The following is a 57671-nucleotide window of genomic DNA, read 5'->3' on the forward strand; positions in this document are numbered from 1 at the left end:
TCGCCTCCGGCCAGGTCGCAGAAAAAAGCAAGGTCTGACGTGATGCAGGCGCAAAGCGGATCACCTCATCAATCGCGTCGCTAAAACCCATATCCAGCATACGGTCGGCTTCATCCATCACCAGCGTATTCAGCGCCTCCAGAGAAACGGTGCCTTTTTGCAGGTGGTCAAGTAAACGCCCCGGCGTGGCGACAATAATATGTGGCGCATGTTGCAGGGAGTCACGCTGTGCGCCAAAGGGCTGGCCGCCGCACAGGGTTAAGATCTTGGTATTGGGCAGAAAGCGCGCTAAACGACGCAGTTCCCCTGCCACCTGGTCGGCAAGCTCACGCGTTGGGCACAGCACCAGAGACTGCGTCTGAAACAGCGCGGCATCAATATGCTGCAACAACCCCAGACCAAAAGCAGCCGTTTTGCCACTGCCGGTTTTAGCCTGCACGCGAACATCCCTCCCCGCCAGGATTGCCGGTAACGCAGCAGCCTGAACAGGCGTCATTTCAAGGTAGCCCAGCTCGTTGAGGTTCTCGAGTTGGGCGGCAGGTAAAACATTCAGGGTTGAAAAAGCGGTCACAATTTAATCTCGCGGTAAAAACTCACATTCAGCAGGCGCGTATCCTCGCAGATCTGCGCCCGCGATGCGACAATTTAATCGGCTCCTCATCCGGTGGCGGATCCGGCATCGGCTGCGGACGAGGTAGTGGATCGGGAACAGGAACCGGGTCGGTGGGTAGCGAATCAGCGTTTGGTACTTGCCACTGTAGCATTGCAATCAGACAGGTCATATAGCCCTCCAGTCATCAGGTTGACTCTTTTAGGGTAGACGCTGATTTCCTGCAGGCAAAAAAAAGCCGACTAATCTAAGTCGGCGTCGTACGAATCAATTGTGCTATGCAGTAATTCAAAAAAGGAAGTAAGACAATATGGAGCGCAACGCCCATCGCTTGACGTTGCATTCACCTGCGAGTGAGATATTGCCCCGAATAGGTAGATGGTTTATTGACTTCGCTCAAAAACCTGGCCGTTTTCATGCGCAAAAGCCACTAAAAAATGTTGTTGTTACAACCATTTACTACGATGCAACCATAAAGTAACACCACCAATCAGGACCACTAACAGAATACAGAAAAATGAGAAACCAAACTGCCAGCCGCCGCCGGGGATACCACCGAGGTTAACGCCAAACAGTCCGGTTAAAAATGTACTGGGTAGGAAAACCATCGCCATCAAGGACATTGTATAGGTTCGGCGCGCCAGAGACTCCTGCATAACCTGCGCAATTTCGTCCGCCATGATACCGGTCCGGGCGATACAGGCGTCTATCTCATCCAGCCCTCTTCCCAACCTGTCGGCGATATCCTGCATCCGTCGCCGATGATCGTCGGTCATCCAGGCTAAACGCTCACTCGCCAGGCGCGCATAGACATCGCGCTGAGGCGCCATATAGCGGCGCATCACAATCAGTTGCTTGCGCAGTAATGCCAGGAATCCGCGCGGGGGGATTTGCTGATCGAGCAGGTTATCTTCCAGGTCTATAATCTTGTCGTGCAGTTGCTCGATAAACTCGCTGGCATGATCGGTTAACGCATCGCAGACATCCACCAGCCAGCTACCGCAGTCAGCCGGCCCTGTACCTTCCTGGAGATCGCTGACCACATCATCCAGTGCCAGTACTTTGCGCTGGCGCGTTGAGACAATCAGACGTTCATCCATATACAAGCGCATAGCGACCAGTTGGTCAGGTCGCTCGTCGGTGCTGCCATTAATACAACGCAGCGTGATCAACGTACCTTCCCCGACTCTGCTTACACGTGGGCGCGTACTTTCACCCGCCAGCGCATCACGCACATTATTAGGAAGCAGAGGCGTGGTCGCCAGCCATTGCGCACTTTCAGAATGGGTATAATTAAGATGCAGCCAGCAGGGATGCTGAGCGTCGATAACATCGTTATTTTCCAGCGTTTTCACCCCACCACGGCCATCCAGCAGCCAGGCAAACACGGCATCCGGCACATTAACATCCGTTCCCTTAATGGCTTCCACAGCGCCTCCACAAACATTCAGCTTTTTTCGATAGTCTAGCCGTCAGAATGGGTTAAGCAATATCTCATTGTCCCATTGCGCTGAAATGATTCATAAAAGTCTCTGATAACAGAAAAAGCGCCGACGAATGCGACGCTTGTGGTGAGAGATCCTGTTATGCTCGCTGGCGTATTGCAGGCTCAAGAGTTTTACTTAAGCGAAATTGATGGGTTCGGGACTGGAGATCAATCACCTGGTTTTTCAGGATGCCCGAGGAATCAGAAAGCTCATCCACCATGGCGGCATTACTTTGGGTTACGTTCTCCAGTTCGGCCAGAGCATGAGTGATCCTGATAATCCCTTTCTCCTGCTCCTGGGTGGTCGTTAATATCTCGCCCATCAACTGGTTTAATTGTCCGGCGCCCCCGACGATATCCTGCATATTTTTTTCTGCTTCGCATACGATAGCTGCGCCTTGCTGAACATTTTGATGAGTTTGGGCAATCAGCTGTTTAATATTTTTAGCTGCATCTGCGCTGCGGTGCGCCAGCTTCCTTACTTCACCAGCCACAACGGAAAACCCTTTTCCATGCTCCCCGGCCCTCGCCGCTTCCACCGCTGCATTCAATGCCAGAATATTTGTCTGGAATGCGATACCATCTATCAGCGTAATAATTTCGGTCATCTGCTCCGCGCATTCGGTAATTGAACGCATATTTGCCGCTACCTGCACCATTAGTTCTCCTCCCTGTCGGGCGCACTGCGTAGCAATTGTCGCCTGGGCGCTGGCTATTAGCGTGTTATCAGCATTATTTCGCGTATTCACCGCGATCTCATCCATGTTGGCAGCCGTCTGCATTAATGTTCCGGATTGCTGTTCTGTTTTCACTGAAAGCTCAGCACTGCGTTCTGCAAGCTGCTCTGAGAGCGCCATCGCCGTTTGTGAGGATATCCTGATCTCATTCACAAGTGTTGAAATATTACTTGATAAGCTATTGATGCCTGGTATAAGTCTACCCGCGCAGTTATTACCAAATTCTGGAATGCTGATCGCCAGATTTCCGGACGTAACCTCTTCAATACTTCTTTTAACCGTATTAATCGGCATCACCAGATATTTGGTCATATACCACCACAGACATAATAGAGAAATGAAGCTTACCAAATTGCTGCCAATAATAACATCAATACCGGCTGCAAGTATTATCTCCACCACATTAAGAGCCACTGCTGTTATTACCAGAAATAAAACAATAAAAGTCCTGACGCTAATATTATTTAACATTTTAGCCCTGTTTACCAAGAAAATGAGGTGAATATTATTTTTTATAGCACCTGCCATGCAAATTGCCATTACCCTGATACGAAAGGCGAATATTCAATAAGAGTCAGCAGCCCTTTTACTTAAATCACAGAATGATGCTGATTATTTGTCTTAATCTGGTGGTTTGTTCTACCAAAAATGATTGCCAGGCTTGTTATCAGATTATTGTGATGGTGAGCACGCAGAGAATACAAAATGTACAGAATTATAATTAACATGAATGCTTATATAAGCATTACCGCATTAATATCAATATTTTTCTGTTCTAACTAATACACATTGTAAAAGCATGAGTACAGCAAGGTGGCGATCTCTGGCCGACGTTGATCTACCTTCTGGCGGCTATCTGGTGGCGCGACAGTGTGTATGGGGATCACCATTTTTGTTGATGATTCCAGCGCCATTCATTCAAATATATTGATGATTAAATCACGTCCAGCACTGACATTAAAAATTGAAAGTCTATTTGCCAAAGATTTTAGCGATAACAGTAAAAATACCAAAATAGTGTCTACTATTATTGGCATAGCCTGTAGCATGAACTGATAACAACATCAGACTAAAGCCAGTTGTACCCCCTTGTCTCACCGACAATCAATAACATTATGAGACGGTAATATAAAAACATTCGCCATTAAATGGGCAACACAGCAGATAAGATAACGGGATTATCGATGAGTATAACCGCGCTGCACTCACTGGACTTATTAACTCTTCCGGTGTGGATTGTTTCACCGCATACCGAAGAACTTGTGTTCGCTAATACCGTTGCACGGGAGCTAATGCAGGATTCCTGTTTTGCTACACTGCGAAAAGGCATATTCTCAACATATGCCCAAAATGATTTAACCATGTATCTCAGTGACTTGAAAAATCATCACCCTATTGTGGAAATTCTCACGGTTTATCGCAACGGTGAGGAAATCGCGATGGCCAGTCGCCTGTCCATTAAGTCGCTCCCGGATATGGGGGACATCATTATTTTTGAAGGCATTGAAACACCGACCGCGCAGGGATTGAAAGCCAGTCGTTCTGCGAACTATCAGCGAAACAAGCAGGGATTTTACGCGCGCTTCTTCCAGACCAATGCGGCGCCGATGTTACTTATCGATCCGTCCCGCGATGGTTTGATCGTCGATGCGAATCTCAGCGCACTGAATTTTTATGGTTACAGCCATGATGTGATGTGCCAGAAACATACATGGGAAATCAACATGTTGGGCCGTCATATCCTACCAGTGATGCATGAAATCGCCCATCTGCCCGGCGGTCATAAGCCATTGCATTTTGTTCATAAGCTTGCAGATGGCTCCTTACGTCACGTACAAACTTATGCCGGACCGATCGAAATCTACGGCAATAAGCTCATGCTGTGCATCATTCATGACATTACCGAACAAAAAAGGCTGGAGCAGGAACTCGAACAAGCGGCCCTGCGTGACGCCCTGACCGGATTACTGAACCGCCGACATTTTTATCAGGTAACCGAACCACAACAGACGCACGCGATGTCATTGACGCAGGACTACAGCCTGCTGTTAATCGACACCGATCGCTTTAAAAGCATTAACGATCTCTTCGGTCATTTAAGAGGTGACGATGTGCTTTGCGCTCTGGCGCGAACGCTGGAGTCCTGCGCGAGAAAGGACGACCTGATTTTTCGCTGGGGAGGTGAAGAGTTTGTACTCCTTCTGCCGCGAACCTCACTGGAGGTTGCCCTTAATCTCGCAGAAGTAATACGCGCGGCGGTGGCCAAGGTGACGCTTCCTGGCCTTCCCCGCTTTACCGTCAGCATTGGCGTTGCGCGGCACGAAACCAATGAAAGTATCGATGAGCTATTCAAACGCGTTGACGACGCGCTGTACAAAGCCAAAAACGAAGGGCGGAACCGGGTACTGGCCGCCTGATGTTTATGTCGGTCAGCGACTGCGCTTAGCGTGACGCTCCCAGTTCTCCTGTTTTGCCTGCGCGGTTTTACGTAATGCCACATAGCATGCTCCGCTGCCGCCGTGATGCGGCAGTGCGGCACAGTAGGCTTGTACATCTTCAAATTCCGTCAGCCAACGCGCTACATAGCTGCGAACAATGTTGGCATGAGAATTATCGTCGCGCCCCTTGCCGTGTATCACCAACACGTTACGCAACCCTTCTTGCTGCGCCTGCAGAATAAAACTGAAGAGCATCTGACGACAGGTTTCAACGGGCTGACGGACGAGATTGAGACTCGCCTGCTGCGGATATTTACCGGTTCGTAGTTTGTCAGTCACACCGTGCTGCAAACCTTCGCGGCGAAACTCCAATGGTACGCTCAACGGGACAATATCGAGAAAACCCGTTGAGAGAAAATTATCCAATTGCAGCGTATCAATACGAGCCGGAGCGCGGAGATTGCGTGTGGGCTGCCAGTGCACCTCGGTGCGGCTTTTCAGCGGTTGAACATCCCCCATCGCGTCAAGAAACAACGATGCGTCATCAAGGTTCATGTTTCATCCTCCAGCGTATTGCGACGGGTCTTATCATAACCGTGCACTATTATACCGACAACGGTTTACGATTATTTCCAATAATTCACCAGGTTCACGCAGTGGAAGCGATCTACTTCCAACAAACGGATATCCATTTTAGAGGTATAGCTGCGACGATAACTGGCGTGATAATGTGTCATCTTGCCTGTAATGTTGCAATGAGAGAAACGGATGCTGAACTTACTGGAAGATACCATCGCCACGCCGCTGGGCCCGCTGTGGATCATTTGTGATGAGCAATTTCGTCTGCGCGCGGTCGAATGGGATCAACACAGCGATCGTATGGTGCAGTTGCTGGACATTCATTACCGCGCTGAAGGTTATCAGCGTATCGCTGCCAAAAACCCTGGCGGATTGAGTGATAAGCTGGCTGAATATTTTGCCGGAAACCTTAGTATTATTGACACGCTGGAAACCGCCACCGCGGGTACCCCCTTCCAGCGTGAAGTCTGGCAAGCGTTACGTACCATTCCCTGTGGACAAGTCATGCATTATGGTCAACTGGCCGAACAACTGGGACGCCCTGGCGCTGCCAGAGCCGTCGGGGCGGCGAACGGGTCAAACCCGGTAAGTATTGTAGTGCCTTGTCATCGCGTCATTGGGCGTAACGGTACTATGACTGGATATGCCGGCGGTGTGCAGCGAAAAGAGTGGCTATTGCGTCATGAAGGCTATTTACTACTCTAGAATCCAGGCAATTAATGCCTTATTCATCACACTTCCACATAATACAGCCTTAAATAAAGTACGGTTAATCAGGTAGATACAAACATTCAACCCAGTTATGCCTGAATTATTCTCTATTGGGAGTAGCTCAGGCTTACGTGCTCACCAAAAAGATGTTAAAATTGACAAATATCAATTACGGCTTGAGCAGACCTATGATCCCGGAAAAGCGAATTATACGGCGCATTCAGTCTGGCGGTTGTGCTATCCATTGCCAGGATTGCAGCATCAGCCAGCTTTGCATCCCGTTCACACTTAACGAGCATGAGCTTGACCAGCTCGATAACATCATCGAGCGCAAAAAGCCTATCCAAAAGGGGCAGACGCTCTTTAAAGCAGGTGATGAACTTAAATCACTCTATGCTATCCGCTCCGGAACGATTAAAAGCTATACCATTACCGAGCAAGGCGATGAGCAAATCACCGGTTTCCATCTGGCAGGTGACCTGGTAGGTTTTGACGCGATTGGCAGCGGTCATCACCCGAGCTTTGCCCAGGCTCTGGAAACCTCAATGGTATGTGAGATTCCTTTCGAAACTCTGGATGACCTGTCCGGCAAAATGCCGAATCTGCGTCAACAGATGATGCGTCTGATGAGTGGCGAAATCAAAGGCGACCAGGACATGATCCTGCTGTTGTCGAAGAAAAACGCTGAAGAGCGCCTGGCGGCCTTTATTTACAATTTGTCCCGCCGCTTCGCCCAGCGTGGATTCTCGCCTCGTGAATTCCGTCTGACCATGACTCGTGGCGACATCGGTAACTACCTCGGTCTGACGGTTGAAACTATTAGCCGCCTGCTGGGGCGTTTCCAGAAAAGCGGTATGCTGGCGGTAAAAGGCAAATACATCACTATTGAGAATAGCGATGCGCTGGCAGTTCTTGCTGGCCACACGCGTAACGTTGCGTAATCGTTCTGCAAGTATCTCTGTTATCCTTCTGTCAAATCACTAAATTTTCCCGATTTATTGATCTGGCAGGAGGTTCTCCTCTGTTTCAATCCACATTATTGGGTTACTCTTTTAATTACAAACTGCGATGACAGTTGTAAGGAGACCCTGTATGGCTATGTATAAAAATATGCTGGTCGTCATCGACCCGAACCAGGACGATCAACCAGCATTACGGCGAGCTGTTTATTTGCATCAACGGATTGGTGGCAAAATTAAAGCCTTTTTGCCGATCTATGACTTTTCCTATGAGATGACTACCCTGCTGTCGCCCGATGAGCGTACGGCAATGCGTCAGGGTGTCATCAGCCAGCGAACAGCGTGGATTCGTGAACAAGCGAAATACTACATTGAAGCAGGGATCCCTATTGAGATCAAAGTGGTCTGGCACAACCGCCCCTTTGAAGCCATCATCCAGGAAGTCATCAGCGCCAGGCATGACCTGGTGCTAAAAATGGCGCACCAACACGACCGTCTGGAAGCCGTAATTTTCACCCCGACCGACTGGCATTTGTTGCGTAAATGCCCAAGCCCGGTGTGGATGGTTAAAGACCAGCCGTGGCCTGAAGGCGGTAAAGCGCTGGTTGCGGTGAACCTCGCCAGTGAAGAGGCCTATCACAACGCGCTTAATGAAAAGCTGGTCAAAGAAACGCTGCAACTGGCGGAACAGGTTAACCATACCGAAGTGCATCTGGTTGGCGCCTACCCTGTTACACCTATCAACATTGCGATTGAACTCCCTGAATTTGATCCCAGCGTATATAACGATGCGATTCGTGGACAGCATCTGCTGGCAATGAAGGCATTACGCCAGAAATTCAGTATCGATGAGAAAGTAACGCACGTTGAAAAAGGATTGCCTGAAGAGGTTATTCCTGATTTAGCCGAACACTTACAGGCGGGCATCGTGGTGCTGGGCACCGTCGGACGTACCGGTATCTCTGCCGCGTTCCTCGGTAATACTGCTGAGCAGGTTATCGATCATCTACGCTGTGACCTGCTGGTTATCAAGCCGGATCAGTATCAGACGCCAGTGGAACTGGATGACGACGAAGACGACTAACCGCACCATACAATGCCGGATGGATATTCATCCGGCATGATAAACATTTAGTGTTTCTCGTCGCCACCAAGAAAATAGATGCCCAGCGGAATGGCAAGCAGAATGGTAAACACCATGCTGTAGACACAAATCATTGCAGATTGAATGGCATACATTGAGGCGGTCCAGTCGGATAGCGGAATGTCATACTGTTCAATAACGCCGCCGATCGTCGCTCGCGTGACTACCGACGCTGCGATAATAAACACTCCAAGCAGGCACAACAAAAACTTTCGTCCCTTCGCTGTCTTCAGCTTAGCCATGATCATAGTACTGTCCTTTTGCAGATGAAAATCTTGTTACTTTGCGCTAACAATACCATGACATCAGCTTACTGTCTGCTACATAACGCCCCTTCATCAGTGACGCCTGCGTGATTGCGCTGAAAATAGCGCTGATTGCATTATTTCTCTCGCCCTTTGATTAATGATCTGAGCGCCAAAACTGCGTAAAATATCCGATGAGCGGGATGTCAGATGATATTTAGCAACCACGGAGCTGCCAGGAAGGATCATGATCGCTGAACTGTTTATGAATAATGCGTTTAATTTGACGGTAATTCTCAGTTGCTTTACCGCACTGGTGCTGATGAGCGTTTGGTTTCATCGTGGTGAAAGACGTTGCAAAGGGTTCATATTTCATGCGGCACAATTTTTCGTCTATGCCATTATCATTGGAACCTTCGGCAGTATTGCCAATAACGTGATCGAGAGTTACAACCTGAAATTTATCTCTCCCAGCGTAGTCGATTTCATCTGCACCTCGTTAATTGCGCTGATTCTGACAATCAAACTTTTTCTGGTGATTAATCAGTTTGAAAAGACGCAGATTAATAAAGGCAGAGATATTACCAGCGCGAGGATCCTGTCGCGGATCATTAAGATTACCATCGTGGTCGCCATCATTTTGCTGTATGGCGAACATTTCGGCATGAGCTTATCGGGTCTGCTAACCTTTGGCGGCATCGGTGGTATCGCTGTAGGTATGGCAGGTAAAGACATTCTGAGCAATTTTTTCTCCGGCATTATGCTCTATTTCGACAGACCGTTTAGCATCGGTGACTGGATCCGTTCCCCGGACCGTAATATTGAAGGCACAGTGACAGAAATTGGCTGGCGAATGACCAAAATAAACACCTTCGATCATCGCCCATTGTACGTCCCAAACTCGATTTTCTCCTCAATCAGCGTAGAAAATCCAGGGCGTATGACCAACAGAAGAATCAAAACGGTGATCGGATTACGATATGAAGATGCCGATAAAATTGGGGCAGTTGTCGAGGCGGTCAGACAAATGCTGCAAAATCATCCGGGGATAGACCAGAAACAAACTCTACTGGTCTATTTCAATGAATTTGCTGATTCATCGTTAAATATCATGGTGTACTGCTTCACGAAAACTACCGTATGGCAGGAATGGCTTGCGGTACAACAGGACGTTTATTTGAAAATTATTTCGATAGTCCAGACAAAAGGCGCCGACTTCGCCTTCCCCAGCCAGACGCTGTATATGGATAATCCTGAAGTATCGCCATCGAGACACTAACAAACGTAAAGACGCGGAAATCCGCGTCTTTTTTAGCGTTATTTCAGCGAGGCAATATCAATCACAAAGCGGTATTTCACATCGCTTTTCAACATCCGCTGCCAGGCGCTATTAATATCCTGAATATTGATCACTTCGACATCGGCTGTAATACCGTGCTGGCCGCAAAAATCTAACATTTCCTGCGTTTCTGCAATCCCGCCGATAACCGAACCCGCGACGGATTTCCGCCCGAGAATCAGTGGAATCGTATTCAGGAAAGGATCCAATGCGCCCAGATAGCCAACCAGCACCAGCGTACCGCTTAGCGCCAACGTTGGGATATAGGGATTCAGGTCGTGGACATACGGAACAGTATCAATAATCAGATCAAACTGATTACCGGCGGCCTTCATCTGCTCAGGGTCAGTGGAAAGCACAACGTGACTGGCACCCAGACGTCTGGCATCTGCTTCTTTATCTGGCGAACGCGTGAACAGCGTAACTTCAGCCCCCAATGCGTTAGCGAGTTTGATGGCCATATGCCCGAGGCCGCCCAACCCAACAACCGCGACTTTACTGCCCTCTCCAACCTGCCAGTGACGCAGCGGCGACCATGTGGTGATCCCGGCACAAAGCAGCGGCGCCGCGCCGCGTAAATCTATCCCTTCCGGGACCTTCACAACAAACTTTTCGGTAACGACAATCTTGTCGGAATAGCCCCCGAAGGTATGCAGGCCATCATGACGATCGATATCGTTATACGTGAGCGTGTTACCTTCTTCGCAATATTGCTCTAGCCCCTGTTCGCAGGCGCTACAGTGCTGGCATGAGTCAACCATGCAGCCAACCCCGGCGAGATCGCCTACGGCAAATTTGGTCACCGACTTCCCGACATGCACCACACGTCCAATGATTTCGTGTCCCGGCACCATCGGATACTTAGCCCCGCCCCAGTCATTATAGGCATTGTGGATATCTGAGTGACAAACACCGCTGTATAAGGGGTCCGCTTGGAAAACAGAAAATATCCTACGCTAAGGATGTTTTTTAGACAGAATGAAGCGCTATGCCTGTGAAGCACTCCGCTAAAGGCCAACAGGTATCACGAGGTTCCAAAATTTTGGCCCAATGGGAGCGAAGCTGCAAAATGCGACGTTATACAAAACGAGCGGGATATGGAAGTTAAAGGCGTAAAAAAAAGGATCTCAAGAAGATCCTTTTAAATTTTATTTCCATACCTTATATGTTGCCAGAAAGCTCAGCCAACTCTTTTCCTCTGGTTTCTGACATTTTTGCAACACACTCATTGAAGGTCGTTTGATATGCCGAGCTTTTGTTATCTATCTGGAATGAGTATAACTTACAATTAGAATCCCTAAATTTAATCCAATCCCTCTGGGAAGTTTTAATGTTGTTTACGAACTCCTGCTTTAAAGATTCATCATTCACATATGCAGAATTAACTTTAGATAGCAACATCAAATATTGCTCATTCAAATATTTATCGGCTGAATTCTTTTTACTTTCCGAGCACAAAGCAACCTGATCAGATGTTGTTATATTGCGACAAACATCTGCACTATGTGAAAATGACGAATACAGTAAAATAATAGCTAAGGCTCGTTTCATTATCTACCCTCCAAATAATCAACTCTATGTCTACCTGGTTCGTATTGTGAAATTGCAGGTGTGTTTTGTATGTAATCAATTAACTCTTGTTTACTATCATTTGAACCGGCAAGCATAGGCTTAGGTCCTTTGGTAAACCCCTGATAAACGAAGTCAACCAACACTTCTTGGATAGATGTATCCAAGCTTTCCCATTGCTTCGCACTGGAAACGCCATTAGTCCACTTTTTATAATTAGCAATAGCCCGCTCAACATATTTAGCATAAATAATAGAAAAGAGCGACTCTTGCTGCTGCAATGTTATCTCTCCTATATCTTTCTTATGAGCACTTACATAATCACGAGCAGCAACTCCTTTAAGTCCTGCGCATCTTGATATTTTAACAGCCTGCCTGTCAGGTATTCCTGATGCAATCATATCATTATATACATCTCTCTCAGTGCGATCCCCCATATCATAACCACGGCCAAGAGTTACGCCTGAAAGATCATTTCCAGGCCAGTGAATAAGCCGGCTATAATATATAGATGATGAAATATCATTTCCTTCAGCGTTGTAAGTCAACTTACCTTCTAAAGTTTTAACTTGAGATTTAATAGCATCGAGAAAAACCAGCGGATGCATATGCCATGGATTTTCCACCATCCCTGCCACACGGTACATCCAGCGGATGTCCGTCAGGAACTTCATGCTGTAGGCATACCACTCCGGCGCATCTCTTTTCAGCTGTGGCGTAAAGAACGCTTTCCACACCGGAGTTTCCGACGAGTAGTATCAGTCGCTGGGGTGCTTTACGCACAGCCGGTACAGGTGGTCACGCATTGACGGGTTCTGCACCGCACGCCGGTATTGTTCCGGGTTATAGCGGGGGGATTTCGCGTCGTCAATCCTGTCCAGCAACTGCTGATAGTTAAATGCTACCGCCATGCTGTAGGGTTTCCCGTCATTATCAGCCACGCTGAAAAACCGTTCAAAAATCGTCTTCACCAGCCCTTTCGGCTGCGTCTTCCCGTCGAGATGGTCAAAGCTCACCGGGCTGTCTTCTGTCGTCTCAAAACCCCGCCCAGCCAGGTCATACCGGGACAGCAGCTGCACATCCGACTCTGCCAGCAGCCCGCGCGACGAACCACCTGGCCAGTAGCGTTTACCTTCTTTGTCCGTCACCGCCTGACCGGACAGCGCCATTACCGTTTCGGTCTGCGTTGTTATCAGTCCCTTTTCTATTTCCCCGCCGCTGAATTGCAGGTACACCGGAATGTCCTTCGGGCAGCGGGCAAAGGCGGGCGTGTCACGCCCCGTGCCTTCCGGGTTGCTCAGAAAGTGCGGCAGGTCGTCCATCGTCAGACATTCGATATGCACCTGATAGCGTTTTTCGTGCCCGTCTTCACTGGGTACCTGAAAATACCCCAGATGCCCCACCGGGTCCCCGGCCTTAATCGGGTAAGGGGTCGGGCACACCACCGTATCAAACTGCACAGTTTCGCGCGACGGCGGCAGGAACGGGGACCACCACGCCGGACGGATGGCGCTGTCACGGGCCGGAACCAGATTCCCCCTGTCACACACCGTCCACACCCTGTCACCAGCTTTCAGGTTCATGCTGCCCGTAACCGGCTCTTCCAGTGTGACGTACGCATACTGCCGCCCGTTGTTCCCGGTCATCGTGTCGGTGCTGACAGTCCTGTCCCATGTCACCCGCGTGCCGGGCGGCAAATCTGCCGCCACCCACTGCCGGGACGCGTCCACATACGCATTCAGGTGCTGACCATCTGCCACTTTGAACGCCGCGCTGTCCTGCTCCGGGTAGGCCAGCCAGGGCGCAAGGTGCATATACAGAGTGTAAAAGGTCAGCCCGCTCTCTGCCATTTTCCCCGGCTGAACACGGTGCCGGACCAGCACAAAAGACCCGGAGTAGCGTAAATCCCCCCAGTACCATGGCACGCTGAGGTAATCCCGGTTAATCCGGTACGCCACCACCTCACCGTCTGCCATGCAGCGCACGGCCTGCTCCCCCTTAAACGGCACTGGAAAATCCACCGCCTCATTCATCGCCTGACCGCTGAGTGCACACCACGGCGTGGTGGTGTCGGTGATGTGAATACCACCGTGCCACATACCATTACGGCCTATCAGCCAGTGCCCGGTAGCTTCACCTTCCAGATGCGCCAGCATCTCTTCCAGGTTACTGAACTCCCCGCCCCGGTTATTTTTCGGCACCGGCCAGCCGATGGCCGGGAGCTGCGGGCCGTTTTCCGGCTTCGGCATACTAAATCCTTTTTGTTTATCGGGTTAAATGCGGGGCTATCATACACCTGCGGACATTTTATCGCCGTTTCCGAAAGGGAACACAAAAGTAAAATTTTGTAAGATGCAGCGCTCTAATTCTCTGAACCGGCTGCTTTTACCCTGAGAATAGTCTGTCGGGTGGTGCTGAATTCACGGGCCACAGCACTCACAGTCATCCCCATGTTGAGACGTTCCAGGACTAATTGCTTCTGTTCATCATTCAGTGCGGAGGGGCGTCCAAAGCGTTTCCCTGATGCTTTTGCCCGCGCAATACCAGAGTATTGTGCGCTCAATGAGTAGATCACGCTCAAATTCTGCCACTGCCGAGATCACCTGCATGGTCATTTTCCCGGCAGGGCTGGTGAGGTCCACACCACCCAGTGCGCGACAGTGAACCCGAATTTCAGAGCCCGCCAGCAGTTCAACTGTCTTTCTGATGTACATTGCATTACGTCCGAGACGATCAAGTTTGGTGACAATCAACACATCGCCCTTTCCATGCAGTCAAGCATATTACGAATTTTGCGTACTGAATGAGCTGAAGGGAACTTTACGTTCAGCTGACATCTGTGTGAAAGGATCACGTCGCTACAGGAATTTCGATGATTATCTGATCCCGTCTTGCGATTTTGAAAAATCACTCCGGGATAACCAGTTACCCCTCGCTATTCCAACCGATTGCTATGATTACATCGGGAGCCGTATAACGCTTCTGGCATCGCGCCTGGAGGAAGTGAATGCGATGGCGCTGGCCGGAGATTTGCCCGATGTTGATATATCGGATAAAGGCGTCAAAATTACCCCGCTGGATAACAGTGTTCCTTCCGCAGCATCCCCTTTTGGCGATCTGGTTTATGGCATGCTGCCTCACCCTTAACTTACTGAAATGCTGTATGAAGTGGATGGCTGGATGGGTTTTACCCGACATTTCACACACCTCAAAAATAATCACGTCAGACCTAAAGACAGAAAGCTGTTACTGATCACCATGCTGGCTGATGGCATCAACCTTGGGCGATGGAACAACGTCATCGTCTGATGGGCAGAGATTCTCTGAAGCGAAAAGGGATCCCACAAAATGAGCAACTGATTTCTCATCTGTCCTCGCTGGGATGGAAGATATCGATAACCACGTCATCTTCGCGCGGATCGCGACGAACAAAGCTGTGTGGAACCAGATCTTCTTTCACCGCCAGAGCGGCATAACCCTTCACGTTCATGACCATTAAGATTTCCTCAGGGATTAGGTATTACCTTAACCGCAACATTCATCAACAAACGCGCGGGCATTAGTTGCTATCTCACTACCACAATGCTGTTCGAGTATTGAAATAAATTCAATGAGTTGGTCAGTGGTAATGCCGATATTCAGACAGATAGCAAAATGGCTCTTCAGTTGACTGTCCACACCGCCTAATACCGCTAACGCAGAAATCGTCGCCAGCTCCCGCATCTTCCAGTTGAGGACATCACGCTGAAAAATATCGCCAAATAAATGTGCCTTTAGCCAGACATCAATGGCAGGCGCAAAATCGAACAGCGGCCCACTGACCGGATGTCCGACGAGCTGGGTCTGGGTGCAACTCCCCGCCAGGAAACTGTCCCAGCCCTCCGTCGGCGGCGTGGCCGGATTTCCCTCTGGGTCGGTAATTCCTCTTTCTCTACGGTTTTTAACCACGGACATTAAACAAGCAAGTCCGTTCAGGCTGCGGGGGAAACCGCAGTAAGCATAGAGCTGTTGCAGAATTTCCTTCGCTTCATTGAGGGTGAGTCCCGCATCCAGCCCGGCATTTAATGCTGCATCCAGTTTTTCACTCTGACCTGTAGCGGTGAACGCGGCAATAGGTATGATTGCCTGCTGTCTGGCATCCAGTTGATGTTGCATGTTTGATTCTCCAAAATAACGCCAGCGTACTGCCGGTGGGTACTGAAACAGTAAAATTATAGAGACCCAACGCACCGATGATTAGAGGGTTAATTTAGAACGAACCTATGAAAAATATTCATCAATAATCAGCCACCGATGCCATTTATCAGCTGGGAAATTTGTACAGCTTTAGGCGACAATCTCAATGAAATTACCATCAGGATCTCGTATTACCGCTTCGTAATAGCCATCACCGGTAGTTCGTGGAGCAGAAGTTAAAAGCCCCTGTTCCTGAGCGCGTTTCGCGATGGCATCAACTTTTGCCGCGCAGCCGACAGAGAGTGCAAGGTGCACCCATCCGCAGGTGTTATTGTCTGGCTGCCATCTTGTCAGGCCCGGTTTGGTCATTATTTCAATCGCAATCTCATCACCAATACGAACAAAATAAGATTCAAATCCAGGGTTGGTTTTACTGCAGTATTTTTCGTTAATCTTGCCGTCAAAGAACGTGACCCAGAAACGCGCTTGCTGCTCGAGATCCTGTGTCCATAAAGCCATATGCGCAATCTTCATCGCGAACCTCTTCTCGTTGTATTCCGAACAGTATGTTCTCAAGAATGTTGACATCGTTAATCATAATGCACGATCATGCGTGATTCTGCTGGATATTTTTATTTAACTGGAGTATTTATGCTCGATTATGCTGCTTTCCCGGAACAGCGCCAGGCGCTTATCTATCAGATCTTGCAGGAAAACGGCAGAGTCATTTGTTCCGAGCTCGCCAGTCGGTTAGGCGTTTCTGAACATACGATCCGCCGCGACCTGCATGAGCTGAGTAAAGATGGCGTGTGTAAAAAGGTTTATGGCGGCGCGGTCATTACCCTTCCTGAATCCGAAGACATCGCCGTACGCAAGAGCATTAATGTGGCGAAAAAAAACAGTATCGCGCAGAGGTGCGCCCGGTTGGTCAAATCCGGAAGCTGCATTTTTATCGACACGGGCAGCACAAATTTAGCGATGGCTGAAGCTCTGCCCGCCGAACTGGCATTAACCGTAGTGACCAACTCACCAGAGATTGCCGCCGTTTTGCTGGAAAAACCGCTGTTTGAGGTCATCATGTTGGGCGGCGCGGTGCAGAGATCCTCGGGAGGATGTGTGGGGTCCACCGCTACCGCACAAGTGCAGAACATCTTATTCGATCAGGGTTTTATTGGCGGCTGCGCGATGTCGCCAGAATCCGGCTTAACCGGATTTGATTATGCGGATTGCGAGTTCAAAAAGGCGGTAATAAAACAGTGCGATGAAACTATCGTCGCACTGACGGCGGAAAAGATCCCGGCCGTCGCCCGTTATGTCGTCACCGAAAGCAGCAATATTGATGTGATTGTCGTGGAGGAAAATATCAGCAAAGAGTATGCCACGGCTTTCCAGGCGCATGACATTCGTATTTATACCGTATAGCAGCAGCGAATTTGTTGCGTCGTTACTCAACGAAAACCCACGACGCTAAACGTCGCCCCGGCCGTCAGCGTCGCGATCGCAGACAAACGATCCAGACGAATTTTTTGTTGGTTGTCATGGCATTCCACCAGCAGAAATTCTTCTTTATCTCTGGTGGTGCAGGTGGTCAACGCTCTGGCATTCATACACGTGCCATCGGTTAGCTCAATACGCAACCAATAATGGTACAGGCAGGCGACCTCCAGATAATCATGAAGATCGCAATCTATCGGATGGTATTTTCCCGTCGCATTCATAACGTCCCTTCCTTACAGCTCCGTATGTTCGGGAAATTGCTTATGCCACTTCCCGAACGCACCGGGTTATTTCAGCGCTTCAATGGGGGCGCCAAAATTGATATGCAGCACATTGCCGTCGATCACCAGCGCCGGAACGGACTTCACGCCAGCCAGTTCGGCTTCCGCAACCCGGCCAGGTTGTTCTCCCAGATGAATAACATCGACTTCAACATCAGAGGACAGATGCTGAAGCAGCGCTTGTTCTGCGGAAACGCAAACCGGGCAACCGGCATGATAAAAACGGGCTTTCGTCATGATGGATCTCCTTTTAAATTATAGTATCGATTCGATACTATAATTTATGCTACGCCACTTTTATGCTTTGTCAATATAGTTTTTAATCGATACTATATGTCGAGGAGGAAGTTGTTATGCACGACATGTCACTTTTCGATGTCCTGGACAGGCTTTCCAGCCTGACACGGATGTGGTTTCGCCAACATCCATTACTGGCGGATCTGCAGCCGGTACAACTCAGCGCGTTAATGTATCTGGCCCGTTGCAACCGTTATTCCAATACGCCGCTTGGCGTAACGGACTACCTCGGTCTCACCAAAGGCACCGTATCGCAATCGCTGAAGCTCCTGGAAAGCAAAGGACTGATTGTTCGCAAGCAGGATGCCCGCGATAAACGCAGCGTACATTTACAGTTAACTGAATCAGCCGGTACGTTACTGGATGCCCTGCTCCCGCCGACGTTTTTAGTGGCGGGTGAAACGGCGATGGGTGAACGCGCGACGGTACTTAAAGAGCTACTATTTGAACTGTTACGTGGGATCCAGCGGACCAACAATGTGCCTGGCTTTGGTCTTTGCCATAGCTGTCTATTCCACCAAAAAACGGGTGGACAGGGATTTTGTAATCTGACGAAAGAGGTGTTAAGTGAAGAGGATTCGTTGCTGATTTGCCGTGAACACCAGCCCCCGGAAACCTAAAATGGCTGGCGGAAAATCACACCAGCCATTTTAACGCAGGCAAAAAAGTTGTCCGTTTTACGAGCTCGCGACGTTTTCAACACGGTCAGTCGTGGATTTTAACGCCAAGGCAGCCGCGAACGAATTCAGGATTAAAATGCTTCACCGCCTCACCCACATAGCCTAGATCCAGCGCGCTGATTTGCGCCATTTCACTATCCGTGAGTGAGAAATCCCAGATGGCAAAATTCTCTGCAATACGCTCCTGCCGGGTGGATTTAGGAATCACCGTCACGCCGCGCTGCACGTTCCAGCGCAGAACAACCTGAGCAACGGTTTTTTTGTGGGTATCCGCAATTCCCTGAAGCATTTCATCTTCATATGGTTTATGCCTCCCACCGCCTAACGGCGCCCAGGCTTCAGGCTGAACGTTGTAGCGCTTCATCGTTTCAATGGCTACAGGTTGCGCAAAGTAAGGATGCAATTCGACCTGGTTCACCATCGGCTGAATTCTGACGGTTTCACAGAAGTTAGCTAACACATGCGCATAGAAGTTGGAGACGCCAATGGCCTTCAGTTTACCGGCTTCATAAGCCTCTTCCAGAGCGCGCCAGGCGCTGAAATAATCGCCCATGGCCTGATGCAATAAATAAAGATCAAAATATTCCAGGCCCGATTTTTTCAGCGACGCCTCAATACCGGCTTTAGCCATATCGTAGTTGGCCATATCCTGGACCCACAGCTTAGAAGTGATAAATAACTCCTCGCGGGTACACAGACCTTCGGCAATGGCTGCACGAACCGCCTCACCCACGGCATCTTCATTGCTGTATACGGCTGCGGTATCGATGAGGCGGTAACCGGTGCGAATAGCGCTTAGAACTGACTGCTTACACTCTTCCTTATCGGTGACCTTAAAAACGCCAAAACCAACCATCGGCATTCTGCAGTTGTTACTTAGTACTGAGTATTCCACGGCCAAGCCCCTGTCATGTTAAAACACTATTTTAGGCCAGAAACCCCGCCGTGATTACCCAGTCATCTCTGATTTGACCTATGCATGGCATTCATTAATACAGATGAGGTTGTTCTGTTAAAGAAGAGGGTAAGAAAGGATAAAGGCTGCGATATCAGCCTTTATGAACGCATCAGGACAGTCCTGCTCTACGGAACCAACATGGCATATGAACCTAATTCATGGTTCCGGACATAGCCCCTTCTGGTCGACACTATAAACTCTGAGTAATGTTGTAGTCTGCATAACAGACTACAACATTCAGATGAGATCAAACTAATGATGCCACCTTAATGGTGGCACCTGATCTGTAATACGTAACCAACAGCCATCGTCTGTATCCGTTTAAAGGATCCAGATGATGGTTTACTGATTAAATCTTTCTTTAATGTGATTATCGCTTTTAACAAAAAAGTAGCACATCCCCATTACAACAAATATGAAACCGGAGCCGACGACCCAGTAACCGGGACCAAAGGCCTGGGGGTTCAGTATCATGTATATCAGGGATCCAATAGAGCAAAGCAAGACACCGGTGCGTAAAACCCATTGGATAAGTTTTGTCTGTTCATCCTTCAGTAGATGCTGGGCAAACAACATAACAACCATAATAGCCGGAAATAATATCAAACTGACATCAAGATGCAGCATGCGGAATGCAAAACCATACTCCCCTAGTGGCACAGGGTTAGCTGAGTTATAAAGATCGGCTCGATACTCTTCCAGGAACCCCATACCTGCTACGGTAATCACTATGCTACACCATGTAAGGAAGATCCCATAAGAGTGTACTTGCTGGATTTGTTTAGTTTGACGCCATTTTTCCCTTTTCCGAAAAGTATTGCGCCAATCAGAAGTAAACCGCCGCATAAAATAAAGGTACCGATTGTGAAATCACCTAAATCAATACCAGCCACACTATGGCCTCTGGGTTCAAAGAATCCTTTTTCTGTAAATATATGAGGGATCTGTAAATGAGAACCACCGAAACCTGATACCACTAAAATAATAACAACAGCAACCAGCCCAAAAATAACCAGCCATTCACCAGTTGCTTTTATCTTTGCAGCATATCCGGATAAATATCTCCCGTATCTCCAGGTCACTGCCGACAGTATAAGACCAATGACAGCCACTACCATCATGTCAGAGTGAGAGCGTAGTAAATTGTCCTGCCATTCCGGTAGGGTATAACCAATCTTACCAGCATACCAACCTAATATTCCCAGCCAATCGCCAAAATCAAGAATGAACCCGGCTAAATCGCCAACCAGTGCGGCAATGACAGCTGTGCAGGATGCGGCTATAACCAGATAATATGTTCGTGATGACTTTAATTCTTTATTTTTTGACAGAATAAGTCCTGATAACATTGTTATCAGTATCACATCAAGCGATAAAAAAGAAAGAATTTGGTACCACAATGCAAGCTTGCTGTATTCCATAGAACGATTGATCGCACCACCACTTACACCAATTAAAATTGTGGCGATTGTGCAATAGAAAATAATTTTTTTGAATTTTCCGTCAAGACCATAAATCTGACTAACCAGTAGAGCAGTCAGACCAGCAAGACCTACAGACAAGCCATGAAAATACATTATTCTTGAGTAATCTACGGGAGTTACTCTGTCCACAAAAATAGAAAAAGGATTTGAAATAAAAACACTGCATACTGCATAAATGACCAGAATGATGAGTAGCCATTTGATTACCTGTGGCCAGCTATGTTTCCCCAGACCTGGTTCAGGTTCATAGTCCGTTGGTTTTATCATGTATGTTATCTCTGTTATGGCTTTTGCTGAGATTTTTGAACACGTGCCAGTGAGTCAAACTGACAGAGCAGTAAGACCAGTGGCCGCGTTTTCTTCTTCTTCAAATTGCCTTATTAGTCCAAATATCTTTGTATAAAGTACCTTGATCCTCGGGATCAGCCAGTGTGATCGCCAGGATCTACCGGTCATATTATTGGTATAAAAAGGTCAGTATATTGACCAAGATCTATAAATCTTTTGAAAGGTGACCCCAAAAAACGCAGATTATGTATGTATGACTCAGTAAGTCAGAGACGCTAATGACAGAATAGGTATAACGATGAAAATATATAAAATCAGATGGTTATATTCATCATCACAGCTTTAAGGAAGGTACTGTTGTCTGGGGATAGTCAAAACAAAGCAGGTCAGTGATTAAACAGCATCGCTATGCGATGAAAATGCCCGAGAGGCTGGTATCCTTCACCAGCCTTCTGTTTCCGGAGATGACAAAGCACGGGATCTGGCAGACAGGTATATCGGGAACAAAGCCAGCCGTAGTTATCTCTGAGAAATAGATCTTGAGCGTATGTCCGGACGATTTTTATCCCTACACATCTCATTCTTACGAGTTACTCAGGATGCTTTCTCATTCACTGTCATGATAAATATCAGTGGGCTCTCACCCCGGTTTTCATAGAAATGAGGGACATCCGTTCTGGCAGTTGCAGAACAACCGGAATTAACCAGATACAGATGCTCTTGTACGCCAAGCGTGAGCGTCCCCGTTTGTACATAAAACAATTCAAGTGTTCCCGTAGAGTGACCGGGAGAAGCAAACTTTTCTCCTGGCTGCATTTCCCACATCCAGAGCTCTGTCATATCCGGCCCTCCGGAACCAGCAAGAAGCCTTGCTCTTCCTCCTTTGTCGCCTTTCCAGAGTTCAGGGATCTCACCTTCAGCAATAAGATGGACGGTTGGTTTTGTTCCTACATCGACAAAATCAGCCACCGATACCCCCATTGCGGCTGCCAGACGGCATAACAGCGCAATACTGGGATTGGCCTTACATCCTTCAATCTCGACCAGCGCTCCCTTACTGACATTTGCCTGCCTGGACAGCTCATCAAGCGACATTTTTTTTTGTTTACGGTACTGCTTAATTCGCTGCGAAACAGCTTCATTGACGGTGCTGACATCTGCACCCGCATCGGTCATTATGTTGACTTTTTTGGTCATTGGTCGATATCATAAAATAAATTGGTCATTACAGGATTATCCCGTGTTAACACATTCTCCGTCAATTGCCCCGGAAGTTTATCGTATTGCTCCCGGTTTTCGAGCGCTTAGTATCTACGTAAAAGCCGCGCCGGTACTGAATCCTGACGTTGGCAGGGCCGCCTTGCTGGAAGCTTGTGAGGCGGTTCTGGCAGGCAGACCGGAATGGGCGGAGTCTCATCTGGCCGCATGGGCTGGCGTTTTTCAATCATTTGGCGCCAAACCAAAGCGCACGCCTTGTTCAGCTGATGCGCTACGTAAGCGCGTGCTTCGTGATGGCATGATGCCAGCACTGGATCCTGTTGTTGATCTTTATAACGCCGTCAGCCTCCGCTATGCCGTTCCGGTTGGTGGCGAAAATATTTCCGCTTACCAGGGTATTCCGCGTCTGACCATTGCGGAAGGTACCGAGCCCTTTGACACGATGAAAGAAGGCGCACCTGTTATCGAGTATCCCTCCCCCGGAGAGGTTATCTGGCGTGACAATGCTGGCGTCACCTGCCGTCGCTGGAACTGGAGGCAAGGGATAAGGACACGTTTAAGTGTTGAAGCGCAGCAAATGTGGTTTATTCTGGAAAGTCTGCCACAGATGCCGCTGGAAAAGCTTCATGAAGCAGGAAGAATGCTGACTGACGGTCTGGAAGAAATGATGCCAGGTCTGTGGTTTGAAATTACTCTCATCGAAGATCAGCACCAGTAATTTTATTCAGGACAAACACCTATGTTTACTGGCTTGTCTGCGTTTCCCTTAACTCCAGTCACCACCAGCGGCGTGGATGAAAAGGGCTTCAGTCATATTCTTTCTCGCCTAACAGAAGCCCGGGTTGATTCTATGGGTATCCTGGGGTCAACCGGAAGCTACGCTTATCTGACCCGGGAGCAACGCAAGCGCATCGCGATTCTGGCAACACAGCACGCCGGAGAGATCCCTGTCATGGTGTGTGTGGGAGCTGTCAGCACGGAAGCCATCCTGCATCTGTCAGACGATGCGCAAGCCGCGGGCGCAAATGCCCTGCTGCTCCCGGCTGTCTGCTACCAGCCGCTCCGTGACGAAGAAGTCTTCGCACTATTTGAGACCGTTACCCGACACGCGTCTGTGCCGGTGTGCATCTATGATAACCCGGGCACCACACATTTTACCTTTACGGATGAACTGCACGGGCGTCTATCCTCACTGGAGGGGGTTCGCTCGGTCAAGCTCCCTGGTGTCCCGGATAGCCCGACTGCAGCGAGAGAGCGGGTAGAGGGATTGCGTCAATACCTGCGCCCTGACGTAACCATCGGTATCAGTGGGGATGCTTATGCAGGGCTGGGATTAAACGCCGGCTGTGAAGTGTGGTACTCCGTTAGCGGTGGTTTGTTTCCGGTGATGGCGAAACAAATTACTGACGCAGCGGCGGCGAACGATCATGAACGCGTTACTGCCCTGACAACGCGCCTTGAGCCATTGTGGGCGCTGTTCCGTAAACATGGCGGAAGCATCCGCGTTATTGCTGCTGCCGCAGGCGTGCTTGGACTTACCGATACGGACTGCCTCCCTCGCCCCCTGCAGCCTTTGTCAGCAGGTGATATCGCGGATATTGCCCGTGTGATAACCACACTGGAGCTGAAATAACCGCCCTTGAGGACCGGCTGTCTGCCGGTCCTTCTGAAAACTGACCGGGCATTACTGCGACAGGCGGATTCTGACGATCTCGGCAAAATATTCCGCGCCGGTTAGTAAAATTTCATCGTTAAAGTCATAACAGGCATTGTGCAGCGGCGTATTGCCCTGCGGGTCTGACGCATCGCCGTTACCTAAAAAGACAAAGCAGCCTGGAATTTTCTGCAGGAAAGCGCCGAAGTCTTCCGAGATCATCATCTGCGCGACATTGCCATCGACGTTCTTCTCCCCCACAACGTTCTCTGCCGCGTTCACCGCCACGTCCACGCAATGTTGCCAATTCACCGTTGGCGCGAACTCGTGCGTATAAATAAACTCGCACTGCGCCCCATGCATCGCGCAAATTGCTTCGCTGATGGTTCGCATCCGTTCTTCCAGCAAGGTCTGCACCTCAGGGGAGTAGCTGCGGGTATCGCCCTTAATTTCAACATGGGTGGGAATGGCATTGCGGATGCCATCGGTGTGCAGTTCCGTACATGAAATAACCGCCGGCACGTTAGGATCGACGTTGCGCGAAACGATGGTTTGCAGCGCCAGAATAATCTCCGCCGCAATCACCAACGGATCTTTACTCATATGCGGACGTGCGGCATGTGCCCCCTGACCGGTAATGCGAATAATAAAGTTATCTTCACTGGCCATAATCCCCCCCACCCGTGTAGCGATGGTTCCAGCCTTCATGCCTGGCATATTGTGCAGACCATAAATCTCTTCAATGGCAAAACGCTCGATAACGCCGTCCGCCATCATCGCATTCGCACCGTAACCCGGCTCTTCAGCGGGCTGAAAAACAAAACAGACGGTGCCATTGAAGTTCCGGCGCTGCAACAGCAACTGCGCAGCACCCAGCGCAATGCAGGTATGGCCGTCATGTCCACAACCGTGCATACGTTCAGCGGCGCCCGAGCGATAAGACCGCTCGCCCTGTTCTGTCAACTGGATAGCGTCAATATCGGCGCGAATAGCGATAACGCCCTTTCCGTCACCGCATTTCAGCACACCCACCAGCCCGGTTTTACCAATGTTACGATGCACTTCGATCCCCATCGCCTCGAGTTTTTCGGCGATGAATTGCGCAGTTTTTACCTCTTCAAAGGCACTTTCCGGGTTGGCATGCAGATGACGACGCCATGCAATAAGCTGCTGCTTTAACTGTTCCTGATTCATATTATTCTCCTGTAAAACGCTATTCCGCGCGCTGGGCGCGTTGTAATACCACCTGCAGCAGCACGTTGGCACCGGCAATCAGGTCTTTGGCTTCGCTATGCTCTTTGACGTTGTGACTAATGCCATCAACGCAGGGGACGAAGATCATCCCGGCCGGGCAAACCGAGGCCATAAACTGCGCATCATGACCTGCACCGCTCGGCAGACGCCTACAACTCAGCGCCTGACGCTTTGCCTCGTCTTCTACGGCATTGACAATTTCATCGGCAAAAATAACCGGGTTAAAACGCACCAGCGAACGACTGGTTATTTCGACGCCCTCTTCTTGCGACGTTCTGGCGACAAACTCGGCAAGCCGTTGTTCCGCCAGTTTTAAGGTCTCATTATCGGTATTGCGCAAATCCACCGTCATCACGACATGGTTGGGAATCACGTTAATCAGGTTCGGTTTAAAGACCATATGTCCGGCAGTAGACACCTGATCGCCACCAAGAGTAAGCGACAGTTCGCGGGCGTATACGGCAATTTTCGCCGCCGCCAGTCCGGCATCGTGGCGCATATTCATCGGCGTGGTGCCCGCATGGTTGGAGACACCGGTCAACGTAAATTCCTGCCACGAAATCCCCTGCACGCCGGTTACCACTCCGATATCAATTCTCTCTTTGTCGAGGATCGGTCCCTGTTCAATATGCAGCTCAACGTAGCTATCCACCGACAGGTCGCCCGGTCGACAAGCGCCTTTGTAACCAATCTCGCATAACGCCTCATCAAGAGTTACCCCATCAAGATCCTTCGCTGCCAACGCTGCATCAAGAGGATATTCACCAGCAAACACCACGCTGCCCATCATATCGGGCTGAAAACGTACACCTTCTTCGTTGGTAAAGAAGGTGACCGCCAGCGGACGACGGGGACGAATGCCCGCCTCTAAAAGAGTGGCAATCACCTCCAGACCCGCCATCACGCCGTAATTGCCGTCGTACAAACCGCCAGTGCCGACGGTGTCAATATGCGAGCCCATCATGACCATCGGTAACGCCTCTTCACCGGCATAGACGCCAGTAACATTGCCAATAGCATCGATATAGATTGCCAGACCCAGCGCTTTCATTCTGGCAACGACAAAGTCCCTGCCCGCTTTATCCTCCGCGGTCGCCGCGAGGCGACAGACGCCCCCGCCCTCCAGCGCGCCACATTCGCCGAGCGCGAACAAAGAATCGATAAGCCGCTGGCCGTTAATCTGCAGATAATGACTCATAAAAACATCTCGCTATTCATCGTGGTTACTGGAACATGCCGTAAAAAATGGCAGATACGGTAATCAACCCAATCAGGGTGACAAAAATGTTGCTGGCTTTGCCGCGATACGGTGCCAGCACCGGTAATTTATGGATGGCATACATCGGTAACAGCAGTAGGATTGCCGCCCCAGTAGGGCCGCTGATGCACTCAATAATGCCGAGAATACTGGGGTTTTTATAGGCAGCGAACCAGCAGGTCAGAACCATAAAAACCAGGATAACAGCGTCAACTGCGCGAATACCTGGCTTTTTCCCCCGAGAGGCGGCAGCCTCAAGAATCAGGTCTCGCAGTGATTCATACGCGCCGATATAGTGGCCCAGAAATGATTTGGTAATGGCGACAAAAGCGATAATCGGCGACAGCCAGGCAATAATTGGCGTGTCAAACTGGTTCGCAAGATACGAAAGTATTGAGAGGTTTTGCGCCTTCGCTTCCGCCAGTTGCTGTGGCGACAGACTTAACACGCAACTGAGGACGAAAAACAGCACGACCACTATCATCAACAGGATGCCATAGCGCTGAATCTGTGCGCATTTGCGCTCGGCAAGCTCCAGGCCGTAGCGCTGTTTCTGGCGCACGACCATCGGCGAAATAATCGGATAGTGGTTAAACGACATCACCAATACCGGAAACGTCATCCACAGCGTCAAGAAAATGCTGCGCCCATCCCCCATCGCGCTAATGCTTACGGTGTGAAAAATCGCGCCGTTCCAGTGCGGAATCAGAAACAGCGACATAAATATCAGCGAGATAATAAAGGGATAAACCAGGGTGCTCATCACTCGCATGATCAGCCGCTGCCCCAGGCGGACAATAAGCATCAGCCCGAGAATCAACACGATAGCCACCAGCGCCCGTGGCGGCTCCGCCAAGCCGAGCTGGTGGCGGATAAAACTCTGCGCAGTATTGGTGATCGCCACTGCATACATAATCAAAATGGTATAGACGGCGAAAAAATAGATAACGGTAAACACCTTCCCCGCCAGCGCGCCGAAATGTTCGCCGATAACATCGGTAATGGTGCTTTCCGGCGTATTCGAAGAGTAAATAAAGCGCGCCAGTCCGCGATGCGCCAGATAGGTAATCGGAAAAGCAAGAGCGAAAACAATCAGTAGCGGCCAAAAGCCGCCGATCCCGGCATTTATTGGTAGAAACAGCACCCCGGCGCCAATCGCCGTTCCGAACAGGCCAAGCACCCAAACGGTATCTTCGCCATGCCATTTTGTGGAATTACAATATCCTCTTTCTTCTGTAACAGCAGTTTCAGTATTCATCGGTCATGTTCTCTCAGCATTACGCGAAATCGCATATGTTTTATTTATTGTCAGAACGCATGTCATACCGAGGGCATGTAGGGTAGGTAAGATGGCCCTCTTATTATTGCCGTTGGCGGTTAGCCATTGCGGCCAAACCAGACGATGTCTTCATAGACATCCGGGGAAGTGTCCCCTTCGGTACTGATTAACAGGACATGCGCATCGGCATTGAGGCGCAGCGATTCGGCGAGATGGCGAAACTCCGGCTGGGTCATCAGCGCATACAGCACCCCCGCGCCGATAGCGCCGGATTCGCCGGATATAAAGGGTTCATCAGTGCCGGGGCGCGGCGCAGCCAGCAAACGCATACCGTTGGCGGCAAGATGATCGTCAGCGGAGATAAAGCAGCGGGCATGGTCGCGCAGCATCGGCCAACTGGTGATGTTCGGCTCGCCGCAGGCAAGTCCGGCCATCAGGGTCGCCATATCGCCGCCGACGCTGTGCGGCTGACCATCATTAATGGTCGCCGAGCGGTATAGACAATTTGCTTTATGCGGTTCGACAATGACGATTGTCGGCGCTTGCTGCTGCATTTTTTCGACGAAATAGCCCATGATGCTGCCCGCGAAAGAGCCAACCCCAGCCTGCAAAAAGAGATGTGTCGGCAACGGCGCCCCACTTTGCATCAGTTGATCCCAGGCTTCAACGGCGAGCGTCATATAACCTTGCATGATCCAGGTTGGAATCTGTTCGTAACCTTGCCAGGCAGTATCCTGCAACAGTACCCACCCGCGCTCTTTAGCGGTTTTATCAGCCAGCCTCACGGTATCGTCGTAGTTAAGATCGGTAATGGTGCATTCGGCGCCATGTCGACGAATATTTTGCGCCCGCACCAGCGATGAACCTTTCGGCATGTAGACCACCGCCCGTAACCCAAGCTGCTCCGCCGCCCACGCCACGCCACGCCCGTGATTGCCGTCGGTGGCCGTCACAAACACAATATCTTTAATACAGGCTTTAATTTCCGGCGAATTAAGATCGGCGAAGCTTAAGGTATTAATGTCACGCCCAAGTCGTTCGGCGAGATATTTCCCCATAGCATAAGATCCACCCAGCCCTTTAAACGCATTAAGACCGAATCGCTGTGCCTCATCTTTAATATGCAGCGACCCCAGCCCCAGACGCTGGCTTAAATAGCCTAGCTTGCGTAGTGGCGTTACCCGGTAGTCAGGAAATTTCTGGTGAAAAGCCTGTACGTCTGCGCCGACGCGGTCATTGAGCAGGCTGAGATCGACACCCTGACCATAAACTTTTTGGCGAGAATTGAATTGGTATTTCATTATGTCCGTCATAAATACACCTTTTTTATTCATACCGTCATGCCGCGATGAATTAATTCCCCCACTAAACAACAGGCATAGAGCTCCACGCGGCCAAATTAAGCGCAGGCCGAATAACGGAATGAACGGGTTGTGAAATAATGTGGGTTGATTCGTTATCGGCTAAAAAACACGATTTATCGTCTTCCCACTGATTGAGATGGTACACTGCCCCCAACGGTAAAATGGCGCAAAATTGCCCTAAGAGGCGCAATTTTCAATCTGATTTACCTATCTGGCGCAACAAAGTTGCATTAGTGAGGCGTATCACACTTTTATAAGGCCGTTGAAACGATGAAACTGGACACCTGGGATAAAAAAATCCTCACACTGTTGCAGCGCAATAATCGCCTGTCGCAACGAGAGATCGCCGATCTCGTCAGCCTTTCCCCCTCGGCAGTCAATCGGCGGATCGCTGCACTGGAAGAAGCCGGTATTATTAGAGGCAGCGTCAGCCTGATCGACGCCACAAAAGTTGGTCGCCCTATCACTATCATGGCGCAGGTCACCATTGAAAATGAGCGTCTCGATCTGCTGGAAGAAGATAAGCAGCGATTCGTTAGTTGTCCGCAGGTGCAACAGGTTTATTACGTTACCGGCGATTTTGATTTCCTGCTGGTAATGAACGTCCGCGATATGGCGGAATACGAGGCCCTGACCCGCGATCTCTTTTTCGCCTCAGGGAATATCAAATCCTTCCGCACCCTCGTTTCGATGCAAAATGCCAAGCAGGAAATGACAGTGGTTATCGAGTAAAACGCCCGGATGATGATGGCGACAGGTCAGAAATTGGCCCATGTCTAATTTATTTTCGAAATCCGCCTTCCATATGCGAATTCTACTTGTCTGCCAGAAGATGACAGGTAACATGGCTATCCCCCCGAGTAACGGGGAAAACGATTTTTTATTGGGCTACAAACAGAGAGACTACAGAAAGAACACCGAATCCGCTGGTGTAACCAAAACATACAGGCCATCACGGTCTGCAATCTTGTAGTTTTTTCTCTGGCTTTCAGATGCTAAGGAGAAACTGGCGCTGTAAGCCGCGCCAGCTCTGGGTTTATCCGTGGTTACCTTGCGTTAACATAAGGCCAGTACCGATTAGTGCTTCACAATATACATTGTGCGGCTGTATGCGACATCTTCAGGGTTAGTAATCGGGTACCCTTTCAGCCACGGTTTAATTAACCGCCCGTTGGTATACTGATAAATTGGCGCAATAGGTGCCTGTTCCATCAGAATTTTCTCTGCCGTATTATAATCCGCATTCCGCGCCTTCTCGGTATTTTCCAACGTAGCCTGAGTTAATACTTTATCGTATGCCGGATTATTAAAGCGGGAGATATTGCCCGTATGGGTCGATGTTAATAGCGACAGGAACGTAGAAGGCTCATTGTAGTCACCCACCCAGGAAGCGCGGATCACATCAAAATTGCCGGTATTACGGCTGTCGATATAGGTTTTCCACTCCTGATTCTGCAGTTTTACGTCGACACCGAGGTTTTTCTTCCACATAGAAGCCACTGCGATAGCAATCTTTTGGTGGTTTTCAGAGGTGTTGTACAGCAGCGTCAGTTTAAGCGGTTTCTGCGGACCATAGCCTGCTGCACGCAGCAGGGTTTTCGCCTGAGCATTCAACTCTTCCTGACTCATTTGCTCAAACGGCGAAGGTTCAGGTACAAATCCTGCCGTAACATCCGGCGTGAAATGCCAGGCGGGCTTCTCGCCGGTACCTAATACTTTCTCCGCCATCAAACGACGATCGATCGTCATACTCAGCGCCAGGCGCACGCGGGAATCGGCAGTCGGTCCCTTCTGGGTATTGAAGGCATAATAGTAAGTGCCAAGCTGAGGCGGGGTATAAACCTGGCCCGGAATATCCTTCAACAGTTTCTGATACATGTTTTTCGGGAAGGATTCCGTGATATCAATATCACCCGCAAGGTAGCGCTTGGTGGCTGCCGATTCCTGATTAATGGGCAGGAAGGTGACTTTTTGCAGAACCGTTTTGCCGTTGTCCCAGTAATGCGTATTCGGTACAACGACCAGTTTTTCATTTACGACGCGATCTTTGAGCACATAGGCGCCGTTACCAATCAGATTACCCGGCTTGGTCCACTCTTTGCCGCTCTCAACGTTGGCTTTTTGTACCGGATAAAATGCAAAACTTGCCGTCAGATTGGCAAACCAGGGGAGCGGTTTATCCAGTTGAACTTTTAATGTACGCGCATCAACCGCGCTAACGCCAAGCTTATCAGGCGCTGCTTTGCCATCGATGATCGCCTGAGCATTGCTAATACCCGCCAGCGCAGCAAACCACGCAAACGGTGATAGTGTTTTGGGATCAACCAGACGCTGCCAGCTGTAGACAAAATCCTGCGCCGTTACCGGTGTACCATCGGACCATTGCGCATTGTCGCGTAGCGTAAACGTCCAGATGCGGTTATCGTTACTTTTCCACTGGGTGGCGACGCCAGGAACAATTTCTCCCTTCTCATTCTGATTGACCAGCCCTTCAAATAAATCACGAATAACCTGAATTTCAGGAAGTCCGACGGCCTTTGCCGGATCAAGCGACGCCGGTTCATCTTTTATATGCCGCACCAGTTCTTGTTTCTCTGCCAGTACCGTTCCGCTGGGAACATCAGCAGCCCATGATAAGGAAATGCTGCTAACCAACAGCGCACAACAGGTTACTGAAACAGAATGCTGCATAAAATATCCTCAATTCCGGCTACTAAGTGAATGTGTAATTATTTGTATCGCCAGCAGGAAATGCAATTAACTTCCGACAAGAAAGTGATATTACACCTGAAAAGATAAGTGTGTGAAAACGATTTGATTATCCATACATTTTGCACAACACTGCGAGTAACTATTCGAGCATTCAGAGATGACTATGACCGCTACCCGTCCCCGTGCCGAGCGCGGCGCATTTCCGCCAGGAACCGAACATTACGGACGTTCATCGTTAGGCGCACCGCTAATCTGGTTTCCTGCGCTGGCAGCCGATCATGAAAGCGGCCTGATACTGGCAGGTACGCACGGTGACGAAAACTCATCTGTCGTCACCCTTTCCTGCGCATTGCGTACGCTTAACCCTTCCCTGCGTCGTCACCATGTGGTGCTGGCGGTGAACCCCGACGGTTGCCAGCTTGGGCTGCGCGCAAATGCGAACGGCGTAGATCTTAACCGTAACTTTCCTGCCGCAAACTGGAAAGCGGGTGAAACGGTATATCGCTGGAACAGTAGCGCAGAAGAACGCGACGTGGTTTTGCTGACCGGCGAGCATCCGGGGTCAGAACCAGAAACCCAGGCGCTGTGTCAGCTTATTCACCGGATTCATCCCGCCTGGGTGGTTTCTTTTCACGATCCGCTGGCCTGTATTGAAGATCCCAGACGCAGCGAGTTAGGCGCATGGCTGGCGCAGTCATTTGAATTGCCGCTTGTCACCAGCGTAGGTTACGAAACACCTGGCTCTTTTGGTAGCTGGTGCGCCGACCTGAACTTGCACTGTATCACCGCCGAATTTCCGCCCATTTCATCCGATGAAGCGAGCGAGAAATACCTGCTGGCCATGTCCAATCTCCTGCGTTGGCACCCTAGAGATGAAGCTGTCCGGTCGTAAAATGCAGGGATGGCTCCGCGTCGCTGGCAAGCCAGGTAGGTCCATCGAGATCGGCAAAACTGACCTGCGGCGTGAGGGGTAACGCCGCGCTAATCGCCCGGGATGTACACAGCATGCAGCCCAGCATCAGCGCAAATCCCTGCTCGCGCGCATCGATGGCCAGCGCCAGCGCTTCGGTCAGGCCCCCTGTTTTATCCAGTTTGATATTGACCATTTCATAGCGCCCGTGCAGCGCTTTCAGGCTGCTGCGGGTGTGGCAACTTTCATCTGCGCAGATCGGTAGCGGATGCACAAAATTCTCCAGCGCGGCATCATCCTGCGCCGGGAGCGGTTGTTCCAGCATCGCCACCCCTAAATCAGCCAGAAGCTGACAGCGCGCGGCCAGGCCCTCTGCCCGCCAGGATTCGTTCGCGTCGACAATAATCGTGGCCTCAGGAACAGCCGCACGAATGGCAACCATCCGTTCGCTGATTAAACGGGCATCCAGTTTGACTTTCAGCAGTCTCGCTCCATTCTCCCACAGTGCCGCCGCGCTCGCCGCCATCTGTTCGGGCGTTCCAATCACCACCGTTTGCGCTGTCGTCACCACCTCCGCCAGTTCGCAACCCACTAGCTCCGCCAGAGACAACTGCTGTTGTCGCGCATTCAGATCCCACAACGCACAGTCCACCGCGTTACGCGCCGCTCCCGCTGGCAGCAGCTTTTGCAGTTCTTCACGCGTCAGTCCATTTTCCAGTTGTGGCGCAATGTTCATAATTTGCGCCAGCACTGAGGCATCGCTTTCGCCGTAGCGCGGATAAGGCGTACATTCTCCGACGCCAGTGACGCCATTTTCTTCCACTTCAACCACCACCACATGCGCTTCGGTTCTGCTCCCACGGGCAATAACAAAGGGAGTGTGCAGCGGCCAGGCTTCCTCATATACCTTTACTGTTCTCATTCGTTTTCCTTAGTGCAGTCCCTGAAGCGGATATCCGCAAATAGCGTTTGCCGTGTTAACTGCTGATGGCATAAACTAGCCTCGACGTTAACTATATGTAAACAGGAAGATAACCATGTCACAAACCGTTCATTTCCAGGGCAACCCGGTTGCAGTCGCTGGCTCCATTCCTCAGGCAGGAAGCAAAGCTCAGGCTTTTACCCTTGTGGCTAAAGATCTGTCTGACGTTACGCTGGGCCAGTTCGCCGGCAAGCGCAAAGTGCTGAATATTTTCCCAAGCATCGATACCGGCGTTTGCGCGGCATCGGTACGTAAGTTTAACCAACTGGCGACAGAAATCGACAATACCGTCGTACTGTGCGTTTCGGCCGACCTGCCCTTTGCACATTCTCGTTTTTGCGGTGCGGAAGGTCTGAGCAACGTTATCACGCTGTCCACCCTGCGCAATGCAGAATTCCTGAAAAACTATGGTGTTGAAATCGCTGAAGGCCCATTAAAAGGGCTGGCCGCGCGCGCCGTGGTGGTTATCGACGAGAATGACAACGTTATTTTCAGCCAACTGGTCAATGAAATTACCAACGAGCCGGATTACACTGCCGCTCTGGACGTGCTGAAAGCGTAATAAGTACTTAGCCTTCTATACAACACATTCTCAACCTCGCTGCGGCGGGGTTTTTTATTGTGCACAGCCCCTCCAGCCAGGCTGGGGGTTTTCCATAGACAACAAGTAAGCCGTAACATTGCTGTTACGGCTTTGAAGGTGAGGACTTTTTTAACTTACCTGGACGCTTTCAACATTTCATCCGTTAAGGTAATCGAATCCAGTACGGTAAAGATTTTTGCACTTTCACTACTGCCGTCGGCGGTAGCCGCATAAACTTTATCTCCCGCTTTCAGTTTATTCACAGAGATAGTCTCAGAAGGCGACCAGTAACCCTGGTGCGGATTCATCACCGTGGAACAACCTTTGCCGAAATTCTTGATCTTACCCTGGAACCAGGAGCCACAAAGAGTGGTGGTCGTTTTTCCTTTTGCATCGGTTGAATCGTAATAAAAGTTAACGTACTCATATGCAATCATCATTGATGTACTTGCATTAATCGTATAAGTCAACGAACCATTTTTAACCGACGTCTCTGACGAGGCAATTTGCGAAGGGCTGCCCGTAGTTACATCTTCAAGGGTGTACTGATAAGTTAATACAACAGTCCCATTCGCATCCTTGACCTGTACAACATGGCCTTCCGTGACTTCCCCTGTCAACATCTGTAACTTAACATTAGAATAGCCGTTTCCTAAATCAGTGACGTACACCCTGGCGACCTTCTCATTACCGTATTGACCAAAATAGTACGGCTCACCAACGGCATCACGATTCCAACCATCATGTTGTAAGGTGACAGTGTATTCCCCACTTTCGATACTGGCCGTATTTTGTGTCCAGTTTAATTCCGGGTTATTTGTCGATTTGTCAACGTTGACGTCTTTTATTTCCGTCTCTGCCGGTGTCTCATCGCTATGGGTAAACGGTGCAAACACTTCACTGAAGGCGTATTGCGGAGCCTGGGATTCAGTCAACCCACTGTGTTCTGGTGATACCTGACCGGCAACACCCGGCTGGTCACGCATCATCGACCACATGCCTATCATGCCCATATCGCGATCTTTGGCATCGTCCATCACCAGGTTCGCATCCGACAGATAGAACACTTCGCCCTGCACGTCGTTGTAGCCGTTCATCGGCGTAACGCCCATCATGGCGTTGATCTCGTCATCGCTCTTATCGGTGAATATCTGTTTTAACTGGCTGGACAGGTTTTCTATAGCTGAGGTTGCACATTTGCCATGAATATTCTGCCCTTCCGTACCCTCGGACTGACAGATACTGCTGCCGTAGTCCATCGCCATCACGTTTACGCCCGCCAGATTAACCCCTTTGGCCTTCGCATCGTTCAGTACATACAGACCGTCATCGGTCAGACCTGTCGGCAGAATAGGCAACGTGTACCAGATCCCTACGCTACGACCTTCTGCTTTCCATTGATCCTGCGCGGCCTTAACAGCTTCGTTACGGCGGTTAATGGAGTCATGGTCGGCAACCCAGGTCCCTTCGATATCGAAGTCCAGCACGTTCAGGTTGAGGTTTTCAACGATGTCATAATAGTGCTGCTGCAGTTGTGATACGTCGGTACAGGCTGCCGCCAACGGTGAGTTATTGGCACCCCCTATGGAGACCATGACATCTCCGCCGGCTTCACGCAGCGCTTTAATTTTACTGTACTGCGTGTAGTCATTAATGTTGTAGGCCGTGCCCCAGGTTGGCAGACAGGTATCAGCATCTTTCGCCACCACAAAGGCCATGGTGAAGTGGGTCACATTCTGGTTTTTGGCAAGACTGGCAAGGTCTGGCAGCGAGTTCAGGGTATAGTCGACATACGGCGCGTAGACATGAGCAGGCCACGCAGATGAAGGTGTCCCGACCATTGCTTTAGTGCCGGACCAGTCAATATAAATTTTCCACGGATTGGTATCGGCTGGCGTGACTTTCTGGACTTTAGCCTGGGAAACATAGTTTTCGCCGTTATATCGAATGAGTGTCCCGCTTTCATACAGCGTTGAAGAATTAAATTCAGGCGCATTATTGAGTTGATCCGTCGTATACGTTACGACAGCACCCAGCGGTTTCCACGGGCGACCATTGGTGCCAGACGGGTTCTGGTTTGCCTCCAGGGAAGGATCATCGCCAATGGTATAAAAGAGCGCCTCATATTCCTGGCCGTCTTTCTGAACTTTATCGCCTTTATTGTACGTCGTGGTTGCCGACCACTGCGCGACTTCCGCATACACTTCCCATGGATTGGCTGCCCCCGGCGTGAAACCGTATGCGCTCTGTGCGGTAGAAGTCTGCCAGGTCGCACCGTTGTAGGTAACAATATCATTGGCATTGTAGGCATTTGCGCTACTGTAATCCGGATAGGTTACCGTTCCGCCGCCAGTATCGCAGGTTGTCGGGTTACCGTATTCTGCGATTTCTGCAGCGGTTGCATCACGTTCAAAACGCCAGGGATTATTAGCTTCATCACCTGAGGCATTTCCCGGACAATCCGATGCGCCAACCCACCAGGCATTGGTATAGACGCCGCTGTCATAAATAACTTCGTAAGGGCCGGTTCCTTCTTGTCCACTCCAGGCTTCAAGAGCCAATACGGGTGCTGCGGCGCATAATGCGCCCATTCCAATTATTGTTTTGGTAAATATATTAAGTTTCATAATCATCCCTTATTAATAATCGCATTATTCAAAATGCGGTTAATTGTAAGAGGAATGCGGAATGAGTGAAATGAATAGCAACTACAGGAATAATTAATTAAGAATGAGGGATACTGGTCACATGAGTATTAATATTCAATATAAATACATTGAAATAAATTAATAATATGAACAAATAAAAAATGCCAACCCCATAATCAGGATTGGCAATAATACTTTATTCTTCACTTTTCTTTTGATTCAAACCATACTCGCGTAACTTGTTAGCGATCGCAGTATGTGAAACACCAAGCCGTTTGGCCAGTTTACGCGTGCTGGGGTAATTCATATACAGTTGCGTCAGTACAGAACGTTCAAAGCGGCTGGTAATTTCATCCAGCGAGCCTTCCATCACCTCTTCTCCGACCGCAACCGTTGCCGCATCGTAATCTGGCAATAATATATCCTGTGGCCGCAACTCATATCCCTCTAACTGGGTCAACGCCCGATAGATGGCATTTTTAAGCTGGCGCACGTTACCTGGCCAACCGTAGCGGGTTAATACCGTACTGAGATCGGCGGACAGTTTCGGACGCGGTACGCCCTGTTCGTCGGCAAAACGCGCCACAAACAGTTCGGTGAGCGGCATGATATCTTGCGGACAATCGCGCAGCGGCGGCAGGTTGAGGGTCAGCACGTTCAGACGATAATACAGATCTTCGCGGAACAAACCTTTCTGCACCAGCTCCACCAGGTTCTTTTGCGTGGCGCAAATCACACGTACATCGACATGGACTTCATGATCTTCGCCAACCCGGCGGAAGGTCCCGTCATTGAGGAAACGCAACAATTTGGTCTGCATGCTCGGCGACATTTCGCCAATCTCATCCAGCAGCACTGAACCGCCGTTAGCCTGCTCGAAGAACCCTTTTTTACCTTCCCCTGCGTGACCGAACAACTCGCTTTCGACCGCGTCTTCAGGGATCGACGCACAGTTCAGCGCCAGATACGGCTTCGCCGCACGCGGGCTCGCCAGATGACAGGCATGGGCAAAGAGATCCTTACCCGTACCGGTATTACCGGTGATCAGCAGCGGTGCGCTCAGCGTCGCCAGCTTACGGGCCTGTTCTACGACATGCTTCATTTTGGCGCTGACGGCAATAATCTGGCTAAACGCGCTCAGATCCTGCGTGGTCATATTTTGCAACTGACGCCCCATCCGGATGGTGGAACGCAGCATGACGACGGCTCCCGTCAGCATTTGCTCCTGATTTTCACCCTGCAAGTGAACTGGCGTAATTTCCATCAGGAAATTCTGTCCGTTAATCACGACATGCTCGCTATGTGAATCCTGCGGATTGCTTTCGAGCCAGCGCTGGAAGTTAAAACCATTGATTAACTGGGCGGCAGTATGATTACGCATCCGCTCCTGAGAGTGAGCAAAAAGCTGACAGCTCGCAGGGTTCGCCATCTCAATTTTGCTTTTCATATCCAGAGAAAGAACGGGTTCAGGCAATGCCTCGAGCAGCGCACTCAGCGCCAGATGTTCCCGTTCGGAAGGCATCCAGGGGACGGTACGTACATCCGTAACTCCTGAAATACGGCGGATTTCAGCCATCAGACTACTGAAGTTGGTGAACTCCAGCTCCGCAAAATTAAGGTAAATTCGCCCGATGGGGTCAATCTCGATACCGCGTAAATCAATGCTTCTTAGCACCAGTAAATCGAGCAATTCGCGGGTCAGACCAAGTCGGTCTTCACAAAAGACTTCCAAACGCATAGGAACCTTCACCTGGACAAGGGATTATGTGTTAAATGATAAGACAGTATTTGGTTTGCAGGAAGAACTCTGTCAACAAATATTGACAGCACGCTGGAAAATTGGGCGCCGCGGCGTAAAGTTACACCATCGACACCTTGTTCCAGTTAACTTTCACGCGGAGATTTGTTCTTTTGTAAGGTCTCTTTGACCTGACCAATCAACTGGCGGCGAAAATCCCCAAGTCGTGGTTTATCGTCATCTATCCACGGGAGCGGACGGCAGAGTTCCATCGCTTTAATACCCAGACGCGCCGTTAACAGCCCGGCACCAATACCCTGCGCAGCACGTGTGGATAAGCGCGCCGCCAGATCTTGCGACATCCAGTCCATACCAACCTCGCGGACCAATTCGCTGGCGCCGGCAAAGGCGATATTCAGCAGCACCAGCCGGAACAGACGCAGACGACTGTAATACCCGAGTTCAATGCCATACAGCGAGGCAATACGATTAATCAGCTGCAGATTGCGCCAGGCGATAAATGCCATATCCACCAGCGCCAGTGGGCTGACGGCAATCATCAGCGTGGACTCCGCCGCAGAACGACTGATCTCACGTCGCGCCTGCGCGTCCAGCACCGGTTGCACAAGATGGGCATACAGGCTGACGATTTCACGATCGTTTTGCGTTTCGTGGATAGAGGCATACCAGCGCTGTAACGCCGGATGGGACTGATCAATACCCGCCTGCTGCGCCAGCTTTTCACAAAATGCGCGACCTTTTCCTGTTCCGTGGCTATGAAGCAGGTCTCGCGCTTCATCACGTTCATGCGCTCGCTGACGCAAACGCCACAACCTGCGCCACTCGGTCACCACCGACCCCACGCCCGCGCCGACGATCAGCGCGCCCGCGGCGCACCCTCCCAGCGCGATCCAGTCCTGGGTCTGCCAGGCATTCATGGTCCACTGTACGCCCTGTGCGACAACGCTCACACCAAACAGCGCCAGCCCGCCCATCACCATTTTGCGCCACAAACTGCGTTTAGGACGCAAGGCAGCATCAATCACCGCTTCTGCCTGGCCTTCGTCTTCCAGAGGCTCATCCAGTGTCGCCGGAGCAAAGGTCTGCGCTTCCGTTTCATTGAACATTTGCTGCGCTTTAAACGCCGTGTTTTGTTCCACGTCCAGCGGACCTGAGAAATCGATACGCGGTTTTAACGGCTCGCTCATCGCAATTTATCTCCTATTAAAAACTCCAGCGCGGCATCAAGACGGATATGCGGTAAGGGTTTATCAACATCCATCACCTGCGGGCGAAATGCTTCAAACTGAAATCCCTGGCTGTCCCAGAATGCCTGTCCTGGCAGTCGTGCGGGCACTTCACCAGGATAGACGGTCAGCGGTTCGCCATCGCTCAGGCGATTGCCACGCAGCGCCGGGATCTTTTCGCCTTTCACATCAATCAGACCGCTGGTGGTTGCCTGTACCGATGCCAGGCCCAGACAATCCATGCTAATACCTTCGAACGCGGCGTTTTGCCAGGCATCCTGAATCAGTTGCTGGAGCAACGACACCATATTGGCGTGCTGATCGACCGTGACATGGTCAGCTTTGGTGGCGGCAAATAACAGTTTGTCGATCACCGGAGAGAACAGCCGACGAAACAGCGTACGCTGCCCGTAATGGAAGCTTTGCATCAATTGGGTCAGCGCCAGACGCATATCATTGAACGCCTGTGGCCCGCTGTTGAGCGGTTGCAGGCAATCCACCAGTACAATCTGGCGATCAAAACGCAGGAAGTGATTCTTATAAAAGCCCTTCACAACCTTTTCGCAATAGTAATTAAACCGCTCGCGCAACATGCCTGCGTTGGTGTGTTTGTCCGCCTGCGCCAGCTTAGATTCGCCGTATTCTTCCACATCCGGCCACGGGAAGAATTGCAGCGCGGGCGCCCCCGCCATATCTCCCGGCAGGACAAAGCGTCCTGGTTGAATAAAATGCAGTCCCTGCTGTTTGCACTGATGCAAATACTCCGTCCACGCGGCGGCAATTTCCGCCAGACGGTTTTCATCAGCAGGGGCCAGCGGATCCAGCCCCTGGCATAGCTGTCGCCATCTGGCCGACCATTCGCCCCGCTGACCTTGCAATAATCCGGTCATCTGCCGCGACCAGCTCAGGTAATCCTGCGCCAGCATCGGTAGATCGAGCAGCCACTCGCCCGGATAATCGACGATTTCCAGGTATAGCGTGGAGGTGTCTTTGAAGTGGCGCAGCAAAGAGTCATTGGACTTGTAGCGCAGCGCCAGGCGAATTTCGCTCACCCCGCGCGTCGGTGTCGGCCAGGCTGGCGGAGAGCCATACAGCTGAGCCAGTCCCTCATCATAGGTAAAACGCGGAATGCCAAAATCACGTTGAGGAACCCGTTTAACGCCGAGCAGACGTTCTTCGCGCACGCAGCTGAGCAACGGCAGTCGCGCACCGGCATGAATATTGAGTAACTGGTTTACCATCGCGGTGATGAACGCCGTCTTACCGCTACGGCTAAGCCCGGTGACAGCCAGGCGCAAATGCCGATCTACGCCGCGATTAACCAGCGAATTGAGTTCATTTTTAAGTCGCTTCATCGCCATCCCGTTATGCAGAAGGAACCGAAGAAATTATAACAAACAGGAAGTAAAGATAGGGGTCAATTCTTATTTATCAACTACCTGAGCGGTGTCAGACGGCACTATTCGCGCCGCCTGTTACAGAAGATATACGGATGGTTTAGTTATTCTCTACTTTTGGCAGCGCGATCTGGTTGATTCCACCTTCATTCGTCACCTGCGTGTAGCCCATTTCAACGAGCATATCCTTCGCCTGCCCCGACTGACGCCCGGAGTTGCAATACAACTTCACGGTGTCGGTCTTATCAGGCACTTCTGTTGCGATACGCGCCTTCATCTCTTTTAACGGAATATTGACGGCCCCCTGAATATGCTGCTGTTGGTATTGCTCAGGCACACGAACATCAATCCAGTGTTCGGCAGCATAAACCGGCATGCCAATGACCAGTGCCAACGCTAATACGCCTTTTTTAAACATAATATCTTCCTGATCGAGAGTTGGATTTCACTACAACACTATACGCCAGTTCTTAAGAAAATATTGCGACTGCATTATCATCGTACACACCAGCAGATCGCATTGTTCTTCAGGTAACACATTGTGCGGTGTGTCTTTTGATTTTTCTGTCAGCATTCTGTGATTGTTGTCATTCGGCATTGAACTCCATAATATGTCCGCCATTGACTCTCGGACGGAGCTTGGGATCTATGTCTCCTACCATTTATGATATTGCACGAGCCGCTGGCGTATCAAAATCCACGGTATCGCGCGTGCTGAATAAGCAAACCAACATCTCGCCGGAAGCGCTGGAAAAAGTGCTGCGCGCTATTGATGAGTTACAGTATCAGCCCAATAAACTGGCTCGGGCGCTCACCTCTTCCGGCTTTGACGCAATAATGGTGATATCAACCCGTTCTGCCAAAACAACCGCCGGTAATCCCTTTTTCTCTGAAGTGCTGCATGCTATTACGGCCAAAGCCGAAGAAGTCGGTTTTGATGTCATATTACAGACGTCGCGAAGCACCGAAGATGATTTACAAAAATGTGAGAGTAAAATTAAGCAAAAATTGATCAAAGGCATCATTATGCTGAGTTCTCCCGCCGATGAATCTTTTTTTGCAAGACTGGATAAATATAACGTCCCGGTCGTGGTTATTGGTAAAGTGGAAGGAGAGTATGCAAATGTGTATTCTGTAGACACTGATAACTATCGTGACAGCATCACACTGACAAATGCGCTTATTGAGAGCGGCCACAGTAATATTGCCTGTTTACATGCCCCGCTTGACGTTCATGTTTCCATCGATCGCGTCAACGGGTATAAAGCCAGTCTTCAGGCACATAATATTCAAATACGCGATGAGTGGATTATTGATGGGGGTTATACTCATGAGACCGCCCTGCTCGCTTCGCGGAAATTACTGAGTCAACAACCGTTACCCGACGCAGTATTTGCCACCGACAGTTTAAAGTTAATGAGTTTATATCGCGTGGCGGCTGAGAAAAATATCGCCATTCCGCAACAGCTTGCCGTTGTAGGCTACAGTAATGAACTGCTGTCATTTATGCTGACACCCGTGCCGGGAGGCATTGATGTCCCAACCCAGCAACTCGGCGAACAAAGCTGTAATTTATTATTTAATCTGATTGCCGGTGAGAAAGGATTGCAGAACATCACCGTGGGTACGCAAATATCGTTGGCCGACTCACTGGTGTAAAAACAGGGGCATAACAATGCCCCTGCACATTTTAGAATGCGTAATTCACACCAATCCCCGCATAATGGAATCTGTCGCTTTCACCTTCGTCGTGATCTTCCCATTCATAGGCATATTCCAGCGTCATTGATAAACCATTCTGGAAATCATAAGCATACAGTAAACCAAGGCGATTGAAATCATGCCCTTCACGTTCCGGATCATCCTGCCAGTCCCAGTTTGACCAACGATCAAGGCCAATACGGGTGTACGGCGTCAGGGTGGTATTGCCTAAAGACAACGGTAAGTAAGCACGGATTTCCTGGGTCGAGAACTCGCCATTATTACGCGAATCCGCCAGATTAAAACCGCGTTCGAGATAATAGTTGACCGTTAAGCCCACCGTTTCGTTGAAGGTATAATTCAGACCGGTTTCGCTTTCAACGCGGCTATCGGAGTAACCTGTGGTACTCAAGTCATTGACGAATTGATACATTGCCAGCCAGCCGCTAAAACGCAAATCGTCGCTAAGTTTAATATCCCAGTCCGGCTGAACTTTCCAGCGCTGCATATTGGCAGTGTCTTTTCCTGGTTCATTAACATAGTGATAGCCGTAATTACGGAAACCACCGGTCAGGCCGAAATTAACATCCTCGCTTTCGAGGAATTGATAGCGAACTTCCAGTTCCGGGCGATCAAACCAGGTACCGCGTTTCCCCTCGCTGTAATCAACCGGACCTTCCTGATAATAGGCCACAGATATTTTCCATGGTCCATTGGACGCATTAAAATAGACTGACGGCTCAGCCAGTCCATCCATATCTTCGCCCTGACCTTCAACGTTTTCTATTTCGTACATGGCACCGATATTAAAGCGCCAGTCATTTTTTTCAGCGGCCTGCGCACAGGCCACTCCTGCGCTCATAATCAGCGCAGTAGCGGACAGTAGGGTTTTCATTATTATTCCTTGTTAAAATACTCGCAAAAATGCCCCAAGGTTTGGGGGGTTATCCCCCCAGAATTTTATTGAATAGCCACTTCAGTTTCAGCATCAAAGAAATGGCATTTCGCCATATCAAAATGAATAGTGATATTTTCTCCTGCGTGATAATCATTCACTGCCCCAGCACGGACCACTAACTCATGCCCCCCAACGATGGTATAAAGCATAAACTCAGCGCCTGTTAATTCTGCGACGCTAATTTTTGCTGATACATTATTTTCATTATTAGGCTGCGGATGTATGTCTTCAGGACGAATACCCAGCGTAACGGCCTGATGCTCATAACCCTGCGCTTTTAGCTGTGCTAATTTATTTTCGGGAATGGTTAACTTCAGCGTTTCGGTAACGAATTTATTACCATCAATCGCGCCACGAATAAAATTCATGGCTGGCGAGCCAATAAATCCAGCGACGAACATATTTGCCGGGTGGTTATACACCGTTTTCGGTGCGCCAACCTGTTGAACAATGCCATCCTTCATAATCACAATACGCGTCGCCATCGTCATGGCTTCGGTTTGATCATGGGTAACATATATCATGGTGGTATTCAGTTTCTGATGCAGTTTGCTAATTTCTGCCCGCATCTGCACGCGAAGTTTGGCATCGAGATTCGATAAAGGCTCATCCATCAGGAAGACCCCCGCCTCACGAACAATCGCACGTCCCAGCGCCACGCGCTGGCGCTGACCGCCGGATAACGCGCCAGGTTTACGCTGCAGATAATCGCGCAGGCCAAGGATTTGCGCCGCCCAGTTAACGCGCTCCTCGATCACCGCCGGAGCAATTTTCTGCATCTTCAGGCCAAACGCCATATTGTCATAGACGGTCATGTGCGGGTACAACGCATAGTTCTGAAAAACCATCGCAATATTGCGCGATTTCGCCGGCACATCATTCATCCGTTTACCGTCAATCAGCAGATCGCCGCCGCTGATCTCTTCCAGGCCGGCGATCATGCGCAACGTCGTAGACTTCCCGCAACCGGAAGGCCCAACAAAAACAATAAACTCTTTGTCTTCGATTTCCAGATTGAAGTCTTTAACGACGTGCACCTGGTTGTCGTAAATTTTTTGAATATGTTGCAACGAAAGCTGTGCCATGTTGAATCCTTTACTTGTCGTGTTGCCAGAAAGCCGATAAGCACGGCCACGTCAGAAATTCGGTTGAAGGGAGCTGCAAGTTTGCCCCGTTCAGCCCCGTACCGATGCCAACAGAGCGCATGCCGCAGGCGTTGATCGCATCCACGCCTGCTTGAGCATCTTCTATGCCAATGCACTGCTGCGGGTCAACGCCAAGACCCGCACAGGCAGCCAGAAAAATCTCCGGATCTGGTTTCGAACGGGTAATCAGCGCCGCATCCGCACAAAAGTCAAAACAAGCGCTAAGATCAAGCGCCTGTAAAATAGTGGGCGCATTGAGCGACACGGAGGCCAGCCCCACCGGAATCCGCTCTTCCCGTAACGTCATTAACAGCTCGCGAATCCCCGGCAATACCGAGTTAACCGTTAGCTGGCGCAAAGAATGGACGTACAGACGATTTTTTCTCTCAGCCAATTGTGCGCAAGTCTCGGGAGTAAACTCCCCCGCCTTTCCGCCGTGGTGCAAAATACGCTGCAGTGACTCGCCACGACTAATCCCTTTCAGGCTGTCATTAAATGCTTCGTCAATCGCAATCCCTATTTCGTCGGCTACCTGCCGCCACGCCAGGAAATGCAGATGCGCGGTATCGGTAATCACGCCATCCAAATCAAAAATGATGGCCTGTGGTTTGAGTATCATTCATCGTCCCTTTTTGTGGTAGCGGTCCCATAAATAGACGTAATAATACCGTCATAGGTAATCGCTGACGCCCCCTGGACGGCGATCTTTTCGCCATTAACCCACAAGGTAATACGCTCAGTACTGCTAATGCGGATCTCTGCTTTATTGATAGTCACGTGCATATCAACGCCCTGCCAACGCAGCGGGAAAGAGAGAGTTTGCCAATGGTCAGGCAATGCAGGGGCAAGATGTAACTCCCCGTGGCGAACATTCACGCCAGCAAATCCCTGAATTGCGCCCAGCCAGATGGCCCCCGTCGCCGCTGCGTGAATACCGTCATCACAGCTATGTGGATCGTCTCCGAGATCGATAAGCGATCCTTCACGCCAGAAGCGATACCCCTGCTCTGAATCCCCACAACGCGCAGCCACAATCCCATGGATAGCCTTACTCAAAGACGAGTCATGAATGGTGCGCGGCTCGTAAAAGCGCAAGTTCGCCAGACAGGTTTGCGGGTTGAATTGCTCCGGCAGCATATAGGTCAGCATCACCACATCGGCCTGTTTGAGAATTTGCATCTCATTGACCTCTGCGCGGGAGTAATCGAGCAAAATCGTCTGCTTGCCCGCTTTCGCTTTGTAACTGGACAGATCGATAACCGGTTTGCTCAGGAAGGTGTCGTCCTGAGGTAACACGCCATCAGACAACGCTTCCGGTCGCCACAGATGGCGTAAAAAATGCTCAGCACGGTGAATAAAGGTCTCATCGCTACAGCCCAGGCGACGCGCAAAACCGAGCGCCTGCTCCACGTTGTACCAGGCCATGTAGTTGGTGAACGCATTGTTGTTCACATGCTCTGTGTATTCATCCGGGCCAATTACATTGTGGATCTCTAAACGGTCATTAACCATAACGGCTCTGCTGATCCAGAACTTCGCTGTTTCCAGAAGCAGCGTTATACCTTCACGGGACATAAAGTTCATATCCCCGGTGGCATGCCAGTAATTAATCACCGCCCAGGCTATATCCGCCACGAGATGATGCTCAGCCTGTGCGGAGGCCACTTTCTGCCGCAGCCCGGTACGGATGTTGATCGCCGCGAATTCAGGCGTCTCCTCCTCACCGCTGCGCGCGCTCTCCCAGGGAAACAGCGCCCCCTGCCAACCGTTGCGGCGGGCTTTCTCACGCGCGCCCGACAAGTTATGCCAGCGGTAACGTAATAAACTTCTTGCTGTTTTCGGCTCGGTGAAGAGATGGAACGGTAACAGAAAGACCTCGGTATCCCAGAAAACGTGACCTTTATACCCTTCGCCTGTCAGACCTTTCGCCGCAATACTGCTGCGCTCATCGTGATCTGGCGTCATTACACGCAAATGATAGAGCGCATAATCCAGCGCTCGCTGATCGCCCATATCATTACTGGTGACCTGAACGCGACGGCTTTGCCACCAGGCATGCCAGTTAGCGGTCGACTCTGCCAGCAGCGCATCGTATCCCTGCTGGGCGCACGATTCCAGATTACGTAGCGACTGGCGTGCCCAAGTTTCCAGCGACAGGCTGCGCTCGCTCGCCCAGTCGATCCAGCTAATTTTCGTCAGCGTAACGCGTTGTCCGGTTTTCGCCTGCACGGTATTGTGTTGTAACAACCGACGTTCTTTGGCGGTGAAGCAGCGCTGCGCCGCACCGTCTACGTCGCAAAACGTCGCGATCGCGATATCGTTGCGATTGTCCTGGGTGGTGTAAATGCCTTGCAGCAGATGCTGACCAAATACCCGGACCTGCGTTTCATCCAGATGCTGACGTCCATGATTGGTGATCGTGGCATCAATCCCGGTTGAGATGCCAATGCTCGCATCACCATCCAGCGGGGTAACGGCAACTTCCATAGCAAACAGCGGCAGTTTTTGCGCCGAGACAAACCGCCGACTCTCAATAGCAAAACGTGCGCCGCCGGGCGCTCGCCAGACCAGGGTACGGCGTAATTCTCCGCTGGCAAAATCCAGTTCACGATGCCAGCGCTCAATCACGCCGCTGGTTAGTGAGAAAATCTCGCCATTAAGCGCGATCTCCACACCCACCACATCAGGCAGATTAACCAGTTCATTAATTTCACCTTTCCCCGCCCGGTGATACAGTCCCGCCAGATACATGCCGCGAGTTTGTAAGGTGTAGGCTTCTTCGTGACTGGCGCGAATCCCCATATAGCCGTTGCCAAGCGTCATCAGCGACGCATATTTGTTGAGGCTGTGTGGGCAAAAAGCCGGTTCGGTTAGCATTACTGGCTTCGTCATAAGTCTACATATGTTCCTGTTTCAGCCGATTCATACAGTGCGGCAACCAGTTGTTGAATAACGACGCCCTGCTCTGCGTCCGCAATAGCGACAGGCTCGCCCTGAACGTGATTCACGAAGGCCTCCATGCTGCGAAAATGACGATTGTCATCGGCTATTTCACGCTGGAACAGCACGTCCAGCGTCCCGTCACGATCGGTATAGACCTGCGCCGGAAATAAGGTCGCCCCGGCAAGATCGCCGCAGAAATTGACGTTCATAATCGATTGTTCAGGAATATTCAGCGCGAAAGAGGTCTCAAGACGCAGGATCCCGCCGTTATGAAATTCGATCGTGCCGAACAGAGAATCCTCAACGGTGTATGTCGCGGGATCCCATACCCCGAACTGGCCGCTGCTCTTACGTGTGCCAATACGCTGATAGCTGTGCGCGTTAACACGCTTTACCGCCGGGAAGCCCAACACATACATCGCGGCATCAAGCATATGGATACCGATATCAATCAGCGGCCCGCCGCCCTGCAGTTCCTTGTTGGTAAAAACACCCCAGCCGGGTACGCCGCAGCGACGCAAAGCGCGGACATTAGTGACATAGATTTCGCCCAGCGCGCCTGCCATCACCTGTTCGCGAAGCAACTGGGTATCCAGTGCGAAACGATGGTGAAAATCATATGCCAGTACTTTTCCCATCCGCCGCGCCGTTTTACACATCTCCAGCGCCTCGTCTGGCGTCATGGCCGGGGGCTTTTCGCACATCACATGACAGCCAGCGTTCAGCGCCAACATGGTGTGTTCATAATGAAAACGATTGGGCGAACAGATGCTGACGATATCTGGCTTTGCTTCGCGTAACATCGTCTGCGGATCGTCCCAAACCTGCGGATTACCGTATTTCTCTGCCAGCACCTGCGCCTGTGACAGGCGGCTGTCACAGACAGCCACCAGTTCCAGATCGTTGCGGGTGCAGTAGTACGAAGCATGAACTTTATCCGCTACCTGCCCGGCGCCGATAATGGCGACACGTAGCGGAGCGCTTGTCAGTGCACTTTTCACGGATATCCTCTTAGCAGGTACGCAGCCAGGCCAGCGACTGACGGTATGCTTCCGGCAGGTTCTCCGCCCGTACCCGTCCTTCATACACTACGTAACCCTGATAATTATCTTCACGCAGTTGGTCAAACAGCGCAGAGAAATCCAGCGTACCGCTCCCCGGCTGATAACGATGGTTATCCGCAATATGCACGTGACCCAGCAGATCGCGATTATCGTGCAGCGCCTGCGCCATATCGTCTTCTTCGATATTCATGTGGTAAAAATCACCAATGATTTGCACATGCTTCAGGTTGTTTTCCACGATATAGCGGCGAGCATCCGCCAGGGTGTTGATCATATGATCCTGATAGCGATTGAGTGGCTCGAGATACACCACCGTGCCCGTACGTTCAGCGACTTTATCGAGATAAATCAATGAATCACTGACGGCTTTGCGATCGCCTTCCAGGCTACGCGGAGAGGTCATCGGCGGTAGGCGGAAGGTAAACATGCCCCAGGCGGCAGGGACAATAATCCCTTGCCCGCCGACTTCGGCCAGCGCTTCAAGAATGCGGGTGATCTGCTGTAAACCATTCAAACGACGTTCTTCGATAAAATCACCGATCCAACCGTCATAGCCCCCGCAGGCGGTGGTCACAGGCAGACCCGTTTCTTTGATCGCCGCTTTCACTTCCTCAAGATTGTTGACCAGCAATTTGCCGTCAATTTCAAAACCATCAAAACCCATCTCTTTGATGTAACGGAATTTCTCGAAAATATTTTCCGGGAAAAAAGCCTGATTCTGTGTTCCGATTTTCATTTTCTGCATTCCTTAATTAAAACGTCACGCCCATTTTGATGCTTTGTTCCGGATGGCGATCGACATACTGCATATAGCTTTCCGGGCTGCTGGCGAAGGTAACTACCGGGTCGATAAGTTCTTCACAGTTCAGATAACCGTTCATCAACAGTTCCCAGCAGGTCTCCTCAATGCGCTTGCGATTCCAGCGCGGATAATCTGGATTTGGTTCACTGCAGGCGCGGGAGAAGACAATTTTGGCGTTGTTGAAATGCGCTTCACGGCCCAGGTTGAACCCTTCTGCAAAAGGTTTTGCGAAGGCGACATAGGAGATGGTGCCCCCGTAGGCCAGACCGCGTAACGCTGATTGCAGCGCATCCGCATAGCCGCTGGTTTCGATGATCACATCCGCGCCCTGTTTGCCGGTCAGCTTTTTAATTTCCATGCCCACATCAGTGCCAATCGGGTCCAGACAGAAATCAGCCCCATGGCGACGCGCGATATCACAACGATGGGCAATCGGATCCACGCCAATCACCACTGACGCTCCCGCTTTCTTAGCCAGTTGCACGGCGATCTGGCCAATTGCCCCTAACCCGACGATGACCACAAAGTCACCGACGCGCACATTGGCATCACGCACACCGCTCATAGCGAACTGTGCAGGGTCATAGCACACGGCATTTTTCCACGAACTCCCTTCTGGCATTTTGCGCAGTTTGTAGTTGTTCACGGCATTAAAGATGACCGTTTCTGCCAGTGGACCATATCCGCAGACAGAGTCGCCGACCGCGTAGTCGGTCACGTCGCTACCACACTCAATGACATCGCCCACAACCATGTTGCCAAGCTGGAACTTACCGAACTCGATTCCGCGCGGCGCCCCTTCCGGACGCGGCATAAACATTTGCCATTCGCCGTTAAAATCTTCATCAATAAACGGACTGGCAGCGCGGAAATCGACTACTTCAGTGCCATGTTTGGGTGCGCCAAAACGTACGCGGACTTTCACTTCATTGGCGGATACCGCTCTGTCTTCATATTCCACCAGCGCTGCAACACGCGGTTCGGTGGCAACTAACTTCTTCATTTACAACTCCTTAATTAAACTGGCCGCTTAGCCTTTCACGCCGCCTGCGGTCAAACCACTCTTAATAAAACGTTCGGAAAGCGCATACATAATGACCACCGGCAATGCGGTGACCAACGATGCGGCCATCATGCGCCCCCAGATATAGTCAGGCGTACTGAACAGCGCGTTCAGACCGACCGGTAAGGTAAAATTGCTGGCGCTGGAGAGGAAAATCGAGGCAAACAGATAGTCATTCCACGCGACCATAAAGCAGTACACAAAGACCGAAACCAGACCAGACATGGCCAACGGCACGGTGATGCGAAAGATAATTTGCAGACGATTTAATCCATCCATCATCGCGGCTTCTTCGATCTCATCCGGAATGGTGTCGAAATAGCTTTTCAACATGAACACGGCTGTCGGCAGCGTTTGGGTCACCATGGTGATAATCAACGCCATTTCGGTGTCATAAATGCCGAGGGCCGTAATGATTTTGAACAACGGCACCACCAGCAAAATCCCCGAGAACATGTACACCGTGTAAAAGCTGGCGTTGATGGTCATCCGCCCCTTAAAACGCAGGCGGGAAAGCGCATACGCTCCGAGGACGCCGAGAAACACCGCCACCACAGATGACGAGACCGATACCACCAGGCTATTACGGAAGTAGTCAACAAACGGGAAGATCATCGGGTTGAAAATGTCGATGTAATGTTCCAGCGTCCATTGCTGAGGTAACAGCGTGGGATGCAGCGAAATCGCCTCTTTTGCGCTTTTAAATGAGGTCATCAGCATCACAAAAAACGGAAATAACGTGATACCGAGGAAGACAATTAATCCACAGTAAAAGCCGATGCGGCCAAGCGTGCGCTTATTTGTTGCCATTGAGGTTCACCCGTTTTCTGGTCAGCAGGATAACAGCGAAAATGATGACGAAGAGGACGACAGAAATTGCGGCCGCTTTACCCAGGTCATTGAATGCAAACGCCGTTTTATAGAGATAGACCCCGAGAATATCGACTTTGGTGGTCAGCAGATAAACATCGGCGAACATATAGAACATCCAGATCGTACGCAGCGTGACTACGGTCGCCAGCACCGGCATGATCGCTGGCAGCGTGACGATACGAAACCGTTGCCAGGCGTTCGCGCCATCCATTTCCGCCGCCTCATACAACGATTTATCAATAGTCTGCAAAATCGCCAGAAATGAGATAAAGGCATACGGGAAGTAGCGCCAGATGGCGAAAAGTACAACCAGTGCGAAGCTGCTGCCGGGATTGTCGAACCACAGCGGCGCCTGATCGTACAGATGCAGCAGATCCACGCCGAGGTAGTTCACAATGCCGTAGCCGTTGTTGAACATGTATTTCCAGGCAAACACCAGCGAAATTGATGGCGTTACGTAAGAGAGGATCACCAGCGAGCGCGCCGTTTTTCGCAGACGAAACTCACGGTTAAAAAACATCGCCACTCCCAGCCCCAGCACCGTGCTCCCGGCAACAACCAGCGCGGTATACCAGACCGTCATCCACAGCGAATGCCAGAATCCTGGATCGGTTAAGATACGGATATAGTTGCTCAAGCCGACAAATGTTGACTCAATTTGTGGATTAAGCGGCAGACGCATAAAGCTGATTTCGATGTTAGATATCATCGGCCATGCGACTAAACCACCCAGCAAGAGCAAGCTGGGCGCCAGCAGCAGCATGGCAAATGGCATATCCGATCGACCTGAAAAGAACTTATTCATCACGGCTTTCCATTTCCCCATTAGCGCTGTTCAACAAGGTCATCCAGTTTGGTCTGGCTTGCCTTCATCGTCGTTGAAAGATCGGCTTTTCCTACCGTGACGTTGTGCACCATGGTGCTTATGACACCGGAACCCGTAACGTCGCCCATGCGGGTAAAGTTCTTATCGCCGACTGCGCCAAACACCTGAATATTCGGCAGTTCGGCAATCAGTTGATCGGGTAATTCACCCAGTGCTTTAATAACGGGGTTATCTTTCCACGTTGCGGTATTCACCACTGCTTTATTGACCGGGAGCGCAGCGCCAGGGGACATCATCACCCAGTCAGCAATGTTGTCGGCCTGCTCCATAAAGGTGACAAATTTTTCTGCGGCTTCTGTCTCTTCGGTTTTTTGACCTGCGGTTATGGTCAGCGATGTCAACATGCCGTAGACGGCAGACGTTTTTTCCGTCGGAACCATAAAGCCAACATTTTTAGGATCCCCCTCCTTAATCACCGCCGGGAGGATATAGGTGGAATAAATAGCCATCGGCGCAGTGCCGTTCATGAAAGCGTCTTTGACCTCCATGATGTTGTTAGATCCCGGCATGGTATTCATCGCAAGCTGGCGGTAATACTGCAACGCCTGGGCCATCTCCGGCGTGTCGAGCGTGATCTTTCCCTGCGCATCGAAAACGTTAGCCTGGTTAGAGAGCGCGAACTGAGAGAAGGACTGTTCGGTCAATACGCTTTCGGCCGTAGGTAGCGCAATACCATATTTTTTACTGCCCGGATCGTTTAACTTCTGCGCCACTTCGAGCAGTTGCTGCCAGTCTTTCGGCTCTTTCAGCCCTGCTTTTGCCAGTGCATCTTTGCGATACCAGACCCCGCCAATCCAGGCGCTAACCGGTACCCCGGTCCATGCAGAGCCATCTTCGGTACGCACAATACGCAGTACGCCATCATAAAACGCGTCTTCACCCACACCGTTGATGACCTGCGCCACCGCTTTGCGATCGATAAGCGATTCTTTGTCCATGACTTTCGCGTAGTCATGGCTGGTTTCAATGACTTCAGGAAGTGAACCGCTACGAGCAAGGGTAATCACTTTGGTGTTGTAAGCATCCTCTTCAACAGGAACCTGTTTGACGCTGATACCGGGGTTCTCTTTTTCAAAGCGCTCAATCAGTTTGGCAATAACCGCCTGCCGCTCCTGTTCTACAGAAGAGTGCATAAATTCAATCGCGATAGAGGATTTTTTATCATCCTTACACCCGGAAACCAGGGCGCAGGACACCAGTGCTGAAATCAGCACAATTTTAGCTTTAAGCATGGAATGTTCCTTTTTATTTCTTAATCCACATAACCTGCCAGGCGTGTAACGTTAATTCCTTACCCGAAATACTTTCTTCGCTAATCAAATCAAATCCATTTTCAATATCAATATTAATGGTTTGTGTCTGAGCGCTGATATTAAATAAACCAGTAATTTCTTCGCCTGTCTCAGCCGTACGTTTAATTTGCATAACGGCCGGTGTAACACTGTTAATCTTAAAATCACTATCAGGATGGAATGCTTTGTTATTACGCCGCAGAACAATTAATCGGGATAACTCATGGTAAATGGCGTGACGCAAACAAGTTTCATCGGCCAGTTCCGTTTCTATTTGTCTTATATGATATTTTTTACGGTTGATCGCCCGGTTATAACCCAGTTTCTCCACACCTTCATAGTCATTGCGCGATCCGAGGATACTTTGAATATAAATCGCTGGCACGCCAGGAAAACTCAACAAAATGGCATGAGCAAGTATAAAGCGGGAAAATCTTTCAACATCACTGCTATTACCCGGCGTTAACGCATCCATATAGGTTACGTTAATTTCATACGGGCTTCGGCTACCATCAGGATTATTCTTCCAGTTAACCAGGGCGCCTTCCTGTTGTAATTCCGTCACCAGTCGCATGATTTCATCTTCCGGTAACAGGCCCCGTAACGGGTTGAGGCCAATTCCGTCATGCGATGCGAGGAAATTAAACCATGTGGTCTCAGTCGATGGCAGTTCCAGTGATTGCGCCCACTGACACAATGTCGTTGTATCCTGGCGTTGCACCGCATGCAGCACCAGCGGCGGCAGCGAGAACTGGTACACCATGTGCGCCTCATCGCGGCCATTACCGTAATAGGAAATGTTATCCTTATGCGGAACGTTCGTTTCAGTAATAATCGCCGTACCAGGTGCCACGCAGTCAGCAATAGCGCGGAACAGTTTGATAAGCTGATGCGTTTTTTCCAGGTGAATACAGGTTGTCCCTGGCTCTTTCCACATAAAACCAACCGCATCCAGGCGGACATAATCAGCGCCCTGCTCCAGGTAACTCAGCAGTACATCGACCATCGCCAGTAATACCAATGGATTGGCATAGTTGAGATCGATCTGGTCGTCGCTGAACGTCGTCCAGAGATGACGCACAGTATTATCTTTCAACGTAAACGGGGTCAGTAACGGTAATGCACGTGGGCGCGTGACGTTGCTCAGGTCCGTATCAGGATCCATCGCAATAAAGAATTCTTCATAACCGTCAAGCTGTTGCAAATAGTTATTAAACCATTCGCTTTTAGCTGACATATGGTTACAAACAAAATCAAACATCAGTCGACTGGATTCAGCTAATTGCTTAATATCATTCCAGTCACCGGTTTCTTCGGCAACCTGATAGTAATTAATTACTGAAAAACCATCATCCGATGACCACGGATAAAATGGCAACAGATGCACATGAGAAAATGTCGACTTAAGCCATTCATTATAAAACTGATTAAACGTTGGCAGCGGTTTTTTATCTTCCGCGTAAAATTGATCGGCGTAGGTGATCAGAACGACATCACCCTCATCCCAATGCGCTTTACGGTTTTTTTTAATTAATTTTTGTGATTTTTCTAAACGCGCAACCAGCGCTTCATAGTGAAGTGAAGAAAATGTGTCGCCATAGACTTCACTCAGACATTTTTGGATTTTTTGGTTCACCTTCATTTCTCGTGGTAGCGGTCCCATGACGCAAGAGACTACTCTGCCGGAAATAAGCTGTCAATCAGCTGAGGTGGCCTGGAGGGGGGGTAGAAAAGAATTTTGGCAGCCAAAAAATCGTATTTGTGAGCTGCCGCAAATTAACTGAGGGAATGTTGATTAATTGTTGCTTGCTTTTGTTGTTTCGGATATCAGGGTTGATTACCTGAATAGCGTTTCGACAATTTTGTCGCTGCCCGGCTCAACAAAGGTTCAAGTACTAACGCCAGCAACATTTTTAGCGGACGTCGGGCCACAGACTTCACGGCCCACCCTGCTACCCCTGCCGGGCCATAGCGCAGCGCAGTCAGCAGCACCAGCTTACCTGCTATTTTAAAGCCCGGCTTTACCTTTTGCCCGGCACGTTGCCAGCGATTATTCATTTTTAACCTCACAATTGGCGGAAGCGGCTGCGTAATGTGAAGGTATCAGACGTCACATAACGCTCCATCTCACGCAAACGCTTTTCACTTGCAGCCAGCTCACGATCGACAGCATCCAACAACTCACCGCTTGATGGCTGCTGTTCTCCGGAAACCACGTTGTCCGGCATCGGATCCAACACAAACGTCAGTACGATGTAGGCGACAAAGGTGAAAAAGGCCAGACCAAAAAAGATGGACAGCACCACCAGGATCCGCACCAGTTTCACAGGAACATCGAGATAATGCGCAATACCCGCGCAAACCCCTTTCACCATGCCTTGCTGCGGTATACGCCACAGTTTTTTGTTCAGATTAACGCCCCCCATTAGCGGTCCCTCCAGTTTGGATGTTCAGCATCAAGGATGTCTTCCAGCGCTTGAATGCGCTCACGCATCCGCTGTGCGTCCTGGTTAAGTTCAGCCAGACGCTGTTGTTCACTTTGCGCCAGCTCGCCGCGACTGGAACGATTGCTGTAATGCAGCCAGAGCCAAATCGGTAAGACGAACAGCACAAAGATGGTTAACGGGATGGCCAGAAATAGCGCGCTCATGAGTACTCCTTACAGGTGATGAGCGGCGGCGCGTTCGGGCACCGCCAGATATTATTATTGCTTGTCTTGCTGCATTTTGGCTTTCAATTGCGCCAACTGCTCGCTGATTTCATCATCTGCTTTCAGGTCAGCAAATTGCTGATCCAAAGACTTCTGCTTACCGAAGTTATGGCTTTCAGCTTCAGCTTCCATTTGATCGATACGGCGCTCAAAAGATTCAAAGCGCGCCATCGCTTCATCCAGTTTGCCGCTGTCCAGTTGACGACGAACATCACGGGAAGAGCTTGCCGCCTGATGGCGCAGCATCAACGCCTGCTGACGAGCACGGGTTTCACTAAGTTTGTTTTCCAGTTCACCAATCTCTTTTTTCATACGCGCCAGCGTATCGTCAACCAGCGTCACCTCATGCTCCAGGGAGGCAATCAGGTCAGTCAGTTTCTGTTTTTCGATTAACGCAGAACGCGCCAAATCTTCTTTCTCTTTGCGCAGCGCCAGCTCTGCTTTTTCCTGCCACTCTGCCTGTTGGGCGCTGGCCTGTTCGATACGGCGCGATAACTGTTTCTTTTCTGCCA

At 50.2% G+C, this 57671-nt stretch carries 56 protein-coding genes and 4 pseudogenes (2 of these 60 running past the window's edge); 14 read left to right on the forward strand and 46 right to left on the reverse strand.

All coding sequences use genetic code 11. The features are described 5' to 3' along the window. The 4 genes from dbpA to OGV69_RS14130 all read right to left on the reverse strand — a co-directional run. A protein-coding gene (gene dbpA, locus OGV69_RS14115) for an ATP-dependent RNA helicase DbpA (protein WP_286469300.1) crosses the window boundary here: on the reverse strand, nucleotides 1-571 show its 5' end (the start). Its footprint begins 803 nt before the window's first position; the window shows 571 of its 1374 coding nt (coding positions 1-571); it begins with the start codon at nucleotides 569-571; its stop codon lies off the left edge, out of view. A 28-nt stretch (nucleotides 572-599) separates the two neighbouring features. Next, entirely contained in the window at nucleotides 600-782 is a 183-nt protein-coding gene (ynaL, locus tag OGV69_RS14120; protein WP_071888136.1) for a proline-rich small protein YnaL, read from the reverse strand. A 274-nt stretch (nucleotides 783-1056) separates the two neighbouring features. Beyond that, the gene (gene zntB / locus OGV69_RS14125) at nucleotides 1057-2040 is read right to left on the reverse strand and encodes a zinc transporter ZntB (RefSeq protein WP_038640826.1); all 984 of its coding nucleotides are present in this window, start codon (nucleotides 2038-2040) and stop codon (nucleotides 1057-1059) included. A gap of 154 nt (nucleotides 2041-2194) precedes the next feature. After that, a complete protein-coding gene (locus OGV69_RS14130) occupies nucleotides 2195-3304 on the reverse strand; it encodes a methyl-accepting chemotaxis protein (RefSeq protein ID WP_069324969.1) in 1110 nt (369 codons plus the stop codon). A 713-nt stretch (nucleotides 3305-4017) separates the two neighbouring features. Here OGV69_RS14130 and OGV69_RS14135 point away from each other — a divergent pair. Beyond that, nucleotides 4018-5250 (forward strand): sensor domain-containing diguanylate cyclase, encoded by a 1233-nt coding sequence (locus OGV69_RS14135; protein ID WP_069324964.1) that lies wholly within the window; start codon nucleotides 4018-4020, stop codon nucleotides 5248-5250. 12 nt (nucleotides 5251-5262) lie between these two features. Here OGV69_RS14135 and smrA read toward each other — a convergent pair whose 3' ends face one another. After that, a complete protein-coding gene (smrA, locus tag OGV69_RS14140) occupies nucleotides 5263-5826 on the reverse strand; it encodes a DNA endonuclease SmrA (protein ID WP_038640833.1) in 564 nt (187 codons plus the stop codon). Nucleotides 5827-6039: 213 nt separating this feature from the next. Here smrA and ogt point away from each other — a divergent pair, with 213 nt between their 5' ends. From ogt to uspE, 3 genes are all read left to right on the forward strand, one after another. Further along, complete coding sequence (gene ogt / locus OGV69_RS14145; protein ID WP_038640835.1) at nucleotides 6040-6555, forward strand: methylated-DNA--[protein]-cysteine S-methyltransferase; 516 nt, start codon at nucleotides 6040-6042, stop codon at nucleotides 6553-6555. Nucleotides 6556-6749: 194 nt separating this feature from the next. Next, the gene (gene fnr / locus OGV69_RS14150) at nucleotides 6750-7502 is read left to right on the forward strand and encodes a fumarate/nitrate reduction transcriptional regulator Fnr (RefSeq protein WP_003020397.1); all 753 of its coding nucleotides are present in this window, start codon (nucleotides 6750-6752) and stop codon (nucleotides 7500-7502) included. Between the two features lie 151 nt (nucleotides 7503-7653). Further along, the gene (gene uspE, locus OGV69_RS14155; RefSeq protein WP_038640838.1) at nucleotides 7654-8604 is read left to right on the forward strand and encodes a universal stress protein UspE; all 951 of its coding nucleotides are present in this window, start codon (nucleotides 7654-7656) and stop codon (nucleotides 8602-8604) included. 47 nt (nucleotides 8605-8651) lie between these two features. Here the strand turns inward: uspE and OGV69_RS14160 are convergent, their stop codons facing one another. Continuing rightward, the gene (locus tag OGV69_RS14160) at nucleotides 8652-8912 is read right to left on the reverse strand and encodes a DUF2534 family protein (RefSeq protein WP_038640840.1); all 261 of its coding nucleotides are present in this window, start codon (nucleotides 8910-8912) and stop codon (nucleotides 8652-8654) included. Nucleotides 8913-9156: 244 nt separating this feature from the next. Here OGV69_RS14160 and OGV69_RS14165 point away from each other — a divergent pair, with 244 nt between their 5' ends. After that, nucleotides 9157-10188 (forward strand): mechanosensitive ion channel family protein, encoded by a 1032-nt coding sequence (locus tag OGV69_RS14165; RefSeq protein ID WP_069324965.1) that lies wholly within the window; start codon nucleotides 9157-9159, stop codon nucleotides 10186-10188. Nucleotides 10189-10226: 38 nt separating this feature from the next. Here OGV69_RS14165 and OGV69_RS14170 read toward each other — a convergent pair. From OGV69_RS14170 to OGV69_RS14190, 5 genes and pseudogenes are all read right to left on the reverse strand, one after another. Further along, nucleotides 10227-11171, reverse strand: a pseudogene (locus OGV69_RS14170) (NAD(P)-dependent alcohol dehydrogenase); the annotation flags it as partial. Nucleotides 11172-11409: 238 nt separating this feature from the next. Further along, nucleotides 11410-11799 carry a lysozyme inhibitor LprI family protein gene (locus OGV69_RS14175; protein WP_069325010.1) on the reverse strand — a complete coding sequence of 130 codons (390 nt, stop codon included), beginning with the start codon at nucleotides 11797-11799 and terminating at the stop codon, nucleotides 11410-11412. After that, the gene (locus OGV69_RS14180) at nucleotides 11799-12554 is read right to left on the reverse strand and encodes a pesticin C-terminus-like muramidase (RefSeq protein WP_077223946.1); all 756 of its coding nucleotides are present in this window, start codon (nucleotides 12552-12554) and stop codon (nucleotides 11799-11801) included. Before OGV69_RS14180 ends, OGV69_RS14175 begins: the two co-directional genes overlap by 1 nt. Before the next feature lie 21 nt (nucleotides 12555-12575). Beyond that, a complete protein-coding gene (locus tag OGV69_RS14185) occupies nucleotides 12576-14066 on the reverse strand; it encodes a hypothetical protein (RefSeq protein WP_069325009.1) in 1491 nt (496 codons plus the stop codon). Nucleotides 14067-14179: 113 nt separating this feature from the next. After that, nucleotides 14180-14579, reverse strand: a pseudogene (locus OGV69_RS14190) (recombinase family protein); the annotation flags it as partial. Nucleotides 14580-14595: 16 nt separating this feature from the next. On the opposite strand from OGV69_RS14190, the pseudogene OGV69_RS14195 reads away from it, so the two are divergent. Continuing rightward, nucleotides 14596-15102 (forward strand): annotated as a pseudogene (locus OGV69_RS14195) (Tn3 family transposase); the annotation flags it as partial. 97 nt (nucleotides 15103-15199) lie between these two features. Here OGV69_RS14195 and OGV69_RS14200 read toward each other — a convergent pair. From OGV69_RS14200 to OGV69_RS14210, 3 genes and pseudogenes are all read right to left on the reverse strand, one after another. Next, nucleotides 15200-15313 (reverse strand): annotated as a pseudogene (locus OGV69_RS14200) (NAD(P)-dependent alcohol dehydrogenase); the annotation flags it as partial. A gap of 29 nt (nucleotides 15314-15342) precedes the next feature. Beyond that, on the reverse strand, nucleotides 15343-16023 hold the full coding sequence (locus tag OGV69_RS14205; RefSeq protein ID WP_255366012.1) for a carboxymuconolactone decarboxylase family protein: 681 nt from the start codon (nucleotides 16021-16023) through the stop codon (nucleotides 15343-15345). Between the two features lie 120 nt (nucleotides 16024-16143). Continuing rightward, nucleotides 16144-16527: a VOC family protein gene (locus tag OGV69_RS14210; protein ID WP_069325006.1), complete on the reverse strand. Its 384-nt coding sequence runs from the start codon at nucleotides 16525-16527 to the stop codon at nucleotides 16144-16146. A gap of 117 nt (nucleotides 16528-16644) precedes the next feature. Between OGV69_RS14210 and OGV69_RS14215 the strand changes: the two genes are divergently transcribed. Beyond that, nucleotides 16645-17415 (forward strand): DeoR/GlpR family DNA-binding transcription regulator, encoded by a 771-nt coding sequence (locus tag OGV69_RS14215; RefSeq protein ID WP_069325005.1) that lies wholly within the window; start codon nucleotides 16645-16647, stop codon nucleotides 17413-17415. A gap of 26 nt (nucleotides 17416-17441) precedes the next feature. Here OGV69_RS14215 and OGV69_RS14220 read toward each other — a convergent pair whose 3' ends face one another. Both OGV69_RS14220 and OGV69_RS14225 read right to left on the reverse strand, forming a co-directional pair. Continuing rightward, on the reverse strand, nucleotides 17442-17711 hold the full coding sequence (locus tag OGV69_RS14220) for a Rho-binding antiterminator (protein WP_069325004.1): 270 nt from the start codon (nucleotides 17709-17711) through the stop codon (nucleotides 17442-17444). Nucleotides 17712-17777: 66 nt separating this feature from the next. After that, nucleotides 17778-18008 (reverse strand): glutaredoxin family protein, encoded by a 231-nt coding sequence (locus tag OGV69_RS14225; protein WP_038640854.1) that lies wholly within the window; start codon nucleotides 18006-18008, stop codon nucleotides 17778-17780. A 116-nt stretch (nucleotides 18009-18124) separates the two neighbouring features. Between OGV69_RS14225 and OGV69_RS14230 the strand changes: the two genes are divergently transcribed. Further along, a complete protein-coding gene (locus OGV69_RS14230) occupies nucleotides 18125-18688 on the forward strand; it encodes a MarR family winged helix-turn-helix transcriptional regulator (protein ID WP_069325003.1) in 564 nt (187 codons plus the stop codon). 85 nt (nucleotides 18689-18773) lie between these two features. On the opposite strand, the gene OGV69_RS14235 is transcribed toward OGV69_RS14230, so the two are convergent. From OGV69_RS14235 to OGV69_RS14250, 4 genes are all read right to left on the reverse strand, one after another. Continuing rightward, the gene (locus OGV69_RS14235) at nucleotides 18774-19643 is read right to left on the reverse strand and encodes an aldo/keto reductase (RefSeq protein WP_038640858.1); all 870 of its coding nucleotides are present in this window, start codon (nucleotides 19641-19643) and stop codon (nucleotides 18774-18776) included. A 405-nt stretch (nucleotides 19644-20048) separates the two neighbouring features. Then, nucleotides 20049-20435 carry a hypothetical protein gene (locus OGV69_RS14240; protein WP_218069357.1) on the reverse strand — a complete coding sequence of 129 codons (387 nt, stop codon included), beginning with the start codon at nucleotides 20433-20435 and terminating at the stop codon, nucleotides 20049-20051. Further along, nucleotides 20435-21457 carry a hypothetical protein gene (locus OGV69_RS14245; protein WP_218069356.1) on the reverse strand — a complete coding sequence of 341 codons (1023 nt, stop codon included), beginning with the start codon at nucleotides 21455-21457 and terminating at the stop codon, nucleotides 20435-20437. The genes OGV69_RS14240 and OGV69_RS14245 overlap by 1 nt, the downstream gene beginning before the upstream one ends. A gap of 615 nt (nucleotides 21458-22072) precedes the next feature. Continuing rightward, nucleotides 22073-22675 (reverse strand): helix-turn-helix domain-containing protein, encoded by a 603-nt coding sequence (locus tag OGV69_RS14250; RefSeq protein ID WP_069325002.1) that lies wholly within the window; start codon nucleotides 22673-22675, stop codon nucleotides 22073-22075. A gap of 43 nt (nucleotides 22676-22718) precedes the next feature. Between OGV69_RS14250 and OGV69_RS14255 the strand changes: the two genes are divergently transcribed. Both OGV69_RS14255 and OGV69_RS14260 read left to right on the forward strand, forming a co-directional pair. Further along, entirely contained in the window at nucleotides 22719-23414 is a 696-nt protein-coding gene (locus OGV69_RS14255) for a B3/B4 domain-containing protein (protein ID WP_069325001.1), read from the forward strand. 21 nt (nucleotides 23415-23435) lie between these two features. Next, nucleotides 23436-24329, forward strand: a complete 894-nt coding sequence (locus tag OGV69_RS14260; RefSeq protein WP_069325000.1) for a dihydrodipicolinate synthase family protein — start codon at nucleotides 23436-23438, stop codon at nucleotides 24327-24329. A gap of 51 nt (nucleotides 24330-24380) precedes the next feature. Here the strand turns inward: OGV69_RS14260 and OGV69_RS14265 are convergent, their stop codons facing one another. From OGV69_RS14265 to dpaL, 4 genes are all read right to left on the reverse strand, one after another. Continuing rightward, nucleotides 24381-25544 (reverse strand): M20 aminoacylase family protein, encoded by a 1164-nt coding sequence (locus tag OGV69_RS14265; protein WP_038640867.1) that lies wholly within the window; start codon nucleotides 25542-25544, stop codon nucleotides 24381-24383. Between the two features lie 19 nt (nucleotides 25545-25563). Continuing rightward, nucleotides 25564-26802 (reverse strand): Zn-dependent hydrolase, encoded by a 1239-nt coding sequence (locus OGV69_RS14270; protein ID WP_069324999.1) that lies wholly within the window; start codon nucleotides 26800-26802, stop codon nucleotides 25564-25566. A 25-nt stretch (nucleotides 26803-26827) separates the two neighbouring features. Beyond that, nucleotides 26828-28120 carry an aromatic amino acid transport family protein gene (locus OGV69_RS14275; RefSeq protein ID WP_038640870.1) on the reverse strand — a complete coding sequence of 431 codons (1293 nt, stop codon included), beginning with the start codon at nucleotides 28118-28120 and terminating at the stop codon, nucleotides 26828-26830. A 119-nt stretch (nucleotides 28121-28239) separates the two neighbouring features. Then, the gene (gene dpaL / locus OGV69_RS14280) at nucleotides 28240-29442 is read right to left on the reverse strand and encodes a diaminopropionate ammonia-lyase (protein ID WP_051594545.1); all 1203 of its coding nucleotides are present in this window, start codon (nucleotides 29440-29442) and stop codon (nucleotides 28240-28242) included. A gap of 333 nt (nucleotides 29443-29775) precedes the next feature. Here dpaL and OGV69_RS14285 point away from each other — a divergent pair, with 333 nt between their 5' ends. Continuing rightward, on the forward strand, nucleotides 29776-30237 hold the full coding sequence (locus OGV69_RS14285; protein WP_038640872.1) for an Lrp/AsnC family transcriptional regulator: 462 nt from the start codon (nucleotides 29776-29778) through the stop codon (nucleotides 30235-30237). Between the two features lie 345 nt (nucleotides 30238-30582). Here the strand turns inward: OGV69_RS14285 and mppA are convergent, their stop codons facing one another. Then, entirely contained in the window at nucleotides 30583-32196 is a 1614-nt protein-coding gene (gene mppA / locus OGV69_RS14290) for a murein tripeptide ABC transporter substrate-binding protein MppA (protein ID WP_038640874.1), read from the reverse strand. A 184-nt stretch (nucleotides 32197-32380) separates the two neighbouring features. Here mppA and mpaA point away from each other — a divergent pair, with 184 nt between their 5' ends. Beyond that, nucleotides 32381-33109 (forward strand): murein tripeptide amidase MpaA, encoded by a 729-nt coding sequence (gene mpaA / locus OGV69_RS14295; RefSeq protein ID WP_038640876.1) that lies wholly within the window; start codon nucleotides 32381-32383, stop codon nucleotides 33107-33109. Here mpaA and ycjG read toward each other — a convergent pair. Next, a complete protein-coding gene (gene ycjG, locus OGV69_RS14300) occupies nucleotides 33084-34049 on the reverse strand; it encodes an L-Ala-D/L-Glu epimerase (RefSeq protein WP_069324998.1) in 966 nt (321 codons plus the stop codon). The genes mpaA and ycjG overlap by 26 nt on opposite strands. A 115-nt stretch (nucleotides 34050-34164) precedes the next feature. On the opposite strand from ycjG, the gene tpx reads away from it, so the two are divergent. Then, nucleotides 34165-34671: a thiol peroxidase gene (gene tpx / locus OGV69_RS14305; protein ID WP_038640885.1), complete on the forward strand. Its 507-nt coding sequence runs from the start codon at nucleotides 34165-34167 to the stop codon at nucleotides 34669-34671. 155 nt (nucleotides 34672-34826) lie between these two features. Here the strand turns inward: tpx and OGV69_RS14310 are convergent, their stop codons facing one another. The 5 genes from OGV69_RS14310 to pspE all read right to left on the reverse strand — a co-directional run bounded on the left by OGV69_RS14310 (nucleotide 34827) and on the right by pspE (nucleotide 42140). Next, nucleotides 34827-37319: a glycosyl hydrolase family 18 protein gene (locus OGV69_RS14310; RefSeq protein ID WP_077223944.1), complete on the reverse strand. Its 2493-nt coding sequence runs from the start codon at nucleotides 37317-37319 to the stop codon at nucleotides 34827-34829. A gap of 217 nt (nucleotides 37320-37536) precedes the next feature. Beyond that, nucleotides 37537-39078: a transcriptional regulator TyrR gene (gene tyrR, locus OGV69_RS14315; RefSeq protein WP_038640886.1), complete on the reverse strand. Its 1542-nt coding sequence runs from the start codon at nucleotides 39076-39078 to the stop codon at nucleotides 37537-37539. A gap of 146 nt (nucleotides 39079-39224) precedes the next feature. Next, complete coding sequence (locus OGV69_RS14320; protein ID WP_069324997.1) at nucleotides 39225-40286, reverse strand: YcjF family protein; 1062 nt, start codon at nucleotides 40284-40286, stop codon at nucleotides 39225-39227. Beyond that, a complete protein-coding gene (locus OGV69_RS14325) occupies nucleotides 40283-41680 on the reverse strand; it encodes a YcjX family GTP-binding protein (protein ID WP_069324996.1) in 1398 nt (465 codons plus the stop codon). Before OGV69_RS14325 ends, OGV69_RS14320 begins: the two co-directional genes overlap by 4 nt. Before the next feature lie 142 nt (nucleotides 41681-41822). Beyond that, nucleotides 41823-42140: a thiosulfate sulfurtransferase PspE gene (gene pspE, locus OGV69_RS14330; protein WP_038640891.1), complete on the reverse strand. Its 318-nt coding sequence runs from the start codon at nucleotides 42138-42140 to the stop codon at nucleotides 41823-41825. Nucleotides 42141-42370: 230 nt separating this feature from the next. Between pspE and OGV69_RS14335 the strand changes: the two genes are divergently transcribed. Further along, nucleotides 42371-43381 carry a LacI family DNA-binding transcriptional regulator gene (locus OGV69_RS14335; RefSeq protein WP_038640893.1) on the forward strand — a complete coding sequence of 337 codons (1011 nt, stop codon included), beginning with the start codon at nucleotides 42371-42373 and terminating at the stop codon, nucleotides 43379-43381. Nucleotides 43382-43412: 31 nt separating this feature from the next. Here OGV69_RS14335 and OGV69_RS14340 read toward each other — a convergent pair whose 3' ends face one another. From OGV69_RS14340 to pspA, 15 genes are all read right to left on the reverse strand, one after another. After that, entirely contained in the window at nucleotides 43413-44318 is a 906-nt protein-coding gene (locus tag OGV69_RS14340) for an OmpG family monomeric porin (RefSeq protein ID WP_069324995.1), read from the reverse strand. A 65-nt stretch (nucleotides 44319-44383) separates the two neighbouring features. Beyond that, a complete protein-coding gene (locus OGV69_RS14345; RefSeq protein ID WP_038640897.1) occupies nucleotides 44384-45466 on the reverse strand; it encodes an ABC transporter ATP-binding protein in 1083 nt (360 codons plus the stop codon). Nucleotides 45467-45476: 10 nt separating this feature from the next. Further along, a complete protein-coding gene (gene pgmB / locus OGV69_RS14350) occupies nucleotides 45477-46145 on the reverse strand; it encodes a beta-phosphoglucomutase (RefSeq protein ID WP_038640899.1) in 669 nt (222 codons plus the stop codon). Continuing rightward, on the reverse strand, nucleotides 46142-48418 hold the full coding sequence (locus OGV69_RS14355; protein ID WP_114140351.1) for a glycoside hydrolase family 65 protein: 2277 nt from the start codon (nucleotides 48416-48418) through the stop codon (nucleotides 46142-46144). Before OGV69_RS14355 ends, pgmB begins: the two co-directional genes overlap by 4 nt. Further along, nucleotides 48415-49470 (reverse strand): D-glucoside 3-dehydrogenase, encoded by a 1056-nt coding sequence (gene ycjS / locus OGV69_RS14360; protein ID WP_069324994.1) that lies wholly within the window; start codon nucleotides 49468-49470, stop codon nucleotides 48415-48417. The genes OGV69_RS14355 and ycjS overlap by 4 nt, the downstream gene beginning before the upstream one ends. A gap of 10 nt (nucleotides 49471-49480) precedes the next feature. Then, nucleotides 49481-50269, reverse strand: coding sequence for a 3-dehydro-D-guloside 4-epimerase (gene ycjR, locus OGV69_RS14365; protein WP_069324993.1), 789 nt, complete (start codon nucleotides 50267-50269; stop codon nucleotides 49481-49483). A gap of 16 nt (nucleotides 50270-50285) precedes the next feature. After that, entirely contained in the window at nucleotides 50286-51338 is a 1053-nt protein-coding gene (gene ycjQ / locus OGV69_RS14370) for a D-guloside 3-dehydrogenase (protein WP_069324992.1), read from the reverse strand. Between the two features lie 27 nt (nucleotides 51339-51365). Continuing rightward, a complete protein-coding gene (locus OGV69_RS14375) occupies nucleotides 51366-52208 on the reverse strand; it encodes a carbohydrate ABC transporter permease (RefSeq protein WP_038640909.1) in 843 nt (280 codons plus the stop codon). Further along, complete coding sequence (locus OGV69_RS14380) at nucleotides 52195-53076, reverse strand: carbohydrate ABC transporter permease (protein WP_038643191.1); 882 nt, start codon at nucleotides 53074-53076, stop codon at nucleotides 52195-52197. Before OGV69_RS14380 ends, OGV69_RS14375 begins: the two co-directional genes overlap by 14 nt. Nucleotides 53077-53096: 20 nt before the next feature. Beyond that, the gene (locus OGV69_RS14385; RefSeq protein WP_227409108.1) at nucleotides 53097-54389 is read right to left on the reverse strand and encodes an ABC transporter substrate-binding protein; all 1293 of its coding nucleotides are present in this window, start codon (nucleotides 54387-54389) and stop codon (nucleotides 53097-53099) included. Nucleotides 54390-54402: 13 nt separating this feature from the next. Beyond that, on the reverse strand, nucleotides 54403-56085 hold the full coding sequence (locus OGV69_RS14390) for a sugar phosphorylase (RefSeq protein WP_176722623.1): 1683 nt from the start codon (nucleotides 56083-56085) through the stop codon (nucleotides 54403-54405). Between the two features lie 191 nt (nucleotides 56086-56276). Then, entirely contained in the window at nucleotides 56277-56507 is a 231-nt protein-coding gene (gene pspD, locus OGV69_RS14395) for a phage shock protein PspD (protein WP_038640914.1), read from the reverse strand. Nucleotides 56508-56515: 8 nt separating this feature from the next. After that, the gene (gene pspC, locus OGV69_RS14400; protein ID WP_004193243.1) at nucleotides 56516-56875 is read right to left on the reverse strand and encodes an envelope stress response membrane protein PspC; all 360 of its coding nucleotides are present in this window, start codon (nucleotides 56873-56875) and stop codon (nucleotides 56516-56518) included. Next, nucleotides 56875-57099 (reverse strand): envelope stress response membrane protein PspB, encoded by a 225-nt coding sequence (gene pspB / locus OGV69_RS14405; protein ID WP_038640917.1) that lies wholly within the window; start codon nucleotides 57097-57099, stop codon nucleotides 56875-56877. The genes pspC and pspB overlap by 1 nt, the downstream gene beginning before the upstream one ends. A 54-nt stretch (nucleotides 57100-57153) precedes the next feature. Next, nucleotides 57154-57671: the 3' portion of a phage shock protein PspA gene (pspA, locus tag OGV69_RS14410; protein ID WP_003020532.1), read on the reverse strand. 151 nt of this gene lie beyond the right edge of the window; the window shows 518 of its 669 coding nt (coding positions 152-669); its start codon lies off the right edge, out of view — the gene reads right to left on this strand; it ends in the stop codon at nucleotides 57154-57156.

The organism is Citrobacter sp. Cc139, from assembly GCF_030334645.1.
In the GTDB taxonomy this organism is placed as follows: domain Bacteria; phylum Pseudomonadota; class Gammaproteobacteria; order Enterobacterales; family Enterobacteriaceae; genus Citrobacter; species Citrobacter werkmanii.

Bases quoted from the DNA above. Each gene is read 5' to 3' on its own strand.
- OGV69_RS14250 (WP_069325002.1), bottom strand. From the start codon at position 22,675: ATGACCAAAAAAGTCAACATAATGACCGATGCGGGTGCAGATGTCAGC.
- OGV69_RS14135 (WP_069324964.1), top strand. From the start codon at position 4,018: ATGAGTATAACCGCGCTGCACTCACTGGACTTATTAACTCTTCCGGTG.
- ogt (WP_038640835.1), top strand. From the start codon at position 6,040: ATGCTGAACTTACTGGAAGATACCATCGCCACGCCGCTGGGCCCGCTG.
- OGV69_RS14185 (WP_069325009.1), bottom strand. From the start codon at position 14,066: ATGCCGAAGCCGGAAAACGGCCCGCAGCTCCCGGCCATCGGCTGGCCG.
- OGV69_RS14375 (WP_038640909.1), bottom strand. From the start codon at position 52,208: ATGGCAACAAATAAGCGCACGCTTGGCCGCATCGGCTTTTACTGTGGA.
- OGV69_RS14230 (WP_069325003.1), top strand. From the start codon at position 18,125: ATGCACGACATGTCACTTTTCGATGTCCTGGACAGGCTTTCCAGCCTG.
- smrA (WP_038640833.1), bottom strand. From the start codon at position 5,826: ATGAACCTTGATGACGCATCGTTGTTTCTTGACGCGATGGGGGATGTT.
- OGV69_RS14160 (WP_038640840.1), bottom strand. From the start codon at position 8,912: ATGATCATGGCTAAGCTGAAGACAGCGAAGGGACGAAAGTTTTTGTTG.
- pspC (WP_004193243.1), bottom strand. From the start codon at position 56,875: ATGGGGGGCGTTAATCTGAACAAAAAACTGTGGCGTATACCGCAGCAA.
- OGV69_RS14355 (WP_114140351.1), bottom strand. From the start codon at position 48,418: ATGACGAAGCCAGTAATGCTAACCGAACCGGCTTTTTGCCCACACAGC.
- OGV69_RS14335 (WP_038640893.1), top strand. From the start codon at position 42,371: ATGTCTCCTACCATTTATGATATTGCACGAGCCGCTGGCGTATCAAAA.
- mpaA (WP_038640876.1), top strand. From the start codon at position 32,381: ATGACCGCTACCCGTCCCCGTGCCGAGCGCGGCGCATTTCCGCCAGGA.
- OGV69_RS14345 (WP_038640897.1), bottom strand. From the start codon at position 45,466: ATGGCACAGCTTTCGTTGCAACATATTCAAAAAATTTACGACAACCAG.
- ycjQ (WP_069324992.1), bottom strand. From the start codon at position 51,338: ATGAAGAAGTTAGTTGCCACCGAACCGCGTGTTGCAGCGCTGGTGGAA.
- OGV69_RS14285 (WP_038640872.1), top strand. From the start codon at position 29,776: ATGAAACTGGACACCTGGGATAAAAAAATCCTCACACTGTTGCAGCGC.
- fnr (WP_003020397.1), top strand. From the start codon at position 6,750: ATGATCCCGGAAAAGCGAATTATACGGCGCATTCAGTCTGGCGGTTGT.
- OGV69_RS14320 (WP_069324997.1), bottom strand. From the start codon at position 40,286: ATGAGCGAGCCGTTAAAACCGCGTATCGATTTCTCAGGTCCGCTGGAC.
- OGV69_RS14130 (WP_069324969.1), bottom strand. From the start codon at position 3,304: ATGTTAAATAATATTAGCGTCAGGACTTTTATTGTTTTATTTCTGGTA.
- ycjR (WP_069324993.1), bottom strand. From the start codon at position 50,269: ATGAAAATCGGAACACAGAATCAGGCTTTTTTCCCGGAAAATATTTTC.
- pspE (WP_038640891.1), bottom strand. From the start codon at position 42,140: ATGTTTAAAAAAGGCGTATTAGCGTTGGCACTGGTCATTGGCATGCCG.
- OGV69_RS14270 (WP_069324999.1), bottom strand. From the start codon at position 26,802: ATGAGTCATTATCTGCAGATTAACGGCCAGCGGCTTATCGATTCTTTG.
- ynaL (WP_071888136.1), bottom strand. From the start codon at position 782: ATGACCTGTCTGATTGCAATGCTACAGTGGCAAGTACCAAACGCTGAT.
- OGV69_RS14215 (WP_069325005.1), top strand. From the start codon at position 16,645: ATGCTCGATTATGCTGCTTTCCCGGAACAGCGCCAGGCGCTTATCTAT.
- OGV69_RS14220 (WP_069325004.1), bottom strand. From the start codon at position 17,711: ATGAATGCGACGGGAAAATACCATCCGATAGATTGCGATCTTCATGAT.
- OGV69_RS14175 (WP_069325010.1), bottom strand. From the start codon at position 11,799: ATGAAACGAGCCTTAGCTATTATTTTACTGTATTCGTCATTTTCACAT.
- pspB (WP_038640917.1), bottom strand. From the start codon at position 57,099: ATGAGCGCGCTATTTCTGGCCATCCCGTTAACCATCTTTGTGCTGTTC.
- OGV69_RS14225 (WP_038640854.1), bottom strand. From the start codon at position 18,008: ATGACGAAAGCCCGTTTTTATCATGCCGGTTGCCCGGTTTGCGTTTCC.
- dpaL (WP_051594545.1), bottom strand. From the start codon at position 29,442: ATGAAATACCAATTCAATTCTCGCCAAAAAGTTTATGGTCAGGGTGTC.
- OGV69_RS14385 (WP_227409108.1), bottom strand. From the start codon at position 54,389: ATGCTTAAAGCTAAAATTGTGCTGATTTCAGCACTGGTGTCCTGCGCC.
- OGV69_RS14210 (WP_069325006.1), bottom strand. From the start codon at position 16,527: ATGAAGATTGCGCATATGGCTTTATGGACACAGGATCTCGAGCAGCAA.
- OGV69_RS14275 (WP_038640870.1), bottom strand. From the start codon at position 28,120: ATGAATACTGAAACTGCTGTTACAGAAGAAAGAGGATATTGTAATTCC.
- mppA (WP_038640874.1), bottom strand. From the start codon at position 32,196: ATGCAGCATTCTGTTTCAGTAACCTGTTGTGCGCTGTTGGTTAGCAGC.
- OGV69_RS14245 (WP_218069356.1), bottom strand. From the start codon at position 21,457: ATGATAAAACCAACGGACTATGAACCTGAACCAGGTCTGGGGAAACAT.
- ycjG (WP_069324998.1), bottom strand. From the start codon at position 34,049: ATGAGAACAGTAAAGGTATATGAGGAAGCCTGGCCGCTGCACACTCCC.
- OGV69_RS14260 (WP_069325000.1), top strand. From the start codon at position 23,436: ATGTTTACTGGCTTGTCTGCGTTTCCCTTAACTCCAGTCACCACCAGC.
- pgmB (WP_038640899.1), bottom strand. From the start codon at position 46,145: ATGATACTCAAACCACAGGCCATCATTTTTGATTTGGATGGCGTGATT.
- pspD (WP_038640914.1), bottom strand. From the start codon at position 56,507: ATGAATAATCGCTGGCAACGTGCCGGGCAAAAGGTAAAGCCGGGCTTT.
- tyrR (WP_038640886.1), bottom strand. From the start codon at position 39,078: ATGCGTTTGGAAGTCTTTTGTGAAGACCGACTTGGTCTGACCCGCGAA.
- uspE (WP_038640838.1), top strand. From the start codon at position 7,654: ATGGCTATGTATAAAAATATGCTGGTCGTCATCGACCCGAACCAGGAC.
- OGV69_RS14380 (WP_038643191.1), bottom strand. From the start codon at position 53,076: ATGAATAAGTTCTTTTCAGGTCGATCGGATATGCCATTTGCCATGCTG.
- OGV69_RS14310 (WP_077223944.1), bottom strand. From the start codon at position 37,319: ATGAAACTTAATATATTTACCAAAACAATAATTGGAATGGGCGCATTA.
- tpx (WP_038640885.1), top strand. From the start codon at position 34,165: ATGTCACAAACCGTTCATTTCCAGGGCAACCCGGTTGCAGTCGCTGGC.
- OGV69_RS14325 (WP_069324996.1), bottom strand. From the start codon at position 41,680: ATGAAGCGACTTAAAAATGAACTCAATTCGCTGGTTAATCGCGGCGTA.
- OGV69_RS14265 (WP_038640867.1), bottom strand. From the start codon at position 25,544: ATGAATCAGGAACAGTTAAAGCAGCAGCTTATTGCATGGCGTCGTCAT.
- OGV69_RS14340 (WP_069324995.1), bottom strand. From the start codon at position 44,318: ATGAAAACCCTACTGTCCGCTACTGCGCTGATTATGAGCGCAGGAGTG.
- OGV69_RS14165 (WP_069324965.1), top strand. From the start codon at position 9,157: ATGATCGCTGAACTGTTTATGAATAATGCGTTTAATTTGACGGTAATT.